The sequence below is a fragment of the Brevibacillus migulae genome, from assembly GCF_004521915.1.
Classification (GTDB): domain Bacteria; phylum Bacillota; class Bacilli; order Brevibacillales; family Brevibacillaceae; genus Brevibacillus_F; species Brevibacillus_F migulae.
In genome coordinates this window covers 1-56301 of record NZ_SDKD01000007.1, presented here as the reverse complement: position 1 = coordinate 56301, position 56301 = coordinate 1, and the positions used below count along the sequence as shown (strand labels likewise).

Here is a 56301-nt window from a genome sequence, read left to right as displayed (position 1 = left end):
GGGCTCTTTTTCTAATGGACACATTCTTTATTGATCCGACTGAATGTATGTTCATCGCAAATGACGTAAAGCTGCGCATCAGCAGGAATAGGAACATCCAGCTTATGGTTGATGGCGAGATCGCCACGGTCTGCTACGAGGGTGGCTCCTTTGTTCAAAAGATCCATAAAGGCGTCCCGATAGGTTCTCCACTCCGGTAGTTTCTGAATTTCAAACATCCCTTGGGGACAACTTCTGCTCATCAGTTCCGAATACAGATGGGTGACCCCATGAATGTAGATCGACCTGACTGCAGCATGGGAGATCATCTCTTGTGTGGGGATAAATTCATCGACTTTCACATGCTGAAATAACCGGATATGATTTTGATTCATGACTTCAGCCGTGACATGCACAGGCGTTTTCATTTTTCCTTCGATGGAGGTGATGGCGGTAGCAATTAATAGCGTTTTTCCGTCAACGAGCAAAGGATCCTTGGTAGCATTCGTATCTTGGGTGATTTGATCTGCAAAAATAATGACTCCCTTTGCTTTCGGTAAGTTGGCTCGAAGCAGGGTTTCTTCATTCGTGGCATCGCCTCGAATGTAAAAGAGACGTTCCTCCAGCAGGGGAGCTTTTTCTACCTGATCGATGATGACAATCTCGGTGGAGGGATCCGATGCGAGGACCTCTTGAATGGCTAACCGCGATTTGTCACTCCAGCCTATCAAGATAATGTGATTTTTACCGGTATACTTCATTTTCCCACCTACTCTCAGGTTCTCAATATGTGAGACGGAAGCGATCACTTTGCCGATAAAAACACTCACAAGACCAATTCCCGTAATGTAAAGTCCGATGGTAAAAGCTTTCCCTGCGTCGGTTGCCGGGGCATAGTCTCCGAAGCCAACCGTCGCGAGCGTCGTAAAAACCCAGTAGACAGCAGTCAAATAAGAGGCTTCAAATGTTTGCGGTTCAAGGTATAAAGCGATTGACGATACGATGAGTATATAAGCGAGTGCAAAAGGGATAAAAATTCGTCCCTTAAGCTTGATGAGGTAATATACGATTTTTTTGATCATAAACCCCATTCCTGACCACCCTTGTTCTTCCGCCCAGATTCAAAATTAATGTATCCCATTATGTCCAAAAAACGCATGCCGATTGTTGATCAGAAAAGAATCGATTGGGGTTTCGCCGTTCAAATCTGCTAATAGATTGTAATGACAAGGAAAAAAGGGCATGAAAGTAATGGCTTTGGCAACAATAATGACGGGTTATTTTTCGCCCCAGGAACAGAAAGTCAATAATCTTTACAAAAACTTAATAATTCATTTACACAAAAAACATATAAAAAACCTTGTAGTTAAATTTACGTTAACCTTATTGTTCGATATAATCGTTGAGGCGCATATTTCCTTAAGGAGTGACTGACCAATTATGTTAAAGAACAAAAAACACGTATTCTTCGATCTGTTTGAACAGCAAGCTTCCATCGTACATAAGGGCAGCCATTTGTTCTATGAAATGATTGGGAACTATCAAGATCTCGAGGCAAAAGCAGCTGCCGTAAAAGCGGTAGAGAAGGAAAGCGACGAGATCGTTCGACAAATCATGAACGAATTAAACTCCACGTTCATTACACCGCTGGAAAGGGAAGATATTCACGCGCTCGCACAGTCTCTCGATTCGGTCATGGATTTGATTGACGGGGTTGCTGACCGCCTTTACTTGTATCAGATCAAGCATCCCGACCCACGTGTTTTGGCACAGGCGAACATTCTGATGAAAATGACAGCCAAATTGACCGATTTGATCCGCACATTGCGCAAATTGGATCACAATGTCGTCTCCAGCATCGCTACAGAGATCAAAGATCTGGAACGCGAATCGGATGCAAACTATCGCCGCATGGTGTCCGATCTGTTGAATGCGCCGGGGGCTGATGCCATCGAGGCGATCAAGCTGAAAGAGATTTACGATAAATTGGAAGACTGCGCTGATGTTGCCGAAGATGTATGCAATCTGGTGGAAGGGATTGTGCTGAAGAATGCTTAGTCTTTCTCCAGATATCGTCATTTTCATTTTAATTGTCATTATTGCTCTTAGTTTTGATTTTATTAACGGCTTTCATGATACAGCGAATGCGATTGCCACCTCGGTTTCCACAAGAGCGCTCTCGCCTCGTACAGCTGTCGTGTTGGCAGCCTGTTGTAACTTGATCGGGGCGCTTACATACACAGGCGTTGCAAAGACCATTGGCGGCAATATTACCGATCCTTTCAAATTGGAAAATGGATTGGTCGTCGTATTGGCCGCGTTAACCTCCGCGATCCTGTGGAATATCATCACCTGGTGGTTCGGAATTCCGAGCTCCTCTTCTCACGCTTTGATCGGTGGGGTGAGCGGTGCGGCAGTGGGTGCAGCCGGAATTGGCTCGATTAATGCCGAAGGGTTTATTGATATTATTAAAGCGCTGATTATTTCTCCTTTGATTGCCTTCGCGGTAGGTTTCATTGTGATCAAAATCATCTCTTCGATTGTGGCGAACATGTCTTACCATCGCACCAATAAGGGCTTCCGCGGTCTTCAAGTAGTGGCGGCGGCCTGGCAATCGTTCAGCCACGGAGCAAACGATGCGCAAAAAACAATGGGGATCATTACCTTGGCCATGATCTCTGGCGGATTTCTGCAGGTTGCGGAAGGGGAATTCCCGATTCCGCTGTGGGTGAAGCTGTCCGCGGCAGTAGCCATGGCGCTGGGAACGGCATTTGGCGGATGGCGGATCATCAAAACGATGGGACGCGATATCATGAAGATCCGTCCGATCAGCGGCTTTTCTGCCGATTTTTCATCCGCTTTGATCATTACGATTTTTACTGCGTTCAAGCTTCCGGTAAGTACCACACACGTGATTACCTCCTCGATCTTGGGGGTAGGTGCTTCCCAAAAATTCTCCGCGGTAAAATGGGGAGTGGCGGGCCGCATCATCGTGACATGGATTGTGACGCTGCCGTGCACGGCGCTTCTGGCAGCCGCTTGTTATGTCGTATACGACGTGTTTCTGTAAAATCACGCATCACCGAAAAAGCCTTGCGAGAACAGCGGACAAGCTGCTCGCAAGGCTTTTTCGCTTTTGCAAATATTTCAACTGCCGGTCAGACGCTGCCACAAGGTCGGCTTCGGCTTGATTCGCATCGCCCGAACCATGGACATGGGAATAAAGGCTAGGATTCCGTCATCTTGTTCGAGGATAAGTCCAGAGCTGCTGCAATCTTGAAGGATCCCTTCTTCCGTCGTACGTTGTCCCTGCATGCAGGAGGAGAGGGAGACTTCTACGTGGTGTTCCAGGTAGTCCGCAAGCAAATCTTGCGCCATATGAATCGCTCCTGTCATTTCTATTTGTCTATCAGCATTGCCAAGATTTCGTGCTTTCAGACAAAAAAACACCTCCTTTGCGGACGGGCAAAGGAGGCATTCCATATGTAGAACCATTACTGCTGCTGTCTCTTTTTGAGCGCGAATATGACCATCAGCGCGATTCCAGCGGCAATCAGTGTCAGGCTGACCAGTTGAGCGACCCGGAGACCCGCAAAATACAAACTGTCTGTCCGCATTCCTTCAATGAAGAAGCGTCCAAGCGAGTAGAGAATCAGGTAGCTGAACAAGACTTGACCATCAAACTTCTTAAGCCGATAGAGCATTGCCATCAAGATCGCGAACACGAGCAGGTTCCATATCGATTCATATAAGAAGGTAGGATGATAGTAATGGCCGTTAATGAACATCTGATCCCGGATGAATGCTGGGAAATTGGCCATGAATTCGGCGGAGACTTCGCCGCCGTGCGCTTCTTGGTTAATAAAGTTCCCCCAGCGGCCAATCGCCTGGCCCAGGATGACACTCGGCATCAACAGATCACCGAATACGAGAAACGGCAGACCGTGCTTACGGATATACAATGTTCCTGCCAAAACTCCGCCGATCAAGCCGCCGTGGATGGCAAGCCCTCCTTGCCAGACATAGAGAGCGCTGATGATATTGTCACGATACTGATCCCACTCGAAAATGACATAGTAGGTTCGAGCGCAAACGATGGCGGCAGGGATGATCCAGACGACCATATTCAACACATGATCGGGGTCATATCCGGCCTTTCTCGCGTTATAGCGTGCCAAGTATGTACCAAGAAAAAAAGCCAAGCCCATGATTATACCGTACCAATGGACATCGATGGGGCCTAGTGATATTGCAATCGGATCAATCAAGCTCTTTCCTCCTTCTCTATTGTTCTTTGACAGTATAGCATATCTTTTCCCTCAATTTCCTCGTGACAAAAAAATGCCATAGGAACGTCCTTGTGCCATTTTCACAGGACGTTCGCAAGCATTCTCATCTTTTGTTCTGCAAAAAGGAGAGGATCGGATCAAGGGAGATGCGATGCTGTCGATCAAGAAGTGCAGCAAACAAATCCCCATGCTTCTTCAACCGTTCGGGAACGGTATGGATGGTAAAGTCAGAGGGATGAATGGAGCCTACTTCATCCCAGGCAATCGGAGTTGACACAGAAGCTTCCGGCTTAGCGCGGGTAGAGTAGGGAGCAGGCAGTGTTTTGCCCCGCCAATGCTGCAAGTAATCGATGTATAGCTTGTCTCCCCTGTTTTTCACCAGGCGTTCCGTCGTCACCAGCCGGGGATAGCGCTCGGTGAGGTAATTCGCGATAAATTCGCTGACACGACGGGTTTGTGAAAAGGTGTAGCCGGATTGGATCGGAATGTAAATCTGCAAGCCGCTCGCACCGGATGTTTTTACATAGGAAGGAAGCTGAAGCTCGTCAAGGACGTTTTTTAGATGGTACGCAGACTCGGCGACGACTTGAAAATCCGGTGTGGACGGATCGAGATCGAAGACGAGCTCCGTAGGTTCTTCATTCTCGCAGGTATGAAAGGAGACGTGCCACTCCAGCGCCGCTTGATTGGCGAGCCAGATTAGCGTCGGAAGGTCGTTGAGCAGCGCATAGCGTGTGGATTCCCATGTATAGCTCGGGATCCATTCCGGTGCGTAATCAGGCAGATTCTTTTGGAAGAACGACTTGTCGTGAATGCCGTGGGGATAACGAATGACCGTCAGCAAGCGATTTTTCGTATGCGGCAGCATGTAGGGAGCGACCGTGATCAGATATTGCAAATACAGGAGCTTGGTGATGCCAGCCTCCGGCCACAGCGGCTTGTCCGGATTGGTAATCGAGAGGGTTTTGCCTTCCACTGTCATTTGATATTCCACCGCGGTTACCGCCATGCAATTTCCCTCCAGTTTGACGATTGCGTGCGTTTGCGGGGTTTTATTGGACCTGCGCAAACGTACACTCGGATGATGCAACCTCCACGATCGCCTGAATACTCGGCTGCCTCATGGTGAAGCCTGACGTCCATTCCATAAATTGTACTTTGACGGTGATTTCGGGTTTGACCCATATGGCATCTTTGTTCCTTTCAGGGACTTGCGAGAAAGGATTTTGGCTGATGACAAGGGGCTCAACTCTCCTTGTCAGATCCCGCCAATCGTTCACGCTCAGCTTCCCGGTTCCGGCATGGCCAATATAGGTGAATGTGCCATCGCTCTGATACAGGCCGAGAAGGACAGCGTTCACGATACCATCCCGGAGCGTCACTCCGCCAATTGCGGCGAAGAGGTCGTGGAAAATCTTCTTTTTTTGCCAGCGCTGGTCTTTTCCTTTGATCGCATAGGTGCTGGTCAGGTCCTTGCAGACGATGCCTTCCATCTGATGTTCCCTCATGACTTGAAACAAGGCGGCGGCATCTTGAAAATTTTCGACAACCTGGATATGGGGCTGCGGAATAATGATCTCCGAAAGAATGCGCTGTCGATCGGCCAAAGGGAGATCCACCACGTAATCCCCATTGTGGTAAAGCACATCGAAAATCATATACGTAATGGGCGTTTGTTTCACCGCCTGGTTGATGTTTTGCTTTTTTTGCACCCGATCTCTTTTCATGATCTCAAAGAACGATGGACGGTTGCTGTTGAAAGCGATAAGCTCGCCATCGAGGATGACCGAAGAAGCCGAGCAATAGCTGGAGATTTCCCGTAATTCGGGGTACTGTTCCGTACGATCGTTGAGTCTTCGATTAATCAGCCGGACCGATTGGCCATCAAAATAAGTGAGCATGCGCACACCGTCCCACTTGATTTGGGCGACCCACTGTTCACCTTTCGGAAGATGAGCGCTTGAGACGGGCTCGAACGGAATGATCGGGTTGAGTTTCATAGTACCTCCGCTTGTTGCAACCAATGGTAGGTACTAGTCTTCCCAGGAAAAGCGAAACCATTTCGTGAGGGTGAGAATGAAACAATGAGATATTGATATAACTATATGGTTATATTAGAATGTGTTGGGGGAGGAGGGTCATGAGTGGATTCTGGAAAACTTGTAACGATTCTCAAGGCGCTCGCAGATCCAACCCGATTGAACATCGTAGCCTTGTTGAATACACGCAGCTGCTGCGTCTGTGAATTGGTTCCGATCTTCGGGATATCGCAGCCGGCCATTTCCAAGCATCTCAGCCGTCTAAAGCAGGCGAACCTGGTAAGCGAGACACGAAAGGGCATGTGGGTGATCTATTCCTTAAATCGGGAGCCTTTAGAATATGTACGCGCAGTGCTCGGTGAGCTTCCTGATATGACAGAGGATTTTAAACGGCTGGAGGCGGAAGGTCTTCTCGTATCCTGTGATGATTAGGATATGTGAAGAATGCGCCTGCCTTCACGATTTTCATTAATTAGGTTGGCTAAAGGAGACGCATCATGGATAAAAAACCATTGATCTATTTTCTTTGTACGGGGAACTCTTGCCGCAGTCAAATCGCGGATGGCTTTCTCAAAGCGCTCGGAGGGGATCGCTTTGAGGTGAAAAGCGCCGGATTGGAAGCGCATGGCCTAAACCCGCGTGCTGTTCAAGTCATGAAAGAAGAGGGGGTGGATATCAGCCAGCATACGTCAGATGTCATTGATCCGGAACTCCTCAATCGGGCTGACTATGTGATCACCCTCTGTGGGCATGCGGACGAACATTGCCCGGTGATTTCCAATAAAAACGTGGTGAAATGGCACTGGGGGTTTGACGATCCCGCGAAAGCGACGGGAACGGAAGAAGAAATCATGAACAGTTTCCGCGCTGTACGCGATTTGATCAAGCTGCGGATTGAGCGATTTTTGTTGGAGGGAAAATAACGCAAAAAACAACGGACGCCGAGAGGGGATCCGTTGTTTTTGTGTTGTGTGGCTATTCGTTCACCTTCAGCAGGCGAAGGCTATTGGCCGTCACAATAAGAGTGGCGCCCATATCGGCGGAAATCGCCAGCCATAGTGTCAGCCATCCCGGGACAATGAGCATCAGAGCGAGCAATTTGATTCCAATGGAAAAGGCGATGTTCTGCTTGATGATCGCAAGCGCTTTTCGGCTTAGCTTGATCGTAAAGGGTAACTTGCGAAGATCGTCTCCCATCAGCACAATATCAGCCGTTTCCATGGCTGTATCGGTCCCTGCACCTCCCATGGCAATACCCACCGAGGCCGCCGCAAGCGCAGGTGCGTCATTTACGCCATCCCCAACCATGGCTACACTGCTGTATTCATCCTTGAGCTGTTTGATCAGGTGAAGCTTCGTTTGTGGAAGCAGTTCGGCTCTGATTTCGGTTATTCCCAAGCGATTGCCGATCGCCTTTGCCGTAGCCTGATTGTCGCCGGTGAGCATCATGGTTTGCTTAATACCGTGCTGCTTCAGTTGGTGAAGGGCCGTTTTGCTGGAATCGCGAATATCATCGGCAACTGCAATCAGCCCGAGGATATCCGATTCCGTGCCGAGGGCCATGACGGTTTTCCCTTCCTGCTGCAGGGCGCGAATCCGGATGGAAATCGCTGGGGTCAGCATGTCTGAGTTGATTTCAGCCAGATAAGCCGGGCTTCCCATGTAATAGGTCTTCCCATCTATTTTCGCTCTGATTCCCTTTCCGGTTACTGACTGGAAATCTTCAGCGGGAGCACTCAAGTCAATGCCGCTGCTTGCTGCCCTGCGGACAATGGCCGAAGCAAGCGGATGCTGCGAACCCTTTTCCAGCAAGGCCGCTATACGGAGCAACTCGGTTTCGTCATGCAGAAAAGCAATCAATTCCGTCACTTCCGGAAACCCCTTGGTTAACGTCCCCGTTTTATCAAAAGCAATGGCGTTGACTCTTCCAGCTTCTTCCAGGTAAATGCCGCCCTTTATCAGAACGCCGCATCTAGCTGCCTTGCCGATGGCTGTCACAATCGCAATCGGTGTAGAGATGACGAGTGCGCATGGGCAGCCGACCACTAATACAGCAAGCCCGCGATACACCCATTCGCTCCAGCTGCCAGACAGGAACAGAGGTGGGACCAATGCGACCGCGATAGCGACAACCATGATTGCCGGTGTATACGATTTGGCGAATGAATCGATAAAGGCTTGGGCTGGTGCGCGTTGGGCTTGCGCCTCCTCGACCAGGTGAATGATTTTGGCGATCGTCGTATCATCTGCGCGTTTTGTTACTTTTACTTCGAGAAGGCCTTCTTCATTCAAGGTACCCGCAAACACTTCATCATGCATGGTTTTGCTGACCGGTACGGATTCGCCGGTGATGGGAGCCTGGTTGATCGTTGATGTGCCTTTCACGATGATGCCATCCATAGCCAGCTTTTGTCCGGGCTTCACAATCATGATGTCCCCAACCATGATCTCATCCACATCCAGTGTTACTTCATGCTGATTCCTTCGGACAAGTGCCACTTTTGGTGCCGCGTCGATGAGCGTCCGGATCGATTGACGCGCCTTTTCCATCGCGTGGCGTTCCAACGCTTCACTGATGGCAAATAAAATGACCACCGTAGCGCCTTCACTCCACTCTCCGAGAATGGAAGCACCAATCACAGCAACTGTCATGAGGGTATTCATATCGAATTGGAGGCGAAAAAGATTCTTGCTTCCTTTCATAAAAAGGGAGTAGCCTCCAAACAGGATAGAAGCCGCAAAAACAAGGACAGAAGCGATGCTTTGTTCAGGCAGAGCATATCCGACGATTAGGAAGAGGCCGGAGAGGAGAACGTTCCAATAGGCTTTGACCAATGGTTCGCGCTGCAGCTCAATTTTTGCTTTTTCCGGATACACTTTCAGATTGTCAAACGAGCCAGCTTTTTGTAAAGCTTCCAGGGTGGTTTCTCCGTATACCGTAATTTTTGACGCGCCAAAGTTGACTGTTGCGTTCGTCACACCCGCAAGATGCTTTACGTTGTTTTCGAATTTCATGGCGCAATTGGCACACGTTAGCCCTTGAATGCGATAAACCTGTTTCGGTTCAGGATGAGTAGTCGACATAGGTAGGCACCTCCCGCGAGAAATTCTGGTGCTTTCAGTTTATCAGCTCAAGTTTATATATTCAAATGATTGTTTGAATAAAAGGTGAACCCTGAATGAAACAAGAGTAGACATTGCTAGCCATGCATGCAAGGCAGCGACCATAAGTTGTCCTTGTCTAACTTTGAAGCAAGCCCCGATAGATATCTACTAACTGCGGGATCACTTTCTGAATATCATGCCTTTCTGCCGCATAAACCCGACTATTGACACCGATTTCGTACCGTTTCGCCGCATCGGTCAAAAGGGGAGCAAGAACCTGATAGAAGGTATCAGGATTTGCGCTGACGATGGGGAGATTCGGAGGAAAGGTGTGCCACAGATCTTCCCTGATATAAGAAACGACTGGTTTTCCAAGCGCCATCGCTTCAACCGCAAACAGACCGTATGACCCTACCAGCAATTGGTCAATCACAAGATCTGCTTTCTTATAAATTGCCAGTGCTTCCTCGTTGCTGATCTTTTCGATTCTTTTGTAATCAAAAGCGAACCCGTCCTGCTGCAATTTGGACAGTGTTTCTTCGACAGAGGCGGTTCCTTTGAAAGACGATTGAGTCGGAGCATGTATAATCAATGGTTTTTGTTTGTCCGCTTGAGGATAAAAGGGGACCGTACCGGCAACGTCAAAAAGGAGGGGGAGCACATGGATGTTGGGATAGTAGTCCTTCACGTATGGATACATTTCGAAATCTTGGATGATCACCGTATGGATCCATTCGCTGTTGCGTTTCAATCGCTCCATCATCATGTGGTCCGGCAATGGGTTGCATGGATCCAAAAGGTATTGACTCAGGATGCTCGCCTTTTCCTTTATGCGCACATCATTCCCCCAGTGGTGCATGACAAATTTTTTGCCTTTCCCGGACAATTCTTTTACATCGCGCAAATCTTCAAATAACGAAGAACCGAAATGATAGTGAAAAATATCGTAATCGTGTTTGATTTCCTCGAATTTTGTCACAACCGTTGTCCAATCCGCATTCACAACACTGTCTGTATAATTCAGGTAGGTTTGATACGTATTGAAGCCGATCGCCGTATGACCCAGCGCACGGAGTCCCTTCACCATATAGCCCATTTGACCAGCAATGTTGATGGGACAATGAAAAATGCGAAACGTATCGTTCATTTATCATCACCCTTTCTCTTTGATGATCCAGTATATGTAAAATTTCCTCTACCGCAAAAAAATTAGGCCGAATCCAGCGAATAAAATGGTTGGTACCGGACAGATACACACTCCATTTTATTCCGACTACATACATTAGGATTGTTAAAGTCCCATGCGCTGTGTGATTGTGCCCGAGATCGAAAAAGAGGAGGTTGGAGAATGAAGATATTAGCTTTGCTGACATTTGATATTTTCCGATATTCCATCGGAAAGGCGCTGGAGACCCTGGGACATGAAGTTCGCTATCTCGAGCGGTTCGATGAGGAGCTGCTGGAAAATACCATTCTTTCTTTTCAGCCGGAACTGGTTTTTAGCATGGGATGGGACATTTGGCATGTGGATATTCATAGTGAAGGCCGGTTGCCGAACATAAAGGAAATTCTCCACAGGCATCAGCTGTTCCATGTTTATTTTGCGGAGGAAGATTGGCTCCATTTTGAAAATTGGTCGCGGTTATATGTGGCGGAGGTTGAACCGAATTTTGTCCTGACAAGAAGCGCGTCATGTATCCCTAAGTACGAAAATATGGGTGTGCCTGCTGTGGCGTTTGATGTTGGCTGCAATCCGGATTTTCACAAGCCTGGACCCAGTGAACCTCAATACGAATGTGATGTAGCCGTCATCGCGAACGGCCATTTTGGTTTTGGGGAAATTCGCTCAAAAAGCATTTCCGATTTGATTATCGCCCTGTTTGATCAGCCGTTTCACACCAAGATTTGGGGGGGTGGCTGGGATGTGGTCGAAAACTATCACGATGGCAAAAAAGCCCCGGAGCACATGCTGCAAGGGAAATTGCCTTATTCGGAAACACCCAAGGTATACAGCTCGGCAAAGATATGCCTCAGTGTGCAAACATGCAATGACCAGTTAAGCAATCGCACTTACGATATTTTGTCTTCGGGCGGTTTTTTGCTTACTTCAGATACCCCTGCCGTCAGGGAAAAGTTGATCCCCGGGGTAAACTGTGTCACTTCGAACTCTCCGGAGGATACGGTCAACTTAATCAAGCATTATCTTGCTCATCCGGTTGAACGGATGCAAATCGCCGAGGCTGGACGTGAATATGCGATGGCGCATTTTGCTTACCAAAAGACAATTCCTCTCGTATGGCCACAAATCATGTCTGCCTATGAGCATTTCCGGATAAATCCGCTAGCCAATCGGCCGATGATTCATCTGGAAATGGAAAAAATGCACTTTACGGGCTGGACATCGGTTAATGCGATCGATACCGCCCCTGGTTATCTTCTGCCCGGCGGTGACGTGAATAGCTACATCCAGACCATTCTCCCCGTCAGAGCAAATCAAAGCCATGACTTTAAATTGGACATCGCTCGTGAAAAAAATGGCCAAATGCCTGATATAACCGTTTCCGTCCAATATCTGACAGCGGATCATGTGTTTTATTCGTACGGGTTAACCGACACCTTTAAAGTAGTCAGCAGCGTTTGCCAAAAGGTTATTTATTATACAGCAAAAGTACCACCCGAGGCCGCCTATGCGCTGGTGATCATTAATAAACTGCCTAAACCTGATTCGGCTGGTGTCATTCTGCAGCAGCTGCATTACAATCCCATGGAATGAAGGAAAGGGTCATGGCGGTGATTGGCTGAATCCTCCCGTTGATCGGGCATACTAACGCAAGGATGTCCTAGATCGTGGCAGGGAGGGATAGATGCTTGAAACGATTGATCGCGATTCTTGCATTCGTTGGCGTGCTATGCGGGGGAAGCGGAATGGTGGCCAGTGCGTCCTCACCTGTTCTCATTCCCATCCATGTGATCATCGATGCCGGGCATGGAGGCGTCGATGGAGGGGCCAGCTATCAAAACTTGTTAGAAAAAGAAATCAATCTGCAAATCTCCAAGCTCCTATACAAGAAACTACATGAGCAGGGATTTCAAGTTGTACTGAATCGGACGGGGGACTATGCGCTTAGCGAGGAAAACAAGTGGTTGAGCAGCATTTCCAGACATCTGAAAGATCTGGCGCAACGCAGACAATTGGCAGCGGAGCTTCAAGCGCAAATGATGGTAAGCATTCATGCCAATTGGACAAATGATCCGGGCAAGCGGGGACCGCTCGTCCTCTATCAAAAAAATCATCAGAGCTTTATGCTGGCGGATATGATTCAGCATTCGCTCAACTCGGTTTATCAAGTAAAAGAAGAGCCGATCCGGGGCGGCCGTTACTTTCTGTTGAATCAATCGCTTTGCCCTACGGTGATTGTGGAAGTGGGGTATTTGAGCAATGCGCAGGACCGCAAATGGATGACGATTCCCGAGCGGCAGGAAATCCTTGTGGAAGCGATCGCGGATGCAATCGCTGAATACTTTATCCTTGTCGGTGAAATGGACCCATCCCTCTAAAACAACCACCTGGTGAATTCGCTCACTCAGGTGGTTGCTTGTGATTGCGTTACCCGTTTTACTCCGCTTTTTTGCGGCGCAGTTTTTTGGTTGTGGTAGCTGTTTCCGGCGCAGGGGAAAGGGTGACTGCTGGCTTGTTCGCCGGGGTGGCCGGTGTAGGTGCTGCGACAGTTGGAACAGGGGTGCCGATTTCCTCTGAAGTCGCTTGCAGACTTGCTTTCAACGCCTGCATCAGATCAACCACATTGGCGCGTGGAGCGGCTGGTGAAACCGCAACCTCCTTCCCTTCCAGCTTCCGGTCAATCAATTGCTGCAAATCTTGGCGGTATTCATCCGTGTATTTGCCGGGGTCGAAGGAAGTGGACATATTGGTGATCAGTTCTTCCGCCATTTTTAATTCGTTTTCGGCAATGGCTATTGGCTCTGCAGCAAGAGCGGGCACTTGCGACACAGGCCGTACCTCATCCGGGTAGTAGATCGTTTCAAGTACGATGCAGTTCTCATAAATGCGGACGGCAGCCAAGCTTTGACGATTGCGCAGGGTAAAACGGGCAATCGCAATTTTTCCCGTATTGCGCATGGCAGCTTGCAGCAAAGCATAGGCTTTTTCGCCAGACTCCTGCGGTGACAAGTAATAGCTTTTATCAAAATAAATCGGATCGATCTGTGCCAAATCCACAAAATCGAGGATTTCGATGTTTCTTCTCGTCTCGGGTGTCAGACTTTCCATGTCTTCATCCGACACGATGACAAAGTTTCCTTTTTCATATTCAAAGCCGCGGACAATCTCGCTCGCTTCGAGCTCGCGGTCGCAATGGGGACACATTTTGGCATAGCGGACGGGTGTATGGCATTCCTTGTGCAGCTGACGAAAACGGATATCCCGTTCTTCGGTAGCGGTAAACATGCGTACAGGAATATTGACCAGACCAAAGCTGATTGAGCCTTTCCAGACGGTATGCATCGAGCACCTCCTGCGGGCTTCATGTATTTACGGTTAGTATCGCCCGATGTTCTCATGCCTGTACGAAGCAACTTTTGTCATCATGAAAAAGGAAGAAGCCGATCTTCGGCAAAGATCGGCTAGGGGGAAAACAAAGTTAACGACCGTGTTTCGTGATATCCTTCTGATCTGCATCCGACTGCATTTCGCGAGCCAGCTCCACATATTGGCCAGTTCGGTCTGCAAGCGATTGCAAGGCTGCGGCTTGCTGCTTGCGTTTGGAAGGGAGTTTTTTCGCCATGTGTCTGCCTCCTTCACGGTGGATAGCAGTATGATTCCCTTTCGTGTAAAGGACCATTCTGCATAAAAAAAGACCTCACTGTTTCCAGTGAGGCAGCGGCCAATGTCTCCCGCGCAGGGAGCATTGACATGAAAGCTCCTATCAGACAATTCATGTGCTTGTTAGGCCGCTTTTCAATTATGGGAGAGGAGAAACCGGAGGAAGAGCTTATGGGGAAACGTAAGTCTTCTCCGCGGTTGTCAGCGACACCCTTGCGTCGCTAGTTCTATTCTTTACCAATTATTTTTTTTGTATACATTCCCCAGTTGAATTTTTGCGAGCATTTTCAGGTTGTGTTAGTATGTAAGCAAACTTTTCCATGGAATGTGAGAGGTACATATGAGAGTAATTGCAGGAGAGCACAAAGGTCGGTCCTTACAAGCTGTGCCGGGAAAGGGCACACGTCCGACCACCGACAAAGTCAAAGAATCGATATTCAATATGATTGGTCCCTATTTTGATGGCGGGTGGGCCCTTGATTTATACGCAGGAACCGGCGGGTTAGGCATTGAAGCGTTAAGTAGGGGCATGGAGAAGGCCGTGTTTGTGGAGATTGACGCGCGGGCATTTTCCGTCGTGAAGGATAACATTACTGCGCTGCGTTTAGAGGACAAAGCCGAGCTGTACCGCAATGATTCCCGCCGTGCCTTGAAAGCACTGGCCAAGCGTGAGATACAGTTTGATGCTGTCTTTTTGGATCCGCCATATGCCAAACAAAACATAGAAGAAGAGATTTCCATTCTGCAGGAAGCATCCTTGCTTGCGCCTGATGCCTGGATTGTCGCCGAGTGTGATGCGGAAGATCGACTGGCCGAGACCATCGGTGCATGCCGCTGCGAACGTTCCGCTGTGTATGGAGACACAAGAATTTCCATTTACCGTTTTGATCCGGAGGAGGAGAAATAGGATGGCGATCGCCGTATGCTCAGGAAGCTTTGATCCAATCACCAACGGGCATCTGGACATCATTTCACGAGGGGCCCGCATTTTTGACAAGGTCATCATTGCTGTCTTGCATAATTCGAAAAAAACGACTTTGTTTACGGTAGAAGAACGACTTGAGCTGCTTAGGCAAGCCACGGCACATCTTCCGAATGTGGAGATTGATTCGTTTGATGGCTTGTTGGTGGATTATATGAAGAAAAAGCAGGCCAGAGTCATCCTCCGTGGCCTGCGATCTGTTTCTGATTATGAGTATGAAATGCCGATTGCTACGATGAACCGAAAGCTGAATGAAGATGTGGAGACATTCTTCCTGATGACCAACAGCCAGTATGCCTTTGTCAGCTCGAGCATCGTGAAAGAAGTGGCCAGATATCAGGCGAGCGTCAGCGATCTCGTTCCCCCTGTCGTGGAGAAAGCCTTACGGGAAAAGTTTGCAACCAGCTAAGCTGAGCTTACCGATACGATTTTCGCCATCCTTTGACAAAGACGACACTTAACAGGAACAAGAACAGGGAGATGGCCAGTGCAATCAGTCCGGACTGGGAGAACACATGCCACCAATGCAGCATGGGGTCGGACTCCCGTTGTGCGAGAAAGACGGGAAGCGTGTCGGTCATCGACATCGCCAGCTGGGAAAGCGGGTTCCAGAGCACAAAGGTCATGACAACAGCCGTGCATGCATGCAGGATTCGTGCGAACAGGTAGGGCGCTACCCGAATATCGGTCTGACTCAAAATGCTGGCAACCTGTGCGTGAACACTCAGCCCGCCCCAGGAGACGATCGCGCTGGCCACAGCCGTTTTCCACATGAGGGAAATATGGCTCGGGACTTCACTGGCTGCCTGGGCGCCAAGGGTGACCTCAAACAATCCCGCGATAAATGCTTTGGAAAAAGCGGGGGGAAAGCCAAGCGGCCCCAGAATGATGTGCAAAATCGTCGACAACAGCTGTGTAACATGGATGGTTTGCAGTAGCTGGATGAGTACGGAAAACACAATAAGAAAACCGCCGATCATGAGCAGAGTCTGCAGGGCGGAATGAACGGCTTCGCCCATCAGCTTGCCAAACGGCCGGCCATCCCGGATCCGGGCGCGATGCATGGCCTGCAGGGCACGTATGGCGAGAGGAAGCTGGTTTTTCATCAGCTTTTTGCTAGACGGATCGGCGACTGCGTGGAAGCGAAAAAGGATCCCGATCAGCAGTGCAGAAACGTAATGTGTCGTCGCCAGCACAAAGCCGAGCTGTTCGCTGTGAAAAAAACCAACCGCGACGGCTCCGATCACAAACAGCGGATCGCCTGTCGTGGCAAAGGAGACGAGGCGCTCCCCTTCCGCACGTGTGAGTCCTCCGCTTTCACGCAGCCGCGTTGTCAATTTGGCAGCCACCGGATAACCGGAAGAAAAGCCCATGGTCAACACGAAGCCGCCTGTACCAGGTACGTTAAACAAGGGGCGCATCAAGGGCTCCAGCAACACGCCGACAAAATGAACGACGCCAACCCCCATCAATATCTCCGAGACCACGATGAAGGGAAGTGTAGCAGGAAAGACAACTTCCCACCAGATTTTTAATCCGTCGAGGGCAGCCTGAAAGGACGTCTCGGGATGGGAGACGAGGGTAATGACCAGGCCAATCGACAAGAGTGCAAGCAACAATGTGAGGATAGGAGAACGACGTGTCATAACTTCCTCCTGGACATGAAGGTTAGTACATGTCTACGTTGAAAAGGAAAAAACTATTCGCCCAAGCTATACATAAACATGGGGAGAAAATGGGGGAGACAGACATATACGTGTTGTGTAAGGGGGGATGCCTGTGGCGGACAGAAAAAAACCAACCGTAGGACTGGCTCTCGGTTCGGGGGGTGCGCGTGGATTCGCCCATATCGGCGTGCTCAAAGTATTTGATGCGCATGGGATCCATTGCGATCTATTGGCGGGCAGCAGCATGGGAAGCTTGATTGCCGCCCTTTATGCGAATGGCATCGAGCCGCATATGATGGAAAAGCTGGCGATGAATCTGAAGCGGAAGCATTGGCTGGATGTAATCGTACCCAATCTGGGATTTGTGGCAGGGGAAAAGATCAAGCAGCTCATTCGGTTGTTGACGCATGGCAAAAAGATTGAGGAGCTGGATAAAGAACTCGCCATCGTTGCCACCGACATCGAGACGGGCGAGAGGGTGGTCTTTCGCGAAGGTCCTGTCGATCAAGCGGTGCGGGCAAGCATCTCAATCCCCGGGATTTTCGTTCCGGAGCGGGTCGGGGACCGCTTGCTGGTAGACGGTGGTGTGATCGATCGTGTGCCGATCACAGTGGTCAGAGAGATGGGGGCAGACATCGTGATCGCGATCGATGTCGCCCAGTTTGATACCAAGATGAAAGTCGCATCCATCTTTGATGTCATCGCCCAGACGATCGATGTCATGGAAAGGGAGATCTTGCGTCATCGCATGCTTTCGGCTAATCTGGTAATCCGGCCGAATGTAGGACATTATAGCAGTATCTCTTATAATGGCATTGAGGAGATCATTGCGGAAGGAGAACGAACCGCGCTTGAACATGTGGATGAAATTAAGCAATTGATTGCACAATGGGAGGCAGAGAAATGACGGAGGAACACCAATTGCCTGACCATCTGCAGGCTAGAAGAATTCGCATCTTGCCGTGGGTCATGCTGCTCGTCATGCTGCTCATGGTAGCGTCCATTTTCATACCTGTGCCTTATTACGTCATGCGCCCAGGCTCCGCGGTAGCATTGGGACCCATCATCCAGGTGGAGGAAGGCAAAAAGGATGCGAAAGGCGCTTTCATGCTCACCACCGTGCGGATGGGGGAAGCGAACCCGTTCTGGTATGTATATGCCCACCTGTCGCCAGATGCCGAATTGGTCGAAAAGGAAACCGTGTTAAATGGCGGTTCAGACGAAGATTTCACCAAACGGGAGCAGGCTGTCATGCAGAATTCACAAAAAATCGCGGAGGCTGTCGCGTTTCGTCTGGCAGGGTATCCGGTCAAGGTCGAAAACCACGGTGTGACAGTAATGGGAACGGCGGAAGGGCTGCCGGCAAAAGGGAAGCTGCAGGTAGGAGATGTGATTATCGCGGTCGACGGCCACAAAACGATGGAACGTACGATCCTGCAGCAATACCTGGTCAAGAAAAAGGTTGGAGACACCGTGGAAATCACCTTCTTGCGTGATGAGGAAGAAAAAACCGCGTCCATCACACTTGCGGAAATCAAGGATGAAAACGGGAAGCGACCAGGGATCGGCATTAGTCTGGATAATTACCAGACCATCGAAATACCGAAAGATGTATCGATCGCCTCGAAAAATATCGGGGGGCCTTCCGCCGGTCTCATGTTTACCCTGGAGATTTATGATCAGCTCAATAAAGATCTCGATTTGACGCGGGGTTATAAGATTGCCGGCACCGGTACGATTTCGGATGACGGGACGGTGGGACGGATCGGCGGCATCAATCATAAGATCGTCGCTGCAGACAGCGCGGGAGCTGAGATCTTTTTCGCGCCGGATGATGAGGGATATGCCACCTCCAACTATGAGGATGCAGTGGTGACGGCAAAACGGATTGGCACTTCGATGAAAATCGTCCCTGTTAAAAATGTCCGTGATGCGGTCAAATACTTGACATCTCTGGCGCCTAAGCACTCGTAGCAGATGTTGAGCCTGTCAAGGAAAATAGGTTGACAAAGATTTGGGCAAAAGCTATAATCATCCTTGTTGTGTTTGAGGTGAATGAAAGTGAACATTAAGATTACCGAACTCGATCATCGTAAAGGTGAACCTCTTTCATTCCGACTCACACTTGATCCCGTCGAATTGAAAAATCGACATCAAGAAGTGCGCGGATTGACCCCTGTTGAAACGACGGGAGAAGCAGCGAAGCTAGGGGGCCTCTATTACGTAAAAGGTGAGATGGACTCAGACGTCAATTTTGTCTGTGCCCGTTGTCTCAAACCGTTTACCGAGCATATGAGCATCCCATTCTCGGAAACTTTCACGACAGATGAGGCTGAAGTGGATGTGGACGAGGATAGTGAAATCCATCTCCTTGAAGGGGATGAGATCGAGCTGAAGCCTCTGCTGCAGGAGGATTTTTTGTTGGCAATGCCGACGTTCCCGCTCTGCGAGGAAGATTGTCAGGGGCTGTGCCCGTCTTGTGGGATCAACCGCAATGAAGGCAGCTGCAGCTGCAATACGGAGCGCATCGATCCGCGGCTTGCCGGATTGGCAGACTTTTTTGCCAAAGACAAAGAGTAACTCATCATTGTTTTCAAAATGAGGCTGTTCATCAGCTTTATTTTTGAACGGATGGCTGAAGTGTTTACTGTCCTTCCCATCCGGATATAAGGGATGTCAAACCTCTTATCGTTGCACTCGATTGATGTTGAATGCTCCCATAGAGGCCCTAAGAGAGACAGACGTACTTACCAGTTGAAGGAGGTGTAAGGAAGATGGCAGTACCTCAACGGAGAACTTCCAAAACCCGTAAAAGAATGCGCCGTACGCATTTCAAATTAGAGATTCCAGGCATGGTTAAATGCGATAATTGCGGCGAGCACAAGCTTGCGCACCGCGTTTGCCCGAGCTGCGGACACTATAAAGGTGTGAAAGTAGCAAAATAATGAAAAAGCAAGGTGAGTTCATCACCTTGCTTTTTTATTTGTGCCGAAACGGTAGGGAAGCGAAAAATTATCTATTGACGGGTATCCGTACCATTTTATACAATAATCGTCCGGCCATTCAAAGGGAGGGGAATAATGGTATATTGGCGAATTATCCGAAAAAGCTATATTCGCAATCTTCAGTATCGTATCGCTCATCTGATTAATAATGTCGCAAGCGCTATTTTTGGATTTGTCTATATGGCCATCTGGTTTGGTGTATTGGATGGAAGGGCGGGCAGCAGTCCGTATGATCAGCAGACGATGGCCCAATATATCACGCTGACACAGTGCTTGCTATGGGTGACTACCTTTCACACACCTGGGCTCGGGATTCAGAACGGGGTGAGGACAGGCGCAGTCAGTACAGATTTGATGAGGCCGATCTCTTATTTTCTCTATGTCATGAGCATGGAATTTGGAAAGGTCGTGTACAGCTTTTTTTATCGTTTCATTCCGGTTGGCCTGATATTAGGCAGTATCGCTGGATTTTCTTTTCCTCTACAGCTGCAAACCTACCTCTGGTTCTTACTCTCCTTGCTTTTTTCCGTTTATCTGGGGCTTCTCTTGTTTTACATCACGGGCATTTCCTCTTTTTGGACAACTGAAATACGCTGGTCCCACTATATTTTAATCACATTGATATTTGGTCTTGGTGGACAGATGATCCCTGTCGAGCTGCTGCCGGGATTGTTAGGCAAGCTCAGTCTGTACCTGCCTTTTTCGGGTATTTTATATGCGCCTGCGATGATTTTTTTGGAGCGTATCGATCCGGACGTGATTGTGATGCAGGCAGGCTGGGCCATGGTGTTGACCTTGACAGCCTTGTTCCTGACAGCCAAGGCGCGTCGAAAAGTGGAGGTGCAAGGTGGGTAGCATGATCTGGTTATACCGAAAGCTTATTTTGGCGAGCATACGTGCACAAATGCAATACAAGCTGAATTTTTTGACAACTGCGGCGACGACAGGTCTGATCATGGTCATCGACTTTCTGGTGTTGTCTGCGATATTGCAGCGGTTTGATCAGGTGAAAGGCTGGGATATTTACGAGGTGGGCGTTTTGTACGGGCTCGCTTCAGCGTCCATGTCGCTCTATCGGCTGATTGCGCCTGAAATACACGATTTCGAACGGTATATTGTGTATGGAGATTTTGATCAGCTGCTTACCCGCCCGGTATCTCCGCTAACGCTGCTGTTGACCCGAAATATCGAATTGGCGCGGATTGGCGGCATCGTACAGGGGATTGCCATCCTGGTCATCTCCTTATACGGACTGCATCAGGAGGGAAAAAACATCGTCTGGCTGCTCGCGTATGTGCCAGTTAGCTTGGCGGTGGGCACGGTGATCTTGTTCTCGGTCGGATTGGCGACAGCGACGATTGGCTTTTGGACGGGACAGATCAAGGATTTGCAGACTTTTACCCTGTATGCGCCAGCCACAGCGGCCAATTATCCGATCAGTTTGTACCCAGGCTGGCTGAAGCTTTTGTTTTATACAGCGATACCGGTAGCGTTCATGAATTATATGCCGATGTCGTACTTGTTGGATAAGGGAGGCTCTTGGACCGCGCTGCTGATGCCGCTCGGGATGGCTGCGGTGGTTTGTTGGATGGCGCTTCGTTTCTGGAAGTATGGAATCCATCATTATCACAGTACAGGAAGCTAGGAGGGAGACGATGATCGAAGCGTATGGGCTGGGTAAAACCTTTCGCCTGACCAAGTCGGGGAAGGGGATGTTTGGAGCGGCAAAAGCCTTGTTTTCCCGCGCTTACACAGAAGTGAAAGCGGTGGAGCAGGTTTCCTTTCAGATCAAGGAAGGGGAATTCGTCGGGTATATAGGGCCCAATGGGGCGGGAAAATCGACGACGATCAAAATGCTGGCGGGGATTCTTCATCCGTCGCGTGGTGAGGTGAAAGTGGCGGGTTACAGCCCGCAGGAGCAGCGCAAGGAAGTGGCGAAGCGCATCGGCGTTGTGTTTGGGCAGCGAACACAGCTGTGGTGGGATTTGCCGGTGCGTGATTCGCTGGAGATCCTGCAAGCGATGTACAGGATTGATGACGCCTTCTACCGCCAAGCATTGCTGCGTTATGATGACCTGCTTGATTTGCAGGAATTCATGGACACGCCGGTGCGTAAACTCTCGTTAGGGCAGCGGATGCGTGCCGACTTGGCCGCTGCGCTATTACACAATCCGCCGGTGATTTTTTTGGATGAACCCACAATCGGGTTGGACGTCGTGGCGAAAAAGAAAATTCGCGAGTTTTTGCAGCAGATCAACCGGGTTGAGAAAAAAACGATTCTGCTCACCACGCATGACATGGATGACATTGAGCAGCTTTGTGAACGCATCATCTTGATCAATCACGGGAAAGTCGTGCTCGACGGCACTTTACGGCAATTGCGGGAGCAGATTGGCTTGCCTAGTGTGATGGTGATCGAATACCGGGACGAACCGTCTGTGCGGGATGCCCTACCCTGGCAAGGCGTAGAAAAAGTAGAGCAGGAGGGCAATCAGTTGAAGATTCATTTTGATAAAACGAAGCTATCCGCGCCGCAGATACTGGCGGAAATCGGCCGTTGGGGAGAGCCGGTCGATATCCAGATCAAAGAACCTGAAATGGAAGACATTATTCGAATGATGTATTGAAGGGTTGTAAAAGCTCTTTGGTTATCCTATACTATCTTTAGTACCTGGTAATAAAAACTACTCGCAATTAATCAGTTAGAGTTGCGGCATGGGGGGTGCCTGTTATCGCCCGACTAGCGAAAAAAGATCGCCAAACCCGATTGATTCAGACGTTGCAGGAAAATCCGTTTGAGACGGATGAGGATTTGGCCGAACGGTTTAACGTAAGCATCCAAACGATCAGGTTGGATCGTCTGGAGCTAGGGATTCCGGAATTGCGTGAACGAATCAAATCGGTCGCGGAGAAAAGCTTCGACCATGTCAAGTCGCTCGGCATCGAGGAGGTCATTGGGGAAATCATTGACTTGCAGCTCGATGAGCAGGCGATCTCCGTCCTGGAGATAAAGGAAGAGCATGTGTTTACCCGTACGCAGATTGCGCGCGGTCACTACATATTTGCACAAGCAAACTCACTCGCGGTTGCTGTCATGAATGCGGATGTCGCATTGACGGCTACGGCGCGCATTCGTTTTATCAGACCGGTACGGCTTGGGGAAAAACTGGTCGCAAAAGCGGTGGTCCGAAGCCGTGAGGGGGACGAATGCAAAGTCCGCGTCGAAACGAAAGTGCAGGGCGAGCCAGTTTTTACAGCGACCTTCCGTGTTTTCCGCATGGCGGAGGAAAAGTTGCTGGAAACTAGTGAGGCACAGCTGAAGCCGTAACTTCTTAGAGGAGGAAGTACCTTGCGTATTGCCATAGATGCAATGGGAGGAGATCATGCGCCGTTGAGCAATGTGCGTGGAGCATTGGCAGCTGTTCAAGCAGATCCCTCTATTACTGTTATTTTGGTCGGGGATGAAGCCGAAATCAAAAAGCATTTGCCGGCCGAGCTTCCCGCAGGGATTGAGATTCGTCATACAACGGAAGTAATTGAAGCGGAGGATGAGCCGGTGAAGGCTGTCCGCCGGAAAAAAGATTCTTCGATGGTGGTGACGATTCAGCTCGCTCGAGAAGGGGAAGCGGATGCAGCCATATCGGCAGGCAATACAGGAGCGCTGATGACCGCAGGATTGTTGATTGCCGGACGCATGAAAGGCATCGAGCGGCCTGCGTTGGCAGCCTTTATCCCGAACATGAAGGGGAGAGTCACCCTGACCCTCGATGTGGGAGCCAATATGGATGCCAAGCCGTTTCATCTGCTCCAGTATGCGATCATGGGAAGCATGTACGTCGAAAAAGTGCTTGGCTTTGAACAGCCGATCGTCGGTTTGCTCAATGTGGGAACCGAAGAAGGGAAAGGAAACGAATTGACCAAGGCAGTATTCCCTCTGCTGCAAAAAGCGCCGATCCGCTTTATTGGGAATGTGGAAGCGCGCGACATTCTCCAGGGAGGAACCGATGTCATCGTCTGCGACGGATTTGCCGGAAACGTGCTGTTGAAAACATTGGAAGGCAGCGTAGCAACGGTTTTTGGTCAATTGAAGCAGGAATTCACTTCCAGCTTCTTGAATAAGTTGGCGGCGGCCATTTTAAAGCCAAGTCTGGTGCGCTTCAAAAAGCAAATGGATTATGCCGAATACGGCGGGGCGCCGCTTTTAGGCTTGAAATATCCAGTGTTTAAGGCGCACGGCTCCTCGAGTGAACGAGCGATCCAAAGTGCGATCTTGACGGCAGCGCGTTTCGTCCGACAAGACGTGAATCAATACATTCAGGCAGAACTAGAAAAAGACATCTACCACGAAGGTGAGTGAGGAAACATGAATGGACTTCGATCTGTAGGGATATTGGGGACAGGATCATATACACCCGAGAAAGTGCTGACCAATGCGGATCTGGAAAAAATGGTGGAAACCTCGGATGAATGGATCGTGAGTCGTACCGGCATCCGAGAGCGCCGTATTTGCTCACCGGAAGAGGCATCCTCCGATCTGGCCTTTGAAGCAGCGAAAAAGGCGCTGAAAAAAGCAAAGATCAGTGCGGAACAGCTGGACATGATTATTGTAGCGACCGTAACTCCGGATACCATGTTTCCATCTACTGCCTGCATCCTGCAGGAAAAACTGGGTGCTTCCAAAGCATCCGCACTGGATGTGTCTGCAGCGTGCACAGGTTTTCTGTATGGGGTGGCAACAGGTACACAATTCATTGCAAATGGACTGTACCGTTACGTGTTGGTAATCGGTGTGGAAACCTTATCGAAAATCACGAACTATAAAGATCGCAATACGTGTGTCCTGTTCGGAGATGGAGCGGGCGCAGCCGTACTCGGTCCTGTTGCGGAAGGCTCAGGCTTCCAGTCCTTTGATCTTGGCGCAGACGGATCTGGCGGTCAGCTTTTGTCCCAGCCAGCCGGCGGTTCCCGCATGCCAGCAACAGCGGAAACCGTTGCCAATAATCTGCACTATCTGACGATGGCGGGCAGTGAAGTATTCAAGTTCGCTGTCCGAGTGATGAACTCGGCTACGGAGACGGTTCTCGAAAAAGCGGGAGTAGACAAGGAAGAAATCGATTTGCTCGTCCCGCATCAAGCCAATTTGCGTATTATCGATTCCGCGATCAAGCGCTTTGGTTTATCGGAGGACAAAGTCGCGATCAATCTGGATCGCTATGGAAACATGTCCTCTGCCTCCATTCCGGTTGCACTTGACGAGGCCGTGGAAGCCGGCCGTGTAAAAGACGGAGACACTGTCGTGCTGGTAGGCTTCGGCGGCGGTCTGACATGGGGAGCCACACTCCTGCGCTGGAATACAACAGAGGCTTAATTTTGGAAAGGGGGCACTCGTCATGGGGAAAATCGCATTCGTTTTTCCGGGACAGGGTTCGCAATTTGTAGGCATGGGAGCAGAATTGATCAGTCAGTCTGCCGCAGCCAAAGCTATTTTTCAACAAGCAGATGAGGCGCTCGGCTTTTCGCTGTCCGGACTTTGCTTTTCGGGTCCGGAGGAGGAGCTGCGCTTGACAGCAAATACACAACCGGCCATTCTCACAGCGAGCATGGCGGTATATGCGGCATTGCAAGAGAAAGTGCCGGATTTCCGTCCTGATTTTGTCGCAGGGCACAGCTTGGGCGAATATTCCGCGCTGTGTGCTGCAGGCACGCTTTCCTTTGCGGATGCGGTAAGAACGGTTCGTTCCCGCGGCCAATTCATGGAAGAAGCGGTCCCGGCTGGACAAGGAGCGATGGCAGCGGTTCTGGGAATGGATCGTGAGCTGCTTCACTCGGTATGCCAAAGCGTAAGCCAAGAAGGACATCCGGTTCAGCTCGCCAATTTGAATTCGCCTGGCCAAATCGTCATTTCCGGCAGTGCGGAAGGGGTTCGCCTGGCGGGTGAAAAAGCGAAGGAAAACGGCGCAAAACGCGTATTGCCGCTTAATGTGAGCGGACCGTTCCACTCCTCGCTGATGGAGCCGGCTGCCCAGAAGCTGTCTGCCGTACTGTCCGGCATCCAGGTGGCGGACGCTTCCATTCCGGTGGTTGCGAATGTTACCGCTCGTCCGGTAGAGAAGTCCGCAGAAATTGTTGAGAGCTTAGTGAAACAAGTCGCTTCTCCGGTGCTGTGGGAAGACTCCGTACAGTGGATGGTGGAGCAGGGCGTCACCACTTTTGTTGAAATTGGTCCGGGGAAAGTATTGGCCGGACTGATCAAAAAAATCGCGCCAGCAGACACAACCATCTATGCGGTCCAGGATATGGCTTCCTTGGAAGAGCTGGTGAACGGAGGGGTACTATGCTAAACGGAAAAGTAGCACTGGTCACCGGTGCTTCCCGCGGAATCGGGAGGGCCATCGCATTGCAGCTGGCCGAAGCGGGTGCGGATGTCATCGTGAACTACGCAGGGAGCGAAGGAGCAGCGGCAGATACCGTAGCTAAAATCAAAGAGCTGGGCCGCAACGCGATCATGGTGAAAGCGAATGTAGCCAACAGCGATGAAGTGGAAAGCATGTTCAAAGCGGGCTTGGATCAGTTTGGACATATTGATATTTTGGTCAACAATGCGGGGATCACTCGAGACAATCTGATCATGCGCATGAAAGAAGAGGAGTGGGATGATGTCATTTCCACGAATCTGAAAGGGGTGTTCAACTGCATCAAAGCAGCGACACGTCCCATGATGAAGCAGCGTTTTGGCCGCATCATCAATATCACGTCCGTTGTCGGTGTATTGGGCAACCCTGGTCAGGCCAACTATGTGGCGGCCAAGGCAGGAGTGATTGGCTTGACGAAAACGACCGCTCGTGAGCTGGCAAGCCGCAACATTACGGTGAATGCCGTAGCACCGGGCTTTATCGATACGGAAATGACGGCTGTCCTGCCAGATGAAGTGAAGACCGGCATGCTCGGACAAATCCCATTGGGAAGATTGGGCCAGCCTGAAGAAATCGCGAAAGTCGTGACCTTCTTGGCATCGGATGCGGCTGCCTATATGACGGGACAGACCCTGCATGTAGACGGCGGCATGTACATGTAAAAAGTCAACGAAATCGATCAACTGGTTTTTATCAGGCTCATCTCGTATAATACGTGAGAGGGGGTGAAGCAAAAATGGCAGACACATTTGACCGAGTGAAGAAAATCATCATCGACCGTCTGGGCGTAGAAGAGTCCAAAATCACGCTGGAAGCTTCTTTCAAAGAAGATCTGGGTGCAGACTCTCTGGACGTAGTTGAGTTGGTAATGGAACTCGAAGATGAGTTCGATATGGAGATTTCTGATGAGGACGCTGAGAAAATCACTAGCGTGGGTGAGGTAGTGAAATACATAGAGTCCCACAAATAATCAGAACTGCTTACATGATCATGAAAGGAGTCCCGATTCATTTGGGGCTCCTCCCTTCACATTCAAGACTAACAAGCATTTGAACTCTTCCATTTCTTATTCCATGATGTACAAGAAGCGCAATGCTGATTTTTATATAGAGGTGATATCAATGAAAAGACGCGTGGTGATTACTGGAGTCGGCGTACTCTCTCCCGTGGGCAACGACGCAGACACGTTCTGGAAAAGCTTGCAGGAGGGAAAATCGGGGATTGATAAAATCACGTCTTTTGACGTATCCGATTACCCGACGCAAATCGCAGGAGAGATAAAAGATTTCAATCCTGAGCTGTATATGGATAAAAAAGAGGTAAAACGTACCGATCGATATGTGCAGTTCGCATTGGCTGCTACCAAAATGGCGGTGGAGGATGCAAAGCTGTCGATCACCGCTGAAAATGCGGAACGCGTAGGCGTATATATCGGTTCCGGTATTGGTGGTTTGGGGACGTGGGAAGATCAGCATACCGTCCTGATGGAAAAAGGACCACGCCGGGTTAGCCCGTTCTTCATTCCGATGATGATTGCCAACATGGCTTCCGGATTGGTTTCGATCGAGTACGGAGCGAAAGGACCTACTTCCAGCGCCGTGACAGCCTGTGCGACAGGCACCAATGCGATCGGGGATGCTTTCCGCTTGATCCAATACGGCGATGCGGATGTCATGATTACAGGCGGTGCCGAAGCGACCATCCGCCCGATGGCGATGGCTGGTTTTTGTTCCATGAAGGCAATGTCTACCCGAAATGAAGAGCCGCAAAAGGCGAGCCGACCATTTGATGCGGAACGTGACGGATTCGTCATGAGTGAAGGGGCAGGCATTGTCATCCTGGAAGAACTGGAGCATGCCATCAAACGCGGTGCGAACATCTTGGCTGAAGTGATCGGGTATGGCTTGAGTGCGGATGCCCACCACATCACAGCACCAGCTCCAGGTGGGGAAGGAGCGGCACGCTGCATGCGCAATGCCCTTCGCGATGCAGGGATCGATCCAACCGAGGTAGGCTACATCAATGCGCACGGTACTTCCACACCAGCCGGGGATATCGCGGAATCCAACGCGATTAAAGAGGTTTTTGGTGAACACGCTTATAAATTGGCAGTCAGCTCTACGAAGTCGATGACCGGGCATCTGCTGGGCGCTACAGGCGGCATTGAAGCCATCGCGACTGCATTCGCTCTGCGCGACCAAATTTTGCCGCCGACCATCAATCTGGAGCATCCGGATCCGGAATGCGATCTGGATTACGTTCCGAATGTAGCGAGAAAAGCACAGGTCAACGTTGCTCTTTCCAACACATTTGGATTTGGCGGTCACAACGCATCAATTCTCTTAAGACGATACGAAGCATAAATTTTTCCTACTGTACGATGCTAGAAACAAGCCTGTTCACATACGAACAGATTCGTTTGAACAACATCTCCACGAGTAGGAAGGGACAGGGATGGTGGTGAAGAGTATGAATTTTGCAGAGCTGCAAGAGACAATCGGTGTTCGCTTTCGGGATGAAAGCGTTCTGCGGCAGGCATTCACCCATTCTTCCTACGTGAACGAGCAAAAGGGCAAGCGCATTCAGGATAATGAACGACTTGAATTCCTTGGTGATGCAGTGTTGGAATTAACCGTCTCCCATTTTTTGTATAAGACCTTCCCGAAAATGAGCGAAGGGGAAATGACAAAATTGCGAGCGGCCATCGTCTGTGAGCCATCACTCGTGAAATTTGCGGAGCTTCTCCGTTTTGGGGAATTGGTCCTCTTGGGTAAAGGAGAGGAGCTGACGGGCGGCAGACAGCGTCCTGCCCTGCTGGCGGACGTCTTTGAAGCTTTTATTGGTGCTCTTTATCTCGACCAAGGACTGGATACGGTTTTCCTCTTTATGGAGAAGTATGTGTACCCCAAAATTGACCGGGGAGAGTTCACGCAAGTCACTGATTTTAAAAGTCAGTTGCAGGAGTTTGTTCAACAAGATAATCTGGGTGAGATTCAATACCGGATCGTACAGGAAAAAGGGCCTGCACACAATCGGGAATTCGTTTCTGAGGTGTTTTTGAACAACCGCTCACTAGGAACAGGCATTGGGCGTTCCAAAAAAGAAGCGGAGCAGCAAGCGGCGGCTCGCGCATTAATCAATCTTGGGGCGTACGCATAGAGCGATAATGGGTGAAGGAAAAAGCGAGAGGAGAAACAGGGCCTCTCGCTTTTTGCGTGTGTGGGCCGGGGATGACTCGTGGAACGGTCGAATGCGCAAAAGCTTACTACTTCGCCAATTGCTCATGCTATGATAATATAGAAAAGTTAATCGTCCATTGCGTTTGAAGTTGCAGGACGTAAGGTGTCAGTTTTTTTGCATCCACAAAGGTTGGCATCAGCCTGGCTGTGTGGGTAGGTTAAGGAGGATCACACGTATGTATTTGAAACGCTTGGAGCTGGCTGGCTTTAAATCGTTTGCCGATCGTACAGAGCTGGAATTTGTGCCAGGTGTGACGGCAGTCGTCGGGCCAAATGGCAGCGGAAAAAGCAATGTGTCGGATTCCATCCGCTGGGTGCTGGGCGAGCAAAGTGCAAAGTCGTTGCGCGGGGCGAAAATGGAAGATGTCATTTTTGCCGGCAGTGATTCGCGCAAACCGGTTAACTTTGCTGAAGTGACGTTAACGTTGGATAACAGTGATCGCTCATTAGATATGGAATATACAGAAGTTTCGGTAACACGGCGCGTCTATCGGTCTGGGGAGAGCGAGTATTCCATCAACAAGCGCCCGTGCCGGTTGAAAGACATTACCGAGCTGTTCATGGATACCGGACTGGGAAAAGAAGCGTACTCGATTATCGGGCAAGGGAAGATTGAGGAAATTTTGTCGACCAAGTCCGAGGATCGCCGCGGTATTTTTGAAGAAGCGGCGGGTATCGTGAAATACAAGACAAGAAAACGGGAAGCGGAAAAGAAGCTGGATGATACCGAGCAGAATCTGGTCCGCATCCACGATATCGTGAGCGAAATCAGTGAGCAAATCGGGCCGTTGAAAGAACAGGCTGAAACAGCCAAGCACTACATAGCGCTGAAAAAGCAGCTGACCGATCACGAGGTTTCCTTATACGTGCAGCAGATCGAAGCGACGCATGCCAAGTGGGAGGAAGCCGCCAAGCAGGTTGAATTGCTAAAAGAGGATCTGCTCCGCTATACCACGGAGGCCAGTTCACGGGAAGCAGAGCTCGAGCAGGCGAAGCATCGCGTCAATGAGATCGATCGCTCCATTGAAGAGCTGCAGCAGGTGCTGTTGACCGTGAGTGAAGAGGCGGAAAAAGTGGAGGGACAACGCGAGGTCCTCAAGGAACGCCTGCGCAATCTGTCTGCCAACCGTCAGCAGACGATGGAACAATTGCACCGGATCACGGAAAAGCAGCACGCAACGGATGCCGCGCTCGCAGAGGAAAAGAAGCGGGCGGAAGAAACAAAGCAACGGATGGAAGAAGCCCGCCAAGCGCTGCTGGACGCGGAAAACCAGTTTGCCGCAAATGCCCAGACGCTTTCCGATGACGTCGATCGGATGAAAAGCGACTACTTTGAAAAATTGAATGAAATGGCCAACCTCCGCAACGAGATGCGCCATCATGAGCAGCAAATCCAGACCCATCAAGCGCGTTTGGACAGGCTCTCGCAGGAAAAAGCGCGCTTGGACAACGAGGAAGCGGAAAGGCAAAAGAAAGCCGATGACGTCAAACGAGCTTTGGAAGAAACAGATACCGCGATCCAAGCAACCCTGGATGCCTACAAGCAGCTGCTGGAGCAGGTGAAAAAAGGCCAAAGCGAGCTGGAGAGCGTACGTCAGGAGCAGCGTCGTTTGGAACAGAAGCGCGAAGCGACCAAGTCCCGCTTGGATCTGATCAAAGAGATGCAGGCCGAGTTCGCAGGCTTTCAACAAGGGGTAAAGGAAATTCTCAAGGCGCGTGAAAATGGCTTCCGCGGGATTCATGGTGCGGTCGCTGAGCTGGTTGTCGTACCGGAAAAAGTGGAGACCGCGATTGAGGTAGCCCTGGGGGGTGCTCTGCAAAACGTCGTCGTGGAAAATGAGGCCGCAGGTCGTGAAGCGATTGCTTATCTGAAAAAGCATAATGCGGGACGAGCGACTTTTTTGCCGCTTGATGTCATTCGCCCGCGCTCTGTCCAGCAAGAGGATCGGCGCTTGCTCGAGAAGGAAGCTGGGGTTGTCGGGATTGCCAGTACGCTGGTGACATTTGATGACACCTACCGTTCGATTTTGGAATCCCTCCTCGGAAATGTGATTGTGACAGAGACGCTGGAACAGGCAAACCGTGTCGCTCGTCTCTGCAGCTATCGATACCGTGTCGTCACATTGGACGGCGATATCGTCAATGCGGGCGGATCGATGACCGGTGGTGCGTTGAAGAAAAATTCGACCAATCTGCTCGGTCGCGGGCGTCAAGCCGAAGAGCTGGAAGCAGAAATGGGGCAGATTGAAGAACTCATCGCACAGCAAGTGAAGCAGATACGCGAGCTTCAACAGGAGCTTGGCGAATCCGAGGCGAAGCAGGAGCAGCTGCGCACCGAAGGGGAAACACAGCGCTTGCGGGAACAGGAGATGAAAGGGCTGCTGCAGCAGATCGAGTCCGAGGGCCGCTCTCTTTCCGAACGGCTGCTTCTGATCCAGCAGGACATGGCCGGACTCGTCAAGGAGATGGAGGAGTCCAAGCAAAAGCAGCAACAGCTTACCGCCGCGCTGGAAGTGCTGTCTGCAGAAGAAAAAGCGATGCAGGAAGCGATTGCGGCGGCAGAGACGCGCAGGCAAGAACAGCTTACGCATAAAGACGAGATCAACGAACGCATTACCAGCCTGAAGGTCCTGGATGCACAGACCAAACAAGAGCATCATTCTCGCCTGGAGCAGATTGAACGGCTGGAAGAGCAGCGGACCGCCCTGCAGCGCGAATGGGAGGAGCTGAACCAATCCCTTTCCGCGCTGGATGACCTGGAATCGGGCAATGATACCGCTGGCAAAGAGCTGGACAGCAAGATCGCCGAGCTGCGCCAGGATAAGGACCGCGTTGCAGGCTTGATCCAGGAGCGCAGACATGACCGCGCTTTGCTGTTCAGCCAGCAGGAGCAGGTAGAGCAGGAAACGAAAGAGATTCGCAAAAAAGTTAAGAGCATTGAGGAGAAGCTGCATCAGGAAGAAGTGAAGGGCAATCGCTATGATGTGGAGCTCGATAATCTGCTGAACAAGCTTTCCGAAGAATACGAGATGAGCTTCGACATGGCGAAGGCGAAATATCCGCCGCGGGGTGAAATCGCCAGCGAGCAGCAGATCGTCGCTCGCCTGAAGCGTGAGATCGCCGCCTTGGGCACCGTGAATCTTGGTGCGATCGAAGAGTATGATCGTCTCTCCGAACGGCAAACCTTTTTAAGTAGTCAGGAAGCAGACTTGAATCAAGCGAAAGATATGCTCTATCAAGTGATTGCGGAGATCGACGAAGAGATGTCCCGCCGGTTCAAGGAGACGTTTGACGAGATTCAGATCCAGTTCCGCGACGTGTTTGTCCAGTTGTTTGGCGGAGGGCGGGCGGATTTGATCCTGTCTGACCCGGATAAATTGCTGGAGACAGGCATTGATATCGTCGCCCAGCCGCCAGGCAAAAAGCTGCAAAACCTGGCCTTGCTGTCCGGTGGCGAGCGTGCCTTGACCGCGATGGCGCTACTTTTTGCCATCCTGCGCGTAAAACCGGTGCCGTTTTGTGTGCTGGACGAGGTAGAGGCGGCACTCGATGAAGCCAACGTCAACCGCTTCGCTGAATATATGCATCATTTTAGCAAGCAAACCCAGTTTATTTGTGTCACACACCGCAAAGGTACGATGGAAAGCGCCGACGTGCTGTACGGGATCACCATGCAAGAAGGCGGTGTCTCCAAAATCATGTCTGTGCGTCTGGAAGATACGCATAAACTGATTGAGAATGTGTCGTAGGAAGCAGGAGGGAAATTCAGATGAGTTTTTTCAAAAAGCTGCGCGAGACGATTGTGCAGAAGTCCGAAGCAGTCACCCAAAAGTTTACAGAAGGTTTGTCCAAGACCAGAAATCTGCTGGTGGAAAAAGTAGAGGATCTGGTACGCCGTTATAAAAAAATCGATGAGTCCTTCTTTGAAGAGCTCGAAGAAATTTTGATCGCAGCCGACGTCGGGGTGAATACCGTCATGGAATTGATCGACGAGCTGCGCAGCGAAGTACGCAAGCATAAAATTGAGAATGCCCTCGATTTGCAGCCGATTCTTTCCGAGAAGCTGGTTGGTCTGCTGAAAAATGAAGAAACCGCCAATACCGCGTTAAATATCGAAGAAGGACGACTGAACATCATCCTGTTCGTCGGGGTAAACGGCGTCGGGAAAACGACCACCATCGGAAAAATGGCCCATATGTTCAAATCCCAAGGGAAAAAAGTGCTGCTGGCAGCGGGGGATACATTCCGTGCGGCGGCGATCGAACAGCTTGAGGTATGGGGACAGCGCGTAGGCGTGGATGTCATCAAGCATCAGCAGGGAGCTGACCCGGCAGCGGTGATTTATGACGCGATCCAGGCGGCAAAAGCGCGGGGGGCGGACATTTTGCTGTGCGACACCGCCGGACGTCTGCAAAACAAAGTGAACCTGATGGAAGAGCTGAGCAAGGTGAATCGCGTGATCAAACGCGATGTGCCGGATGCTCCGCATGAAGTCCTTTTGGTGCTCGATGCGACGACTGGTCAAAATGCGATGTCGCAAGCCCGTACCTTTGGCGAGTCATCGGGAGTTACCGGTATCGTCCTCACCAAGCTGGACGGTACGGCAAAAGGCGGGATCGTCATCGCCATCCGCAATGAGCTGCAGATTCCAGTGAAATATGTGGGGCTGGGCGAGAAGATGGATGACCTGCAGCCGTTTGATCCGGAACAGTTTGTCCATGCCCTGTTCGCCGGACTTATCGTGCAAGAAGAGCAAGAGCAGCAAGAACAATAGGACAAGGGAACTTTTTGCCAGCATGTTCGTATGAAGTATGGTGGTGTTTCTAACACTACTTTACAAGAAGAAAGAGAGCAGGAGGCAAAAATGGAACAACTTGCAGGACCGAGGGAAACGGAATCATTTTACGCATTGCTGAAAAAAGGGAACAAATCGTCAGCCATCGCGATGATTGGAAATGCAGTGATTGCGGCGATTAAGGGTTTTGCCGCTGCATTTAGCGGCAGCGGTGCGATGTTCGCGTCTGCGATGCATTCCCTGGCAGATGCGGTAAATCAGGGCTTTGTCTTTCTTGGAAGCGTCCTTTCCGAAAAAAAGCCGACACCAAAATTCCCAACGGGTTTTGGGCGGGTCATCAATATTTTTTGTATGATCGCGGTCATTGTGGTAACTATCATGGCCTATGAGACGATCAAGGAAGGCATTCACCTGCTCCAGCATCCCGTACATTCAGAGGGCGGATTTTGGCTAAATGTAATCGTGCTAGTGGTGAATCTATTGGTGGATGGAGCCATTCTCGTAAAGGCCATGAAGGAGATTATTCATGAGTCCAGAGCGGAGACAATAGGCACTGGCCTTATCATGGCAGCATTTAAAAACGTTGGTCGCGCTGCACCTCCGACGCGCCTCGTTTTTTATGAGGATCTGGTCGCGGTCACCGGTGCGCTGCTTGCCTTGATCGCGGTGGTAGTGACATCCCTGACGAATTTCGCGCTGTTGGATGGCTTGAGCACCATCATGATCGGCCTGCTGATGGTCGGCGTGGCTTTTCGCGTCGGCTATGACAACATGGTCGGCCTGATCGGGGTGGCGGCACCAAAAGACGTTGAGGAGAAGGTAGCACAAATCATCTTTTCCGATCCCTATGTCACGGACATCAACAAGATCCGAATCATGCAGGAAGGCCGCTATTATCATGTGGAAGCGCTGATGGAATTGCGCCCGGGCATGAGCTTGGCGGATGCCGATGATGTCAAATTGCGGGTGAGAGATAAGCTGATTGCAGATCCGGACATTACCGATGTCGTCCTTGGCATTATTGAAGATAATGGCGTTCGCAACTGGACCAAAGATCTTGTCAACGAAAATGCTTGACAGCGATCGGGCATTTAGGTACTATAGTATTCGTGCTGTAAAGGAAATCACTTTACAGGCGAGAGCCGAGTACCTCATGTAAAGGATTGGTTCCATGCTCGAAAAAACCAATCAAGTGAATCTCTTGTTTGACTTCTATGCGCCTCTTCTCAAAGGCAAGCAGAGAGAATATCTCGAACTGTACTATCTGGATGATCTATCGCTTGGCGAAATTGCAGAGATGCATGAGGTAAGTCGACAAGCTGTGTATGATCATATCAAGCGGGCAGAAAAACAGCTTTTTGAATACGAGGAAAAACTGCAGCTGGCCAGTCGCCATGCACAAAGGCAGTCGCTTCTCGCAGAGGTGGAAGCTTTGCTTGCGGATATGCCGACAGGTGAGGGAAAAGAGAAGATTCAGGCGATGTTGAAGCAACTGTCAGAGATGGAGTAGGAGGTCTCGCATGGCATTTGAAAGTTTGGCAAGTCGATTGCAAAGCGCTTTTGACAAGCTTCGCGGACGCGGCAAGATCGATGAGTCTGCTGTCAACGAAGCAATGCGTGAAGTGCGCCTTGCTCTTCTGGAAGCCGACGTTAACTTTAAAGTAGTAAAAGATTTCATCGCACGTGTCAAAGAGCGTGCCATTGGTCAAGAGGTGCTGAAAAGCCTCACGCCTGGTCAAATGGTGATCAAGATCGTCAATGAAGAATTGACGGAGCTGATGGGGGGAAATGTAGCGAGACTCGCTGCATCGAACCGTCCGCCTACGGTCATCATGATGGCAGGTTTGCAGGGTGCTGGTAAAACGACCACAACCGGTAAGCTGGCCAAGTACCTGCAAAAGCAAAACCGCAAGCCTCTCCTGGTTGCTGCCGACATTTATCGTCCAGCGGCGATCAAACAGCTGCAAGTATTGGGAGAACAGGTAAAAGCTCCGGTATTTGCGCTCGGGGATCAAGTAAGCCCGGTGGAGATTGCGCGCAAAGCGATTGAACACGCAAAAGAGAACCACTACGACTATGTGTTGATCGATACTGCCGGACGCTTGCACATCGATGAAGCATTGATGGAAGAGCTCAAGCAGATTCGCGACACGGTCAAGCCTGATGAGATTTTGCTCGTCGTCGATGCGATGACAGGTCAGGATGCGGTCAACGTGGCGGAAAACTTCAACAGCCAGTTGGAACTCACTGGTGTGATTCTGACCAAGCTGGATGGGGATACGCGCGGGGGTGCAGCCCTCTCGGTAAAAGCGGTCACGAACAAGCCGATCAAGTTTGCCGCTATGGGCGAAAAGCTGGATGCTTTGGAGCCATTCCATCCAGATCGTATGGCTTCGCGGATTCTCGGCATGGGCGATGTACTGAGCCTCATTGAAAAGGCGCAGGAATCGGTCGACGAGGAAAAGGCGAAAGAAATGGAGAAGCAAATGCGTCAAGGGGAATTCACCTTTGACATGTTCCTTGACTCCATGCAGCAAATGCGCAAGCTTGGACCTTTCCAAGACATTTTGGGAATGCTTCCTGGGATGAACAAGATGAAAGACCAGGTGCAAATCGATGAGAAACAGATCGCTCGTGTCGAAGCGATCGTGAAGTCGATGACCAAAAAGGAACGCGCGAATCCAGATCTGCTCAATGGAAGCCGCCGCAAACGGATCGCTGCCGGAAGCGGTACGACCGTGCAGGAAGTGAATCGCTTCATCAAGCAGTTTGAAGAAATGAAAAAAATGATGAAGCAGTTTAGCGGCATGGCCAACAAGATGCAGAAAAAGCAAAAGAAAAAAGGCGGTCTCGGATTGCCGTTCATGGGCAAGGGTGGCAAGCCCGGCGGAAACAACTTTCCGTTCAATTTCAAACCACCATTCAAATGATGCTTGAACTCTCTTCGTGCTCGGTCTCCGACGCATGATGGTTCAGATATATGAAGCTTTGCTTTGATATTAGTAGGAGGTGAAATATAATGGCAGTTAAAATTCGCTTGAAGCGCATGGGTTCCAAGAAAGCTCCTTTCTACCGTGTAGTTGTAGCTGACTCCCGTTCTCCACGTGATGGACGTTTCATTGAGGAAATTGGTACTTACAATCCAGTTGCTCAACCAGCTATCGTTAACATTGACACTGAGAAAGCTGTGCAATGGATTCTGAATGGTGCAGCTCCAACTGACACTGTTCGCAATCTGCTCTCTACAGCAGGCGTTCTCGCAAAAGTGAACGAAATCAAATTCGGTAAATAAGCTGTTCATCGGGGGTCTTAAGATATGAAAGCTCTGGTCGAAACGATCGCAAAAGCTCTCGTTGATCATCCTGATGAAGTACGCGTAAATGCAGTGGAAAATGAGCGGACACTCGTCTTCGAATTGTCGGTTCACCCCAACGATATGGGGAAGATCATCGGCAAGCAAGGACGGATCGCGAAAGCTCTGCGCACAGTCGTCACTGCAGCGTCGGGTCAAACCGACAAGCGCGTCAGCGTAGAAATTGTATGAAAAAAGGCTGGGAGGTTTCCCGGCCTTTTTTGGTACGAAGAAAATCAAAAAGCATCAAGCCACCACTTTTCTGTTGAGAAAGGGGCATTACTCGGATGCTTACCATACATAGGCCAGTAAAAGTCAAAATGATCATCACCCAAGCGTCAAGGGAAACGCTGTTACATCATTATCGCAGTCAGGTGGAGCAGGTGACCCGTGAGCTGCACCAATGGCAATTTGAAGGGAAAAAGCTCTTGGCTGATGCCAGAAAAAAAGCGACCGATGTGCAGAGTCTGGCGCAGGAGCGAGTGGCCCGGGAGGAACGGTCGCGCAAGGAAAAGCTGGAGCTGTTGGAGTTCCAGATCCGCCAGGTGGAGAATCTCCCGGAAGGCAGCGAGATCGACTATTCCACTGTCGAGAGCCCGGTACAAATAAAAGTAGGCGATGCATGGGATGAAATCATGGTAGGTACGGAAATCATTTTAAAAGATGGATTGATCCATGAGATCCGGCAAGGAGGAAAATAAGGTGGGCGACACACGTTATTATACAGTAGGCAAATTGGTCAATACGCAAGGTCTGCGCGGCGAGGTCAGGGTGATTGCAACAACCGATTTCCCGGATGAGCGCTTTCGGATCGGCAACGAGCTGTTGCTGTTTCATCCGTCGCTGCGCGAACCGCTTTCCGTCAAAATCGCTTCCCGCAGAAATCATAAGGAGTTTGAAATTCTCACGTTTGAAGGCTATTCGACCATTAACGATGTGGAAAAGTATAAAGGCGGCGAGTTGAAGATTCCTGAAGATGACTTGATTGAAAATACAGAGGATGAGTTTTACATCCATCAATTGATCGGCTGCGAGGTTGTCACAGACGAAGGGGAAGAGTTGGGCAAGATTACGGATGTGCTGCAGCCTGGCGCCAATGATGTATGGGTGGTCAAAGGCAAGCGCGGAGAGATCTTGCTTCCTTTTATCGATGAATGCATCAAGCATGTAGATGTGAAAAACAAGCGTGTGGTTTGCCATCTGATGGAAGGATTGGTGTAGGCGATGCTGCGCATTGATATTCTAACGCTGTTCCCGGAGATGTTTACTGGTGTGCTGGAGTCGAGCATTCTGGGGAAGGCACAGGAAAAAGGGCTGGTGGAATACCATGTCACCAATTTTCGTGACTTTTCGGAGAGCAAGCATGGTACGGTAGATGATACTCCGTATGGCGGAGGCGGAGGCATGGTGTTAAAACCAGAACCGCTCTTTCGGGCAGTAGAATCCCTTTCGGCTGAGAAAAAGCCGCGTGTGATCCTGATGTGTCCACAGGGAAAGCGCTATAATCAAAAAATAGCGGAGGAGCTGGCGCAGGAGGAGCACCTCGTTTTCATTTGCGGCCACTACGAGGGTTACGATGAGCGAATCCGCCAATTTCTCGTGACGGATGAAATCTCGATTGGGGATTATGTTCTCACAGGAGGCGAACTCGGGGCGATGGTCGTGGTCGACAGTGTCGTTCGGCTTCAGCCGGGGGCCTTGGGGAATGAGACCTCTGCAGTAACGGATTCGTATTCGACTGGCCTACTGGAATATCCCCATTACACCCGCCCTGCCGAATTTCGTGGCTGGAAGGTCCCGGATATCCTCCTATCTGGCCATCACGCCAATATCGAACGCTGGCGGTTGAAGGAGTCATTGCGTCGCACACTGGAGCGACGTCCGGATCTGTTGGAGAATATGGAGCTGTCCAAGGAAGCAAAGACGTTGCTCGAAGAAATCAAACAAGAAAAAAAGTAATCATCCAGTACTTTTAGTCTTGTAGATGATCGTCCAATATGTTAATATACTTCTTGTGGCATTTTCGCCCGCTCACTAAGGCGGTCCGCTATCCGTACGATCGGTACATATTCCGAGGAAGTCAAGGGACGGGTAAGAACGTCTGATTGGAAGGAGGGAATTATGATGAACCAAGTGATCCGTGAATTGGAAAAAGAACAAATGAGACAGGATATTCCTGCATTCCGCCCAGGTGATACTGTACGTGTACACGTAAGAGTTATCGAGGGTCAGCGTGAGCGTATTCAGTTGTTCGAAGGCGTAGTAATCCGTCGTCGCGGTGGTGGTGTTAGCGAGACCTTTACTGTTCGTAAAGTGTCTTACGGTGTAGGCGTTGAGCGTACATTCTTGCTCCACTCTCCTAAATTCGACAAGATCGAAGTAGTACGTTATGGTAAAGTACGCCGTGCGAAACTGTACTACCTGCGTAACCTCACAGGTAAAGCAGCACGCATTAAGGAAATTCGTCGATAATCAATCGATACCATTTTTCATAGAAAAAAGGGGGCCTGGTTACCAGACCTCCTTTTTTCAAATCCAGCAAGATTTTTGCTTGGGTCGGGAAAGCATATAGGAGAAACGATCAGCGTTTACCGACGTCTTTTCTTATACATAGAGCTGTTTGCAGGAGGAAATGAAGATGAGCGAAGAAGTAACCCCACGTCGGGCGAAGAATGAGGCCTGGGAGTGGATCAAGGCGCTTGGTATTGCCATCGCATTAGCTTTTGTGATCCGGACCTTTTTGTTTGCTCCCTTCATCGTCGAAGGTGAATCGATGGAAACAACACTGCATAACGCGGAAAAACTGGTGGTTAACAAGGCGATTGTATATCTGAGCGAACCAGAGCGCGGGGATATCATTGTGTTCCATGCGGAAGCGAAGCGCGATTACATCAAGCGGGTCATTGGTGTCGCTGGTGATACGGTCGAAGTGAAAGATGATGTGCTTTATCTTAATGGGAAAGCGGTAGAAGAACCATATTTGGAGAAGAATAGAGAACAAGCAAAAGCACAAGGAATCCCGCTAACGGAAGATTTTGGACCGATTACCGTACCGGAAGGCCAGATCTTTGTGATGGGTGATAACCGTTTGAATAGCCGTGACAGCCGTTCGATTGGTCCGGTCAGTCTGGACAAGGTGGTAGGGCGATCTGAATTTGTGTTCTGGCCGCTCGACAGCATACGGATGACACGGTAAGCAAAAGAAGGTGAGTAGATGAACATCCAATGGTTTCCCGGGCATATGGCAAAAGCCCGGCGACAAGTAACGGAAAAGTTAAAGCAAATCGATGTTGTCATTGAGCTGTTGGACGCACGACTTCCTTTATCGAGCCGAAATCCGATGATTGACGAAATTGTTTCGGAAAAGCCACGTTTAATCCTGTTGAACAAAGCCGATTTAGCCGATACAGAAGTAACGGAGCAATGGGTCAACTATTTTAAAGAGCGCAACCTTCGCACGCTGCCGATCGACGCATTGAGCGGAAAAGGCGTGAATCGACTCCCGGCCATGTGCCAAGAGCTGGCCGCCGATATGCTCAATCGGCGAAAAGAGAAGGGGATGCAGGCCAGAGCCGTTCGCGTGATGATTCTGGGGATCCCCAACGTAGGGAAATCCTCACTGATCAACCGTCTGTCCAAGCGTTCCGTGGCGCAGACCGGTGACCGTCCGGCAGTAACCAAGTCTCAGCAATGGGTGAAGATGGGCGACAGCTTGGATTTGCTCGATACCCCGGGCATCCTGTGGCCGAAATTTGAGGATCAGATGGTGGGCCTGCGTTTGGCTACGAGCGGAGCGATCAAGGATGAATTGATCGATTTCGTAGAGGTATCGTTGTATGCGATCGCCTATCTGCTGCATTATTATCCAGAGCGCTTGAAGGAGCGCTACAAGCTGACCGATTTGCCGGAAGATCGCGTAGAAATGCTCGAGGAGATCGCGAAAAAACGGGGCTGTGTAGCCGGGCGTGGCGGGATTGATTACGAGAAGGCTGCCGAACTGTTCTTGCGCGAATTGCGCTCAGGAAAGCTGGGTCCGATTACGCTGGAGAGACCGGTAGATTGGGAAATGGAAACACCGATCGGCCAGCCAGCCGGCATGTCCCAAAGTGAATAATGACCATGGATCCGTCTATCGCCGTATAGGCGGATTTTTACATAAGGAAGTCAGACAAGGGGAAACAGTCAATGAAAATCGCGGAGATGTCGATATTAGAAATACGGAAGCATATCGAAAATTTGGACGAGGTACCTAAAGATTTACTACAATGGTTAGCAGAAGATACGCGCAAAGGTGTGCAGGATATTTATCGCCAGCTGATGCAAAAGAAGGAGCGCCAGAAAAAGCTCCAAGCGATGTGGACGGAGATGAGCACCACGGAGCGCAGTCTGTATCAGCAGCAGAAATTTCATGTGTTTGGCATTGATGAAGTAGGAAGAGGACCTTTGGCAGGCCCGGTTGTGGCCGCAGCTGTTTGTTTGCCTCCTGATTTTTTTCTCGCAGGTTTGAACGACTCGAAAAAAGTTCCGGAGTCAACAAGGGAAGCCTTCTATGAGGTGATTATGCGGGATGCCGTCGCAGTTGGAATCGGGATCGTCAGCTCGGAGCGAATCGACGAAATTAATATACTGGAAGCAACCCGTGAAGCCATGCGGCAGGCGATCGATGCTGCCGGGCTTCGTCCTGATGTATGCCTGATCGACGCTGTTCATCTCCCACGCTTGCCTTATGAGCAGATCCCCATCATCGGAGGAGATGGCAAAAGCGTGTCGATCGCAGCAGCCTCCATCGTGGCGAAAGTGACACGGGATCGATTGATGGTAGAATACGCCAAGCAATATCCGCAGTACGGCTTCGATAAAAATGCCGGCTATGGCACACAGGATCATTTGCTCGCATTGGATCGCTTTGGTCCTACCCCGATACACCGCATGACATTTGGCGGGGTGAAGGAGCGGGCATAAAGAATCGGAGGAAAGGGGGAGGTTGCGGTGCAGACATCTCAATTACTAAGCTCATTATTGAATCGAACCAATGTCCAGGCCCCAAAGCAAATCGAATTGACTCCCGGACAAATTTTCAAGGGGACGGTGCTGAAGCTGCATCCGGACCAGATGGCGACGGTGCAAATCGGCGGGATTCAAGTGAATGCCAAGCTGGAAACCAATCTGGAAGCGGGGCAAAAAGCTTGGCTGCAGGTGCAGCCTAGCAGCGGCGTGGTTACGCTGAAGGTTCTGCAGGGGGATGCCGCTCCACAGGAATCGAAGGATGCCTCGTTTCAGCAGCTCATGAGCTCGCTCGGATTGGCCGACACACCGGAAAACAATGCCATTGTGCGTGCCTTGGTGAAACAGAATTTGCCGGTGAACAAAGAGATCCTCCAAGCGTTTGGGCAGATTGCAAAGGAGTTGGGGGCGGGGGACGCCACCATCGATGCGTTTATGCTGGCGATGCGCCGCAGCCTGCCGCTCACCCAAGACGTCGTCCGATCCTTGCAAGCCTTTCTGTCCAAGCAGACCATAACCGATGCGGTTGATGGGTTTCTGGCAGAGGCGGAGGCATTTATGCAGGAAGGCAACCGACAAGGCGCTCCTCATGGTACGGTGTCGCAACAAGCAGGGGTGCCCCTAAAAGAGACGTTGCAAGCGTTGAAGGATAAGTTGGTATCGTTGCCACTGCCGATCGATACAGGCGCTTCCGCCGAGAGTGAAAATGCCCTTGCAACCGGAAAGGAAAGGCAGGCTCAACCCACCGTCCCTAATCCGGCACCGAGCAATGGCAAGCAAGGCACTATGCCGATACCCGTTTCCACGAATCAAACACAACCCACCGCGACAGGTGAGTCAAACAAAGTAACAAATGCTGCCACGGCAGCCCCAGATGGTGATATCGTCCTGGCAAGCCAAACGAATCAAAAACAGCCATCCGGATCGGCACCTGCTTCCAACCCTCTCTCGAATACCATCGATGGTGGTCATACTGAAGCTGCAGGGGGCCTGCCTGAGGAGCAACCATCTGCGCCTAAGATGTTGCAAGCGAATCGCAACGACCAGCCTATCGAGAAACAACCTCCAATCTCAACCAACGATGGAAAGCCAGGCGTTTCTGTTCGAGCTGATCACCAGCAAGACGCAAAACAGCCACGGGTAGAAGCAGCAATTCCGGACCGTTCCGATGCGAAAGCAATAGATCAAACCGGGGAAGCAACACCACGGATTCTTAGAGGCGGACAGGAGTCGGTTCGTCCCGAGGTACCCTTATCATCATCGCCGAATCGAGTGGAACAGGCGGAAAAGCCGGTTTTAGGATTGCCGGATGATTCCCGAAACGTTCCAAAAGAGTCGACGACAAGCAACAATGGCCATACCTCGATGAACAAAGCGGACCTGATCAAGGAATTGTTTCAGCGATTAGGCGTTACGCACGAAAGAGACGTGGCTGGAGTGATCAAGGGAGATCCGCAAACCCAAGCGCGTCTGGAAAACGTCAAGTCCATGCTCCTGCAGATATCACAGGCACCAGCCGGCTCGATCCCGGGAACGCTGCGGGATGCGGCGGACACCTTGCTGCAGCAGGTTACGGGACAGCAGCTGATGATGGTACAGCCTCCCAATCAGGCGATCTCCCAGGTCGTCATGCAGATCCCCTTTCGCACACCTGATGGAGACGATACCGCCTATGTGCAGGTGGAAGCGAAGAAGCGGGAAGGGGGAGACCTGGACCCTGATAACTGCCGACTGTTCTTCAACCTTGATTTGGAGCAGCTGGGGATCACCATGATCGATGTGGCGATCGTCAATCGGATTGTGAATGTGCAAATTTTCAATGACCAGCCTTGGCTGGAGCCGATTGTACAGCAGGCGCGGGAAACGTTTTCTGCCCAATTGCATGAAACGGGCTACCTGTTATCCAACATGCGCGTCCAACCAATTCCCGAGGCTCGTGGCAGCTTGCCAGCACAGTCTTCGAAAGCAAGTCTGCTGTCCGCCTACAAGGGAGTGGACATTCGCGTATGAATGAGGATAAACGCCCGGCACAGCAGAAACGGAAACAAGCGGTCGCACTCCGCTATCAGGGAGGTTCGATGGAAGCGCCGATCGTGACCGCCAAGGGAAAAGGTCTGGTCGCCGAAAACATCATCAAGCAAGCCCAGGACAATCGCATCCCGATTCAGGAGGACGCTTCCCTCGTGGAGGTGTTGGGCAAGCTGGATTTGAATCAGCAAATTCCTCCTGAACTTTATCAAGTCGTAGCGGAAATCCTTGCGTTTGTATACCGGTTGGACAAGGCGGGAAGATCACGGTGATGCGAGATCGAAAGGAACTGGGAAAATGGGGAGAAGACCAAGCGGCGCAATTGCTGCAAGCAAAAGGCTTCGAGATCATTGCCCGCAATTGGCGGACCAGAGGCGGCGAAATCGACCTGATTGCCAAAGAACACGATGTGCTGGTGTTTGTGGAAGTCCGGACAAGATCCAGTACGTTGTATGGCACGCCAAGCGAATCGGTGGATTGGCGCAAGCAGCAGAAGCTTCGCCAGCTGTCGCTCGCCTTTCTTGGTCAGTATCCGGAGCGCGTGCACTCATTCCGATTCGATGTGGTCTCGATCTTGCGACATGGGAAGAACAAGCAAGCCGAATTGACACACATCGAGTATGCCTTTTAATCCCCCGGTCAGGGAAGTTTCATGAAATAAATTAGGCCAGCCCACTGGGGATGCGTCTACATCAGGAAGGTGTGCGCGTGCGTATGATGTATTGTACTCGACGCGATGAAACTCCTCCAAACATCTTTATTGAGGCCTCTCGGGAAATTTCCGAGGGGTATTTTTTTTCATTAAAGGCATTGAGGAAAATACTACCAAACGAAATGAACCTGATGTAGTCTTATAATTGGGCAAGCAGGAATAGCAGGTAAAAAACGAAAATCAGCTCCAGTTGGAATCGCAAGGAGATGAGTCCCAATTAAGTAAAGGTTGAGGGAACTATGAAAAGAAAGAATGTATGGCTCTTTATCCTGATCATGGTAATTGGTGTCGCTTACTTCATCGGAAGCTCTTTCTCGCTTGAATCACATATTCGCATTATTGTCCGAAATGAAAGTGGTGGAACGATCGAAAGAGCGCATATCGATTATTTTCATAAACGAATGATGATACCGACCTTAGGTGATGAAGGTCGTTATGAAGATACGATAGACATTACAGATGAAGGTGGTGAATCATCGATAACCTTTTCCTATCCGGATATGCAACAGCCCACTGTTTTCTTATCCAGCTATGTAGAAGGGGGAAGGACAGGGCTCTATCGAGGTAAGATCATCATTACGATTGAGGAAAACGGTCAAGTGGATGTGGATGTAAGAAGATACCCCATCTCGATTTTATAAGCGACATTGACTGAAGTGAGATAAGGAGGATCTAATGTTTTCATTGTTTGGACCGCAAAAAAAGCAGATCCGTTACAAATATGATTTCAACAGCCTCTTTGCCGGATATCAGATCGTTTCCGTTTCTCTCGGTTCTAACCAAGAGATTTGCTGCTTGGGAGTCGATCACTCCCCAGAGTTAACCGATGGTATGTTCCCCCCGTCAGCTACAGAAAAGCACCATCAGTACAAAATTACGATCCTGACAGAATATCAGACGCAAACCCTCATGTTGCCTAACCAAAGATGGAACTATCATTTTGTCCAGCCCGCTGGAAATGATGAATTTCTTGTCGTCTCTGCACGGAGTCACAAATACAAGGATGATTCGTATGATTGCAATGGAAAGGTATTTTCGATTAATGGCGAGTTGAAGCGAGAATTCCTCTTAGGGGATGGTATCCAAGATCTAGCGGTCAACTCAGATGGGACGATTTGGACCAGTTATTTTGATGAAGGGGTCTTTGGTAATTATGGATGGGATAAACCAGTAGGCTCTGCAGGTCTGTTGGCTTGGAATATGGCCGGAGAAAAACGGTTTGCCTACGATGGAGAAGCTGGAACGATTGAAGATTGCTACGCTTTGAATGCGGCAAACGATCATGATACCTGGTTTTACTTCTATTCTGATTTTCACCTAGTGCGGCTAACAGACTTTCGCGTTACCGCAAACTATGAATGCCCGATCCAAGGTTCGGATGGATTTGCTGTATATGATCAATGGTTTCTGTTCCGTGGAGGTTATGGCAAACGTGATGTCTATACGCTTTTTTCGTTGTCCGATAAAGGGAGACTTGTCAAAAAGAAAGAGCTTGTATTTGTTGACCAAGCAGGTTCGCCAATCACAGCAAGCCAAGTTTATTGCAGAGGCAGATACATGCTATTGCTGGATAAATACATACTTTATCTGATTGATCTGAAAGAATTGGTCTGAAACGGATCGTTGTCCATGAGAAAGGAGATGCCACGATAAAGGTATCTCCTTTTTTGCTTCAGCTCAGGTAGATCGAATGAGAGCTTATTACGTTCACCTTTATGAAAAGAAAACGGAAATTTCGATAGGTCTACTGCAATCAGGACTTCTTAACGATATAGGCAAAAAGTATGATGTTGTTATCTGTAAATATTTGTTAGATTTATAAGGCACAAAAGCCCAAATGATAACCCCAAAATGAAAAGATTGAATTGTTGAGATACACACTAATGAGAGGAGTACTGACGTATCATGGATCTTAAAAAATGGCTAAAAAACAATGAACTGGATGACCTAGAGGCATACCTCCTTAAAAACTTGCGCTATACGGTGAGATTAGATGCCAATTCTCCAGAAAAATATGAACAAACCGGCAACTCAAGAGTAGGTGGATACCCGGATTTGCCGGATCATGTGGAATGGCCGAGAACGGAAGACGGCACATTGATGACACTTGTTGCCCAATTGAATCTATCTGAAATTGTTCCTTTTCAAAATGAATCAATCCTTCCTGAGAAAGGAATGCTGTATTTCTTTGTTGGCTTTGATGAGCCGGCTTATGCGATCGAGCACAAAGTGTTGTATGTCGAGCAAAAAGAGAACTTGAAATTGCGGAAGCCCGAAGAAAGTACTGCATTGGAAGAGGCATATGATACTACATTCGAGCCATACACCGTATCGGCCCGTACAGCTGTAGAATTGCCTAACTACGCTTATGTAGATATTGATCAGTTTTCTTCAGATGAAATGGAAGAGCGTTATTATGATACCAGGCTAGATCTGTTAGGGGATGAAAAGACGACGTGGGGAAGCATGTTTGGTTATCCGACTGGACAGCATGATGATGCAGAACTGGAAGCAGCCCTGATGATTCTTTTGAACAAACACTATGACTATAAGAAAGGGATGCAGCAGCTCATAGACCATTTTGCCGGGGATAAAGATCGGGTTGAACAAGAACTGCGTGACATGATCATGTTACTAGAGATTGACAGTAATGATATGATCGGCTACCAATGGTGGGATTGCGGTGTCATCCATTTCTTTATTCGTAAAGAAGATTTACAGAGGGGCCATTTTGATCGAACCTACTGCTCCCTTTATTCTAGTTAATAACGACTACGATACTTGAAATAGCTGAAGAACAAACATTATGAAATGAGGGAAAATCATGTCTACACTGTTGACCGCATTAACCCAACCTTCGACTACGTCACTTCGTCCACAGCCACTCGGATCGATACAGATTGTATCGGGCCAGATTGTAGCTTGCGACCCGTTGATACCTCATACTGAGCCGTTCGAACGTACAATTTCAAGAGGCACATACCCAGTCATAGCGTGGTGGAACGACGATGAAACATGCATAGCAGCTGCTGAACTGAAACTGGCGGAGGCGCGTCCGATTCGTTGGGAAATGGCTGTAAAGCATGGACAAAAAGTCGAGGAACTGCAAGAAGGGTATATATTCGGCTATCCGGTCGATACAGGATTGGGCTGTTTTGCAGATGTTGAGGCTATCAAAAAGCTGAATGAGCTGGAAGACCAGATGAGTCGGGAACTCGGTGATGATTTTATTAGCTTGTATGACAATCTTATCGATGAGCTGCTGACGGAAAATGGGGATGAATGGTGTAATGTTAACGTTTCAAAGGACCCCGAGATGAATGTCATCATGTTTCGGTCTGGTTTTGGCGATGGCTTTTATGCATCGTACTGGGGGTTTGACGAAAAGGGAAGTATCGTTTCCCTTGTCACGTATTTTCTTACGTTATAGTGAAGATTCAACGCTTGATGCAGCGGAGTTTAGTATTAATACAGGCAAGTGGCGTTCCCTGGAAAAGGTGGATTTTGACAGTGAAGATACATTATGTGCAAAATGAAGTAGCTTTAAAAGGTAAAACATATTCGATCTACATAATGAATATTCTTCAGGCTTTTTTGAACCACTTTCAAGGTACGGTGCCGGATCTTTTCTCGCCCATGGAGGCAATGCCCACATGCATCTGGATGCGTTTACGGGAAAGCATCAAGGGTTGTGTGTAGATTTCTATGACCAAGTTCTATGGAATAGACAATCAAACGAAGTCTAAACGATTTGCTGCATTCATGATGGGAGTGACCAAAGGAAATAATGGGAAGGAAACTCAAAATGGAGGAAGGGACATATCGTTGTTCATGCAAAAGGGAATAATGAGAGTTTTGTACGTTCTGCTTACGTGGTTCCTCCTCCATGTACTGGTAGTGACCATAGACGGGTTGAACGACGAAATACATCATGCTGATGTCGGTGTAGTGTTAGGCAACAAAGTTGAACAGGATGGAACGCCTTCAGACAGATTGAAATCTCGATTGGAGAAGGCAGTGGAGCTTTATCGCGATGGATACCTGTCATACATTCTGGTAAGTGGCGGAATCGGGATTGAAGGCTATGACGAGGCAAAGGTGATGAAGAGTTATTTAGTCCAAAAAGGAATACCTGCTGACAGGATCATGGTAGACAGCGAGGGAGTAAATACGAGAGCCACCGCACAGAACTCCCGAAAAATGATGGACGCAATGGGGCTTCAATCGGTCATAGTGATCACCCAGTTTTATCATATCAGTCGGACCAAATTGGCGTTCCATCAGGTTGGGTATGATTCCGTCTATTCGGCACATGCGGATTATTTTGAATGGCGGGATTGTTATTCGCTCTTTCGGGAGTTTTTTGCTTATTACAAGTACTTGTTTCACATGAGCGAATAGGGACATGCCTATGATTTGCTAAGAAAATCTGAATAAGAGAAAAGGATGGCCGAAAATGGATTATCAAAAATTAAGCAAAGAAGTTTCATACGCTCTGAGGCATGCTCCACATGAATATGAGCTAGAACTGGATGATCAAGGATGGGTAAGCATGGCGCAACTGTTACAGGCTTTGCAGGAAGTGCCTTTGTGGTCACAAGTAACTGAGGAAGATCTTCATGAAATGATTTCTCGTTCAGATAAGAAACGCCATGAAATCCATAACGGTAAGATTCGAGCGCTTTACGGTCATTCTGTTCCTCAAAAAATCAGGAAAGAGGTGAAAACACCACCTGATATTCTGTATCACGGGACAGCGACGAGGTTTATTGATGCCATCATGAAAAATGGTTTGTTGCCAAAAGGAAGACAGTATGTCCATCTTTCAGAGGAGATGGCAACAGCAAAGCAAGTTGGGAAAAGGAGGGATGAACATCCCGTGATCTTGAAGATTGATGCAAAGCTGGCCTGGAGTGAAGGTGTGGAATTTTATCACGGGAATGAAATGGTTTGGTTGGCGGATAGGGTGGATAGGCGGTATATTTCTATGATCAACGATGACGAATCTAGGACGGTATCGTAACATGGAAATCTCATTTAAAAATGAGAAGCACGTTTTACAAGTTTGTTACAAGAAAGTTTCCTATACAAAAAATGATCGTGGATTTCAAAATAGAGAATCCATTATTTCCGATTGGCCGCAGATGATTGAATCATCTTCTGGGATCGTTACCGAAAATGATTTAATTATTCCGGCTTGTGACTTTGAACATAAGCAAGTTGAACAAAGTGACTTGATCGTACTTGCTGATTATCTAGTCAATGACGCAACTGCTGAAAGCCATTTACTGAAAAAACAGGGTCAACGTCATTATCTAACTTTGAAGAATGGTGCAGCTCCTTATGAAATCCTCAGGTTTTTTCAAAAAGAAACATTCGAGGTTCATCTAAATTATAGTCTTTTTGGAGTCGGTATCCCCAAAAGAGATAACTTTAAGCTTGCCGAACTTAAAAAAGGCAGCGGGATCAGGGTAAGAATAAACGGTAAATTAGATTTTTCAGCATCTGCCAGACGAGAAAGAATTTATACCGAGCACGACATTTTAATGAAGTATTATGGGTGTATGAAGAACTGCACGTTTGTAAGTTCAACCGTAGAATTTGGGAAAAAAGTTAACCCGGATGAATATAAGTTAATCGACTTAAGAAAAACACTTTACTAAAAAATTGAATTGAATAGAGTAGTACGTTGGAGATGTGGTCAAATGAAACTCTTATTTATTTGCAGCAAAAATAAATGGCGCAGCCCCAGGGCTGAGAAAGTATTCCATAGATTCAATGGTTATGACGCAAGATCTGCGGGAACTGAAGACGGGGCCAGGGTGAAAGTAACAAACGGGCATATCGGATGGGCCGACATTATTTTTGTGATGGAAAAGAAGCATGCTAGACGTTTAAAGGATAAATTCGGGCCGCTGCTAGTGGGTAAAACGATTCTTAATTTGGATATACCTGACGATTATCGTTACATGGACGAAGACCTCATTGAACTTTTAAAGAATAGGGTATCCGAATATATCGAAGTTCCACGGTAAGGAGTTAAAATAGTGAAAAAGTTTCGGGGAACAGAGGTTTTATTTATAAGATAGGATTCACACTTACAAGTAAGAGATTGTAAAACGGCACAAGGATAATTTCTTAGATGTAACGGGGTGGTGAGTTATGAAGATTATCAGAAACAACTACCTAAGATGGCTCCCGTTGTTATTTGCAGCAGTTTACTTAAGTCTACTTATTGGTTGTACTCCTGAACCAGTTGGCGCGATGGTCACTTTAGAAGAAGCAAAAGCGATAGCGTCCAATGAATACGGTGTAAAAGAGATTAAAAGTAGCGAGCTTAGGCATCTTGATGAAAAAGAAATTCAGCTTATTCCTGAAGAAGGAAAGGAGAAGACACCCGTATATTATGTCATTCATGGGGTTAATGATGCGGGTGAAAAAATAGTGGTCTATGTTTCCTCCAATGATCAACAGATCAGTTTTATACTCACAACACTGATACTTGATTAGACCACATAATAAGTAACGATTCTTTGGATTACGCATGGCTTCGATCTCATTACCTCGTTAGACTAGCTGTGCCTTCGTCCAAGCCTCTACATCTACAATGAAAGATCATATGAACTACTCATATCAAAGTGGAGGAGTGGATCCTCATTTACCTATAAGAATCCCTCAGCGTTCATCTATACACTGAAGTTACGATTCCGCGCAGCCATTTACCTGTTCGATCTGAACGATTTGTACCGTACCAAAGAGTAGTATCATTTAACGACTTCAAGTTGAAGAAGATCAGCGTGTATCCTTTCAAATCTAACAATTTCTCAATCTTTCTGCGCTCCGCTTGGTCATGCGAGCTTACACGGACATAAGCTGCAAACTTTTGATATTTCACCCCACAAACATCCATTAAATTCATTTACGTGGATAAGCCATTTGGTTCTATGTTTAATCTGCAATAATCAGGAGTGACCATAAAATCTTCAGATAGCAAGTCCACAGTCCATGATTCCTTTAAAGTTATACTTTGTTATTAGGTGCAACGGCAAGGTGGCATAACAGGGAAAATACCTCGCAACCCATTCTTGCACTTCCGAAATGCTTCTGGCCATGCGCTGCCGTTCAGCATGACGTAGGATATGGCACAGTTCATGAAAAAAATGCTCCTTTTGCATCTTAAACGGAAGTCTTTTATCAATTGTAATGCTTTTAAAAATCGTACGAGTTCATAGGCAATGGACAGTAATTCTTTGTAGAAAAGATAAGTGGCTAGTACCTTTGCAATACGATGTTCGTCCAGTTCCTCAGGTAATTAAATTCCTAAACATATATAAAAATGAGTTACCAGGATCTCAAGAGGGGATGGAGAGTAGGGCTTTTTCATTATATCACAAAGGGAACGTACGTTCTAATTTAGTGCCGATTTTTGAGACTTTTTTCCATTCACAAAACAATGTATAATTTCTGGAATCAAAAGAGTTTATTGGGAGTGGTTTGCTGTTGGGGGAATATAGAGACAAAGTCGAAGCAATGGCATTCTTTTTCATTCTTCTTTTGCCTGTGGTTTTTGCTGTAATTGTTATCCTCCCGATATTATTACCCTTGCTCTTATGGAGAAAGTCTTGGCTTGTTTTTTCATTAATTTGGTATTGTTTATATCTACTTTGGTGGTTGATTATGGAAAATGCAAATTTTGTCCTGGAGCAGGACAGGGATCTTCCACGGTCACTACTCTTAATATTTAGCGCAGCCCTAACAATTGTTGGTGGTATTCGGGAAAGAAATCGCGGAATCAAGAACTGAAGTTTTCACCAAATCGAGGAGAGAAACAGGATTAAGGGGAATGGATCTAAGTGAGTAAATTACTTCTCAGTAAATCAATTAATATCTCATCATCATCTTCATCACTTGGAATTTCAGAAGCAGATTATTATCAAAGATATCTAACCATTGATGGTCATAAAATTGCAAGTACAGGAATTTTTTGCGAAACATGTCTCTTTTTATTTGAAATATTAGGGGAGCCCAAATGCAATTCATATTCCATATCAAATCTTTTGAACCAGGGTGAAAGTAATATTAGCGACAGCTTAGTTACAGAATTAACAGCCATCTTTCCTAATGGCCGCTTTTCTGTGTTATTGCTAAAAGTATATCCCCGATTTAAAAAACAATCTAACGTTAGAGGAGAATACTATAGGATTGGATCAAGAGAAATAGGATTCTCAAAAAAAATAGTCGAATACATCGTGCCCTTTCAAAAAGGGGAAACGCTTGATGAGTCTACTGTAAATGACTACATGAAAGAGTTAGAAATGGGTTTAGTGCCTACCGCATTAGCGATTTCTTTCCTAGATATCAAATATCCACAAAATGATTTTATTTATGTTGAACGTTGGGAAATGTCACATTACTTGTTAGATGGTCACCACAAAATGTTGGCAGCAGCTAAAGCAAAAAGACCAATCACTTTGATTTCTTTTTTATCATTAGATCGCTCATATTCTGACCAAAATCATATAGAAAAATTATTAAAGGTGTTAAAATCTTACTAATTTATAAGATAAGAAAGGAAGATAAACTGTGAGTCGAATGACCAAAAGAGTTATCATGCCCGGAATAGTCCTATCATTTTTGTTTCTGTTCCTTTCTTTCTTTGATGAGGAGTTTGCTATTCGTCGCGCAATATTCTTTATGGGTCATCCTATTGATTGTATAACAGTAAAGATAGAGCGAGATAGACTAAATGATCCTTCAAAAGGTCAATTGTTTCTTACTGATGGCATTAGAGATCGAATAACTGGTAATGACACCTTTATCTTTTATGTAAAGAAAAATCGTTTGGGGATGTATTACGTTACAGGGTCAGGTTCTGGACCGTAATCGAAAGGAAAATCATGAAGAAGAGAAAGTTGAGGACTTTGATTGTCTCTATAATTTTACTAGGACTTGTGGTTACTCCGTTTCTGTATATTGGAATAAACAAAATGATATATGCTCAACGTGTCAAAAATTATCTATTGGATGTAAAAGGATACAAGAAAGAAGATATAAAATCGGTGGAGGGTGTTTGGGGAATCAAACTACCTGCTTTTTACGCGGTGGTAGTTTTTACTGATGAGCCCGATGTTGAATATACTTACTTTGCTCACAATAGGGTTTTGCAGTTTAGTTATACCATTAAAGATGAGGCTAAAAGGAAAGGACTTACTAAAGATGATTTGAAGCACTATGTTCCTTTAGGGTGAAGAGGTTTTACATTTAAAACTTATTTTGGGGATTGTGGTATAAGGTACCGGCATCGCTAACTACTAGGGTGTATGGTAAGTAAAAACGGAATGGATAACATTGGAGGTTAATCTTTATGGAAGAGTTATAAGGGTTAAAACGCGATGTCTGGATAAACATCGAGCAGTCTGATGATTTTGAGAAATTTGATCTTACAAATGAAAATACTGATGTGATTGTGACTTTTTCTAATCGTTCTAAATGGGTAGCTTCCTTTTTTACCTATAAAAATATTGAGAAAATTCGCAGACGATACCAGGAAACAGGTGAAAATTTGTCCGGAACATATTTTTGGACGACTGACTTGATCCTTATTGACGAGGTGAGTCGTGAAAGAATAGAGGCTGTAATTGAAGATCTAATCGTTGAAGATGGTTTTAGATATGTATTTGCGCGTGCTGATGATATAACAGATGAATATGAGTACTTGTATGAGCCAGGTTTTTTTGATTAATGGCTCCTAAGAAGGAAGCAGGAATAAGCCGATCGAAAACCTCTTTTTCACTTATAGAATTAATCAATAGCAAGAAATGGTAGTATAAGAGTAAAACAATTAGACGGTGATGAAATGTTCGATATCGATTTCGCAGATATAGTAGTAGTACTTGTTATAGGATTCTTTCTTATTTTCGGCTTTATAGGGTCTAGATATGGCAATAATAAAAATTACGAAGCGGAATTCACTACTGATCAAATAAAAGATTATTTCTTCAAAAAACATAAATGTAAGGATTGTAATGTCCAGTTAAAGCGAATAACCGAGAAAGAATATCTTGGTGAAGGTTGGACAAACATGAGTGGCGATTATTCATACGGGAAAAAATACAAAGTTACATTTTTTTTGAAGTGTCCAAATTGTAACCGAGTATATACTTCTGACGATTTTTGATTCGATAAAGGATAACATAATAACATCGAGGAGGCAGCCGATTATAAATATATCGGCTGCTTTTTTCAACAATAAACTCATCCATCATTTATTGGGAACAATAAGAAAAATGGAGGCCTAAACTTGCGTAAGATATCAGTATTACTTATAGTCTTTCAGTTATTATTTTTACTTTGCTCATGTAGTACTAGCAAAGGTGGCTCCTCACCGCCTCCGCCTTCCCCACCTTCTCCATTTCCAATTGTAGTGAAAGCCGAAGTTTCTAATAGCAGTATTAATAATCAATTAGGAGAGGTAACTTTAACTACTTCAGTTCACACTAACATTGAGTTAAATACAAATGTTAAAATAACGGCTGAGCTCCTAAAATTTAAATCTGAACGTTTCCAACTCCAGGAAACTCACGAACTTATAAATGAGAAACTAAAGGTTGGAGAAAAGAAAACTGTAGGATATACTTTTACAGCTTTAGAACCTGGAGAGTATAGGATTTTTATTTCAGGTATATATGATCCGTATGGTCAAGAAAAGTATATTAACTTTGTTGTAACAGATCAGAAAATTGTACTTATAAAGTAGATTAATTTTAACTTGGTTTTAAAGTAAGTGCATAATAGTAAAAGAGGGAGCAAAGCTCGAGTCTGTAAAATATTCTGTGTAAACTCTCAACCTCTA

Annotated in this window: 65 protein-coding genes; 54 read left to right on the top strand and 11 right to left on the bottom strand. The window is 48.3% G+C overall.

Annotation, left to right across the window (positions count from 1 at the left end; all coding sequences use genetic code 11):
- Positions 1 to 11: 11 nt before the first annotated feature.
- The gene (locus EIZ37_RS09855; protein ID WP_134684433.1) at positions 12 to 1070 is read right to left on the bottom strand and encodes a potassium channel family protein; all 1059 of its coding nucleotides are present in this window, start codon (positions 1068 to 1070) and stop codon (positions 12 to 14) included.
- Between the two features lie 349 nt (positions 1071 to 1419).
- Here EIZ37_RS09855 and EIZ37_RS09850 point away from each other — a divergent pair, with 349 nt between their 5' ends.
- Entirely contained in the window at positions 1420 to 2037 is a 618-nt protein-coding gene (locus EIZ37_RS09850) for a DUF47 domain-containing protein (protein ID WP_134684432.1), read from the top strand.
- Entirely contained in the window at positions 2030 to 3049 is a 1020-nt protein-coding gene (locus EIZ37_RS09845; RefSeq protein ID WP_134684431.1) for an inorganic phosphate transporter, read from the top strand. The genes EIZ37_RS09850 and EIZ37_RS09845 overlap by 8 nt, the downstream gene beginning before the upstream one ends.
- A gap of 77 nt (positions 3050 to 3126) precedes the next feature.
- Here EIZ37_RS09845 and EIZ37_RS09840 read toward each other — a convergent pair whose 3' ends face one another.
- The 4 genes from EIZ37_RS09840 to EIZ37_RS09825 form a co-directional block, all read right to left on the bottom strand.
- On the bottom strand, positions 3127 to 3357 hold the full coding sequence (locus EIZ37_RS09840; RefSeq protein ID WP_134684430.1) for a hypothetical protein: 231 nt from the start codon (positions 3355 to 3357) through the stop codon (positions 3127 to 3129).
- A 116-nt stretch (positions 3358 to 3473) separates the two neighbouring features.
- On the bottom strand, positions 3474 to 4247 hold the full coding sequence (lgt, locus tag EIZ37_RS09835) for a prolipoprotein diacylglyceryl transferase (protein ID WP_134684429.1): 774 nt from the start codon (positions 4245 to 4247) through the stop codon (positions 3474 to 3476).
- A gap of 124 nt (positions 4248 to 4371) precedes the next feature.
- Positions 4372 to 5277 (bottom strand): non-homologous end-joining DNA ligase, encoded by a 906-nt coding sequence (gene ligD, locus EIZ37_RS09830; RefSeq protein WP_134684428.1) that lies wholly within the window; start codon positions 5275 to 5277, stop codon positions 4372 to 4374.
- 43 nt (positions 5278 to 5320) lie between these two features.
- Complete coding sequence (locus EIZ37_RS09825) at positions 5321 to 6268, bottom strand: ATP-dependent DNA ligase (RefSeq protein ID WP_134684427.1); 948 nt, start codon at positions 6266 to 6268, stop codon at positions 5321 to 5323.
- A 144-nt stretch (positions 6269 to 6412) separates the two neighbouring features.
- Here EIZ37_RS09825 and EIZ37_RS09820 point away from each other — a divergent pair, with 144 nt between their 5' ends.
- Both EIZ37_RS09820 and arsC read left to right on the top strand, forming a co-directional pair.
- Positions 6413 to 6739: an ArsR/SmtB family transcription factor gene (locus EIZ37_RS09820; RefSeq protein ID WP_134684426.1), complete on the top strand. Its 327-nt coding sequence runs from the start codon at positions 6413 to 6415 to the stop codon at positions 6737 to 6739.
- Positions 6740 to 6804: 65 nt separating this feature from the next.
- Complete coding sequence (arsC, locus tag EIZ37_RS09815) at positions 6805 to 7230, top strand: arsenate reductase (thioredoxin) (RefSeq protein ID WP_134684425.1); 426 nt, start codon at positions 6805 to 6807, stop codon at positions 7228 to 7230.
- A 52-nt stretch (positions 7231 to 7282) separates the two neighbouring features.
- Here the strand turns inward: arsC and EIZ37_RS09810 are convergent, their stop codons facing one another.
- Positions 7283 to 9391, bottom strand: coding sequence for a heavy metal translocating P-type ATPase (locus EIZ37_RS09810; protein ID WP_134684424.1), 2109 nt, complete (start codon positions 9389 to 9391; stop codon positions 7283 to 7285).
- Positions 9392 to 9548: 157 nt separating this feature from the next.
- Positions 9549 to 10559 carry a glycosyltransferase gene (locus tag EIZ37_RS09805; protein ID WP_134684423.1) on the bottom strand — a complete coding sequence of 337 codons (1011 nt, stop codon included), beginning with the start codon at positions 10557 to 10559 and terminating at the stop codon, positions 9549 to 9551.
- 201 nt (positions 10560 to 10760) lie between these two features.
- On the opposite strand from EIZ37_RS09805, the gene EIZ37_RS09800 reads away from it, so the two are divergent.
- Both EIZ37_RS09800 and EIZ37_RS09795 read left to right on the top strand, forming a co-directional pair.
- Complete coding sequence (locus EIZ37_RS09800) at positions 10761 to 12185, top strand: CgeB family protein (RefSeq protein WP_134684422.1); 1425 nt, start codon at positions 10761 to 10763, stop codon at positions 12183 to 12185.
- A gap of 95 nt (positions 12186 to 12280) precedes the next feature.
- Positions 12281 to 12970, top strand: a complete 690-nt coding sequence (locus EIZ37_RS09795) for an N-acetylmuramoyl-L-alanine amidase family protein (RefSeq protein ID WP_235827941.1) — start codon at positions 12281 to 12283, stop codon at positions 12968 to 12970.
- A 58-nt stretch (positions 12971 to 13028) separates the two neighbouring features.
- Here the strand turns inward: EIZ37_RS09795 and ku are convergent, their stop codons facing one another.
- Both ku and EIZ37_RS25900 read right to left on the bottom strand, forming a co-directional pair.
- Positions 13029 to 13934, bottom strand: a complete 906-nt coding sequence (gene ku / locus EIZ37_RS09790) for a non-homologous end joining protein Ku (RefSeq protein ID WP_134684421.1) — start codon at positions 13932 to 13934, stop codon at positions 13029 to 13031.
- Positions 13935 to 14070: 136 nt separating this feature from the next.
- Positions 14071 to 14214 (bottom strand): hypothetical protein, encoded by a 144-nt coding sequence (locus EIZ37_RS25900; RefSeq protein WP_167568775.1) that lies wholly within the window; start codon positions 14212 to 14214, stop codon positions 14071 to 14073.
- A gap of 378 nt (positions 14215 to 14592) precedes the next feature.
- Between EIZ37_RS25900 and rsmD the strand changes: the two genes are divergently transcribed.
- Entirely contained in the window at positions 14593 to 15159 is a 567-nt protein-coding gene (gene rsmD / locus EIZ37_RS09785) for a 16S rRNA (guanine(966)-N(2))-methyltransferase RsmD (RefSeq protein WP_134684420.1), read from the top strand.
- A 1-nt stretch (position 15160) separates the two neighbouring features.
- Positions 15161 to 15643 carry a pantetheine-phosphate adenylyltransferase gene (coaD, locus tag EIZ37_RS09780; RefSeq protein WP_134684419.1) on the top strand — a complete coding sequence of 161 codons (483 nt, stop codon included), beginning with the start codon at positions 15161 to 15163 and terminating at the stop codon, positions 15641 to 15643.
- Positions 15644 to 15650: 7 nt separating this feature from the next.
- Here the strand turns inward: coaD and ylbJ are convergent, their stop codons facing one another.
- Positions 15651 to 16880 carry a sporulation integral membrane protein YlbJ gene (gene ylbJ / locus EIZ37_RS09775; RefSeq protein ID WP_134684418.1) on the bottom strand — a complete coding sequence of 410 codons (1230 nt, stop codon included), beginning with the start codon at positions 16878 to 16880 and terminating at the stop codon, positions 15651 to 15653.
- 133 nt (positions 16881 to 17013) lie between these two features.
- Between ylbJ and EIZ37_RS09770 the strand changes: the two genes are divergently transcribed.
- The 41 genes from EIZ37_RS09770 (at position 17014) to EIZ37_RS09570 (ending at position 51959) form a co-directional block, all read left to right on the top strand.
- Positions 17014 to 17808 (top strand): patatin-like phospholipase family protein, encoded by a 795-nt coding sequence (locus EIZ37_RS09770; protein WP_134684417.1) that lies wholly within the window; start codon positions 17014 to 17016, stop codon positions 17806 to 17808.
- The gene (locus tag EIZ37_RS09765; protein ID WP_134684416.1) at positions 17805 to 18875 is read left to right on the top strand and encodes a SepM family pheromone-processing serine protease; all 1071 of its coding nucleotides are present in this window, start codon (positions 17805 to 17807) and stop codon (positions 18873 to 18875) included. The genes EIZ37_RS09770 and EIZ37_RS09765 overlap by 4 nt, the downstream gene beginning before the upstream one ends.
- 87 nt (positions 18876 to 18962) lie before the next feature.
- Positions 18963 to 19481, top strand: a complete 519-nt coding sequence (locus EIZ37_RS09760; RefSeq protein ID WP_134684415.1) for a YceD family protein — start codon at positions 18963 to 18965, stop codon at positions 19479 to 19481.
- 194 nt (positions 19482 to 19675) lie between these two features.
- On the top strand, positions 19676 to 19846 hold the full coding sequence (gene rpmF, locus EIZ37_RS09755; protein WP_134684414.1) for a 50S ribosomal protein L32: 171 nt from the start codon (positions 19676 to 19678) through the stop codon (positions 19844 to 19846).
- A 135-nt stretch (positions 19847 to 19981) separates the two neighbouring features.
- Entirely contained in the window at positions 19982 to 20761 is a 780-nt protein-coding gene (locus EIZ37_RS09750) for an ABC transporter permease (protein ID WP_134684413.1), read from the top strand.
- A 1-nt stretch (position 20762) separates the two neighbouring features.
- Positions 20763 to 21551: an ABC transporter permease gene (locus EIZ37_RS09745; protein WP_134684412.1), complete on the top strand. Its 789-nt coding sequence runs from the start codon at positions 20763 to 20765 to the stop codon at positions 21549 to 21551.
- A 10-nt stretch (positions 21552 to 21561) separates the two neighbouring features.
- The gene (locus tag EIZ37_RS09740) at positions 21562 to 22533 is read left to right on the top strand and encodes an ABC transporter ATP-binding protein (RefSeq protein WP_134684411.1); all 972 of its coding nucleotides are present in this window, start codon (positions 21562 to 21564) and stop codon (positions 22531 to 22533) included.
- 95 nt (positions 22534 to 22628) lie between these two features.
- Positions 22629 to 23234, top strand: coding sequence for a transcription factor FapR (gene fapR, locus EIZ37_RS09735; protein WP_134684410.1), 606 nt, complete (start codon positions 22629 to 22631; stop codon positions 23232 to 23234).
- Between the two features lie 21 nt (positions 23235 to 23255).
- Positions 23256 to 24263, top strand: a complete 1008-nt coding sequence (gene plsX / locus EIZ37_RS09730; protein WP_134684409.1) for a phosphate acyltransferase PlsX — start codon at positions 23256 to 23258, stop codon at positions 24261 to 24263.
- A 6-nt stretch (positions 24264 to 24269) separates the two neighbouring features.
- On the top strand, positions 24270 to 25274 hold the full coding sequence (locus tag EIZ37_RS09725; protein WP_134684408.1) for a beta-ketoacyl-ACP synthase III: 1005 nt from the start codon (positions 24270 to 24272) through the stop codon (positions 25272 to 25274).
- Positions 25275 to 25296: 22 nt separating this feature from the next.
- Positions 25297 to 26247 carry an ACP S-malonyltransferase gene (gene fabD, locus EIZ37_RS09720; protein ID WP_134684407.1) on the top strand — a complete coding sequence of 317 codons (951 nt, stop codon included), beginning with the start codon at positions 25297 to 25299 and terminating at the stop codon, positions 26245 to 26247.
- Entirely contained in the window at positions 26241 to 26981 is a 741-nt protein-coding gene (gene fabG, locus EIZ37_RS09715) for a 3-oxoacyl-[acyl-carrier-protein] reductase (protein ID WP_134684406.1), read from the top strand. Before fabD ends, fabG begins: the two co-directional genes overlap by 7 nt.
- 74 nt (positions 26982 to 27055) lie before the next feature.
- Complete coding sequence (gene acpP / locus EIZ37_RS09710) at positions 27056 to 27289, top strand: acyl carrier protein (RefSeq protein ID WP_134684405.1); 234 nt, start codon at positions 27056 to 27058, stop codon at positions 27287 to 27289.
- A gap of 151 nt (positions 27290 to 27440) precedes the next feature.
- Positions 27441 to 28682: a beta-ketoacyl-ACP synthase II gene (fabF, locus tag EIZ37_RS09705; RefSeq protein WP_134684404.1), complete on the top strand. Its 1242-nt coding sequence runs from the start codon at positions 27441 to 27443 to the stop codon at positions 28680 to 28682.
- A 106-nt stretch (positions 28683 to 28788) separates the two neighbouring features.
- On the top strand, positions 28789 to 29478 hold the full coding sequence (rnc, locus tag EIZ37_RS09700; protein WP_134684403.1) for a ribonuclease III: 690 nt from the start codon (positions 28789 to 28791) through the stop codon (positions 29476 to 29478).
- A gap of 256 nt (positions 29479 to 29734) precedes the next feature.
- Complete coding sequence (gene smc / locus EIZ37_RS09695; RefSeq protein WP_134684402.1) at positions 29735 to 33307, top strand: chromosome segregation protein SMC; 3573 nt, start codon at positions 29735 to 29737, stop codon at positions 33305 to 33307.
- 20 nt (positions 33308 to 33327) lie between these two features.
- Positions 33328 to 34332, top strand: coding sequence for a signal recognition particle-docking protein FtsY (gene ftsY / locus EIZ37_RS09690; protein WP_134684401.1), 1005 nt, complete (start codon positions 33328 to 33330; stop codon positions 34330 to 34332).
- Positions 34333 to 34422: 90 nt separating this feature from the next.
- Entirely contained in the window at positions 34423 to 35430 is a 1008-nt protein-coding gene (locus tag EIZ37_RS09685) for a cation diffusion facilitator family transporter (RefSeq protein ID WP_134684400.1), read from the top strand.
- 94 nt (positions 35431 to 35524) lie between these two features.
- The gene (locus tag EIZ37_RS09680) at positions 35525 to 35863 is read left to right on the top strand and encodes a putative DNA-binding protein (RefSeq protein WP_134684399.1); all 339 of its coding nucleotides are present in this window, start codon (positions 35525 to 35527) and stop codon (positions 35861 to 35863) included.
- Between the two features lie 10 nt (positions 35864 to 35873).
- Positions 35874 to 37283: a signal recognition particle protein gene (ffh, locus tag EIZ37_RS09675; protein ID WP_134684398.1), complete on the top strand. Its 1410-nt coding sequence runs from the start codon at positions 35874 to 35876 to the stop codon at positions 37281 to 37283.
- A gap of 89 nt (positions 37284 to 37372) precedes the next feature.
- Positions 37373 to 37645, top strand: a complete 273-nt coding sequence (rpsP, locus tag EIZ37_RS09670; RefSeq protein WP_134684397.1) for a 30S ribosomal protein S16 — start codon at positions 37373 to 37375, stop codon at positions 37643 to 37645.
- 24 nt (positions 37646 to 37669) lie between these two features.
- Positions 37670 to 37897: a KH domain-containing protein gene (locus EIZ37_RS09665; RefSeq protein ID WP_134684396.1), complete on the top strand. Its 228-nt coding sequence runs from the start codon at positions 37670 to 37672 to the stop codon at positions 37895 to 37897.
- Between the two features lie 95 nt (positions 37898 to 37992).
- Entirely contained in the window at positions 37993 to 38406 is a 414-nt protein-coding gene (locus EIZ37_RS09660; RefSeq protein WP_134684395.1) for a YlqD family protein, read from the top strand.
- Between the two features lies 1 nt (position 38407).
- Positions 38408 to 38926, top strand: coding sequence for a ribosome maturation factor RimM (gene rimM, locus EIZ37_RS09655; protein WP_134684394.1), 519 nt, complete (start codon positions 38408 to 38410; stop codon positions 38924 to 38926).
- 6 nt (positions 38927 to 38932) lie between these two features.
- A complete protein-coding gene (gene trmD, locus EIZ37_RS09650; protein WP_134684590.1) occupies positions 38933 to 39664 on the top strand; it encodes a tRNA (guanosine(37)-N1)-methyltransferase TrmD in 732 nt (243 codons plus the stop codon).
- Between the two features lie 165 nt (positions 39665 to 39829).
- On the top strand, positions 39830 to 40177 hold the full coding sequence (rplS, locus tag EIZ37_RS09645) for a 50S ribosomal protein L19 (protein ID WP_134684589.1): 348 nt from the start codon (positions 39830 to 39832) through the stop codon (positions 40175 to 40177).
- A 166-nt stretch (positions 40178 to 40343) separates the two neighbouring features.
- Positions 40344 to 40901: a signal peptidase I gene (gene lepB, locus EIZ37_RS09640; RefSeq protein ID WP_134684393.1), complete on the top strand. Its 558-nt coding sequence runs from the start codon at positions 40344 to 40346 to the stop codon at positions 40899 to 40901.
- Positions 40902 to 40919: 18 nt separating this feature from the next.
- Entirely contained in the window at positions 40920 to 41819 is a 900-nt protein-coding gene (gene ylqF / locus EIZ37_RS09635; protein WP_134684392.1) for a ribosome biogenesis GTPase YlqF, read from the top strand.
- Between the two features lie 71 nt (positions 41820 to 41890).
- Positions 41891 to 42667 carry a ribonuclease HII gene (locus EIZ37_RS09630; protein ID WP_134684391.1) on the top strand — a complete coding sequence of 259 codons (777 nt, stop codon included), beginning with the start codon at positions 41891 to 41893 and terminating at the stop codon, positions 42665 to 42667.
- Positions 42668 to 42694: 27 nt separating this feature from the next.
- A complete protein-coding gene (locus EIZ37_RS09625; protein WP_134684390.1) occupies positions 42695 to 44719 on the top strand; it encodes a hypothetical protein in 2025 nt (674 codons plus the stop codon).
- Positions 44716 to 45009: an EscU/YscU/HrcU family type III secretion system export apparatus switch protein gene (locus EIZ37_RS09620; protein ID WP_134684389.1), complete on the top strand. Its 294-nt coding sequence runs from the start codon at positions 44716 to 44718 to the stop codon at positions 45007 to 45009. Before EIZ37_RS09625 ends, EIZ37_RS09620 begins: the two co-directional genes overlap by 4 nt.
- Complete coding sequence (locus tag EIZ37_RS09615; RefSeq protein WP_134684388.1) at positions 45009 to 45368, top strand: YraN family protein; 360 nt, start codon at positions 45009 to 45011, stop codon at positions 45366 to 45368. The genes EIZ37_RS09620 and EIZ37_RS09615 overlap by 1 nt, the downstream gene beginning before the upstream one ends.
- A 320-nt stretch (positions 45369 to 45688) precedes the next feature.
- Positions 45689 to 46090 (top strand): hypothetical protein, encoded by a 402-nt coding sequence (locus tag EIZ37_RS09610; protein ID WP_134684387.1) that lies wholly within the window; start codon positions 45689 to 45691, stop codon positions 46088 to 46090.
- Positions 46091 to 46124: 34 nt separating this feature from the next.
- Positions 46125 to 47063, top strand: a complete 939-nt coding sequence (locus EIZ37_RS09605) for a hypothetical protein (protein ID WP_134684386.1) — start codon at positions 46125 to 46127, stop codon at positions 47061 to 47063.
- 291 nt (positions 47064 to 47354) lie between these two features.
- A complete protein-coding gene (locus EIZ37_RS09600) occupies positions 47355 to 48215 on the top strand; it encodes a YwqG family protein (RefSeq protein WP_205683814.1) in 861 nt (286 codons plus the stop codon).
- A gap of 58 nt (positions 48216 to 48273) precedes the next feature.
- On the top strand, positions 48274 to 48879 hold the full coding sequence (locus EIZ37_RS09595) for a DUF4241 domain-containing protein (RefSeq protein ID WP_134684384.1): 606 nt from the start codon (positions 48274 to 48276) through the stop codon (positions 48877 to 48879).
- 416 nt (positions 48880 to 49295) lie between these two features.
- Positions 49296 to 49850 (top strand): YdcF family protein, encoded by a 555-nt coding sequence (locus tag EIZ37_RS09590; protein ID WP_134684383.1) that lies wholly within the window; start codon positions 49296 to 49298, stop codon positions 49848 to 49850.
- 55 nt (positions 49851 to 49905) lie between these two features.
- Positions 49906 to 50472, top strand: a complete 567-nt coding sequence (locus EIZ37_RS09585; RefSeq protein WP_134684382.1) for an RNA 2'-phosphotransferase — start codon at positions 49906 to 49908, stop codon at positions 50470 to 50472.
- A gap of 1 nt (position 50473) precedes the next feature.
- On the top strand, positions 50474 to 51112 hold the full coding sequence (locus EIZ37_RS09580) for a hypothetical protein (RefSeq protein ID WP_134684381.1): 639 nt from the start codon (positions 50474 to 50476) through the stop codon (positions 51110 to 51112).
- Positions 51113 to 51154: 42 nt separating this feature from the next.
- On the top strand, positions 51155 to 51484 hold the full coding sequence (locus tag EIZ37_RS09575) for a low molecular weight protein tyrosine phosphatase family protein (RefSeq protein ID WP_134684380.1): 330 nt from the start codon (positions 51155 to 51157) through the stop codon (positions 51482 to 51484).
- Between the two features lie 127 nt (positions 51485 to 51611).
- Positions 51612 to 51959 (top strand): hypothetical protein, encoded by a 348-nt coding sequence (locus EIZ37_RS09570; protein ID WP_134684379.1) that lies wholly within the window; start codon positions 51612 to 51614, stop codon positions 51957 to 51959.
- Positions 51960 to 52432: 473 nt separating this feature from the next.
- Here EIZ37_RS09570 and EIZ37_RS26625 read toward each other — a convergent pair whose 3' ends face one another.
- Entirely contained in the window at positions 52433 to 52624 is a 192-nt protein-coding gene (locus EIZ37_RS26625) for a hypothetical protein (RefSeq protein WP_328591351.1), read from the bottom strand.
- A 678-nt stretch (positions 52625 to 53302) separates the two neighbouring features.
- Here EIZ37_RS26625 and EIZ37_RS09560 point away from each other — a divergent pair.
- The 5 genes from EIZ37_RS09560 (at position 53303) to EIZ37_RS09540 (ending at position 56205) form a co-directional block, all read left to right on the top strand.
- The gene (locus tag EIZ37_RS09560; protein ID WP_134684378.1) at positions 53303 to 54004 is read left to right on the top strand and encodes a hypothetical protein; all 702 of its coding nucleotides are present in this window, start codon (positions 53303 to 53305) and stop codon (positions 54002 to 54004) included.
- 28 nt (positions 54005 to 54032) lie between these two features.
- Positions 54033 to 54332, top strand: a complete 300-nt coding sequence (locus EIZ37_RS09555) for a hypothetical protein (protein ID WP_134684377.1) — start codon at positions 54033 to 54035, stop codon at positions 54330 to 54332.
- A gap of 14 nt (positions 54333 to 54346) precedes the next feature.
- Positions 54347 to 54697, top strand: a complete 351-nt coding sequence (locus EIZ37_RS09550; RefSeq protein ID WP_134684376.1) for a DUF3139 domain-containing protein — start codon at positions 54347 to 54349, stop codon at positions 54695 to 54697.
- A gap of 212 nt (positions 54698 to 54909) precedes the next feature.
- Positions 54910 to 55191, top strand: a complete 282-nt coding sequence (locus EIZ37_RS09545) for a hypothetical protein (protein WP_235827940.1) — start codon at positions 54910 to 54912, stop codon at positions 55189 to 55191.
- 558 nt (positions 55192 to 55749) lie between these two features.
- On the top strand, positions 55750 to 56205 hold the full coding sequence (locus tag EIZ37_RS09540; protein WP_134684374.1) for a hypothetical protein: 456 nt from the start codon (positions 55750 to 55752) through the stop codon (positions 56203 to 56205).
- The last annotated feature ends 96 nt before the right edge of the window (positions 56206 to 56301 follow it).

Excerpts from the sequence above, each read along its gene's own strand:
- EIZ37_RS09855 (WP_134684433.1), bottom strand. The coding sequence starts at position 1,070 with ATGGGGTTTATGATCAAAAAAATCGTATATTACCTCATCAAGCTTAAG.
- EIZ37_RS09850 (WP_134684432.1), top strand. The coding sequence starts at position 1,420 with ATGTTAAAGAACAAAAAACACGTATTCTTCGATCTGTTTGAACAGCAA.
- EIZ37_RS09845 (WP_134684431.1), top strand. The coding sequence starts at position 2,030 with ATGCTTAGTCTTTCTCCAGATATCGTCATTTTCATTTTAATTGTCATT.
- EIZ37_RS09840 (WP_134684430.1), bottom strand. The coding sequence starts at position 3,357 with ATGGCGCAAGATTTGCTTGCGGACTACCTGGAACACCACGTAGAAGTC.
- ligD (WP_134684428.1), bottom strand. The coding sequence starts at position 5,277 with ATGGCGGTAACCGCGGTGGAATATCAAATGACAGTGGAAGGCAAAACC.
- EIZ37_RS09825 (WP_134684427.1), bottom strand. The coding sequence starts at position 6,268 with ATGAAACTCAACCCGATCATTCCGTTCGAGCCCGTCTCAAGCGCTCAT.
- arsC (WP_134684425.1), top strand. The coding sequence starts at position 6,805 with ATGGATAAAAAACCATTGATCTATTTTCTTTGTACGGGGAACTCTTGC.
- EIZ37_RS09810 (WP_134684424.1), bottom strand. The coding sequence starts at position 9,391 with ATGTCGACTACTCATCCTGAACCGAAACAGGTTTATCGCATTCAAGGG.
- EIZ37_RS09805 (WP_134684423.1), bottom strand. The coding sequence starts at position 10,559 with ATGAACGATACGTTTCGCATTTTTCATTGTCCCATCAACATTGCTGGT.
- EIZ37_RS09800 (WP_134684422.1), top strand. The coding sequence starts at position 10,761 with ATGAAGATATTAGCTTTGCTGACATTTGATATTTTCCGATATTCCATC.
- ku (WP_134684421.1), bottom strand. The coding sequence starts at position 13,934 with ATGCATACCGTCTGGAAAGGCTCAATCAGCTTTGGTCTGGTCAATATT.
- EIZ37_RS25900 (WP_167568775.1), bottom strand. The coding sequence starts at position 14,214 with ATGGCGAAAAAACTCCCTTCCAAACGCAAGCAGCAAGCCGCAGCCTTG.
- rsmD (WP_134684420.1), top strand. The coding sequence starts at position 14,593 with ATGAGAGTAATTGCAGGAGAGCACAAAGGTCGGTCCTTACAAGCTGTG.
- coaD (WP_134684419.1), top strand. The coding sequence starts at position 15,161 with ATGGCGATCGCCGTATGCTCAGGAAGCTTTGATCCAATCACCAACGGG.
- ylbJ (WP_134684418.1), bottom strand. The coding sequence starts at position 16,880 with ATGACACGTCGTTCTCCTATCCTCACATTGTTGCTTGCACTCTTGTCG.
- EIZ37_RS09765 (WP_134684416.1), top strand. The coding sequence starts at position 17,805 with ATGACGGAGGAACACCAATTGCCTGACCATCTGCAGGCTAGAAGAATT.
- rpmF (WP_134684414.1), top strand. The coding sequence starts at position 19,676 with ATGGCAGTACCTCAACGGAGAACTTCCAAAACCCGTAAAAGAATGCGC.
- EIZ37_RS09750 (WP_134684413.1), top strand. The coding sequence starts at position 19,982 with ATGGTATATTGGCGAATTATCCGAAAAAGCTATATTCGCAATCTTCAG.
- EIZ37_RS09745 (WP_134684412.1), top strand. The coding sequence starts at position 20,763 with ATGATCTGGTTATACCGAAAGCTTATTTTGGCGAGCATACGTGCACAA.
- EIZ37_RS09740 (WP_134684411.1), top strand. The coding sequence starts at position 21,562 with ATGATCGAAGCGTATGGGCTGGGTAAAACCTTTCGCCTGACCAAGTCG.
- EIZ37_RS09725 (WP_134684408.1), top strand. The coding sequence starts at position 24,270 with ATGAATGGACTTCGATCTGTAGGGATATTGGGGACAGGATCATATACA.
- fabD (WP_134684407.1), top strand. The coding sequence starts at position 25,297 with ATGGGGAAAATCGCATTCGTTTTTCCGGGACAGGGTTCGCAATTTGTA.
- fabG (WP_134684406.1), top strand. The coding sequence starts at position 26,241 with ATGCTAAACGGAAAAGTAGCACTGGTCACCGGTGCTTCCCGCGGAATC.
- acpP (WP_134684405.1), top strand. The coding sequence starts at position 27,056 with ATGGCAGACACATTTGACCGAGTGAAGAAAATCATCATCGACCGTCTG.
- fabF (WP_134684404.1), top strand. The coding sequence starts at position 27,441 with ATGAAAAGACGCGTGGTGATTACTGGAGTCGGCGTACTCTCTCCCGTG.
- rnc (WP_134684403.1), top strand. The coding sequence starts at position 28,789 with ATGAATTTTGCAGAGCTGCAAGAGACAATCGGTGTTCGCTTTCGGGAT.
- smc (WP_134684402.1), top strand. The coding sequence starts at position 29,735 with ATGTATTTGAAACGCTTGGAGCTGGCTGGCTTTAAATCGTTTGCCGAT.
- ftsY (WP_134684401.1), top strand. The coding sequence starts at position 33,328 with ATGAGTTTTTTCAAAAAGCTGCGCGAGACGATTGTGCAGAAGTCCGAA.
- EIZ37_RS09685 (WP_134684400.1), top strand. The coding sequence starts at position 34,423 with ATGGAACAACTTGCAGGACCGAGGGAAACGGAATCATTTTACGCATTG.
- EIZ37_RS09680 (WP_134684399.1), top strand. The coding sequence starts at position 35,525 with ATGCTCGAAAAAACCAATCAAGTGAATCTCTTGTTTGACTTCTATGCG.
- ffh (WP_134684398.1), top strand. The coding sequence starts at position 35,874 with ATGGCATTTGAAAGTTTGGCAAGTCGATTGCAAAGCGCTTTTGACAAG.
- rpsP (WP_134684397.1), top strand. The coding sequence starts at position 37,373 with ATGGCAGTTAAAATTCGCTTGAAGCGCATGGGTTCCAAGAAAGCTCCT.
- EIZ37_RS09665 (WP_134684396.1), top strand. The coding sequence starts at position 37,670 with ATGAAAGCTCTGGTCGAAACGATCGCAAAAGCTCTCGTTGATCATCCT.
- EIZ37_RS09660 (WP_134684395.1), top strand. The coding sequence starts at position 37,993 with ATGCTTACCATACATAGGCCAGTAAAAGTCAAAATGATCATCACCCAA.
- rplS (WP_134684589.1), top strand. The coding sequence starts at position 39,830 with ATGAACCAAGTGATCCGTGAATTGGAAAAAGAACAAATGAGACAGGAT.
- lepB (WP_134684393.1), top strand. The coding sequence starts at position 40,344 with ATGAGCGAAGAAGTAACCCCACGTCGGGCGAAGAATGAGGCCTGGGAG.
- ylqF (WP_134684392.1), top strand. The coding sequence starts at position 40,920 with ATGAACATCCAATGGTTTCCCGGGCATATGGCAAAAGCCCGGCGACAA.
- EIZ37_RS09630 (WP_134684391.1), top strand. The coding sequence starts at position 41,891 with ATGAAAATCGCGGAGATGTCGATATTAGAAATACGGAAGCATATCGAA.
- EIZ37_RS09620 (WP_134684389.1), top strand. The coding sequence starts at position 44,716 with ATGAATGAGGATAAACGCCCGGCACAGCAGAAACGGAAACAAGCGGTC.
- EIZ37_RS09615 (WP_134684388.1), top strand. The coding sequence starts at position 45,009 with ATGCGAGATCGAAAGGAACTGGGAAAATGGGGAGAAGACCAAGCGGCG.
- EIZ37_RS09610 (WP_134684387.1), top strand. The coding sequence starts at position 45,689 with ATGAAAAGAAAGAATGTATGGCTCTTTATCCTGATCATGGTAATTGGT.
- EIZ37_RS09605 (WP_134684386.1), top strand. The coding sequence starts at position 46,125 with ATGTTTTCATTGTTTGGACCGCAAAAAAAGCAGATCCGTTACAAATAT.
- EIZ37_RS09600 (WP_205683814.1), top strand. The coding sequence starts at position 47,355 with ATGGATCTTAAAAAATGGCTAAAAAACAATGAACTGGATGACCTAGAG.
- EIZ37_RS09595 (WP_134684384.1), top strand. The coding sequence starts at position 48,274 with ATGTCTACACTGTTGACCGCATTAACCCAACCTTCGACTACGTCACTT.
- EIZ37_RS09590 (WP_134684383.1), top strand. The coding sequence starts at position 49,296 with ATGAGAGTTTTGTACGTTCTGCTTACGTGGTTCCTCCTCCATGTACTG.
- EIZ37_RS09585 (WP_134684382.1), top strand. The coding sequence starts at position 49,906 with ATGGATTATCAAAAATTAAGCAAAGAAGTTTCATACGCTCTGAGGCAT.
- EIZ37_RS09580 (WP_134684381.1), top strand. The coding sequence starts at position 50,474 with ATGGAAATCTCATTTAAAAATGAGAAGCACGTTTTACAAGTTTGTTAC.
- EIZ37_RS09575 (WP_134684380.1), top strand. The coding sequence starts at position 51,155 with ATGAAACTCTTATTTATTTGCAGCAAAAATAAATGGCGCAGCCCCAGG.
- EIZ37_RS09570 (WP_134684379.1), top strand. The coding sequence starts at position 51,612 with ATGAAGATTATCAGAAACAACTACCTAAGATGGCTCCCGTTGTTATTT.
- EIZ37_RS26625 (WP_328591351.1), bottom strand. The coding sequence starts at position 52,624 with ATGCAAAAGGAGCATTTTTTTCATGAACTGTGCCATATCCTACGTCAT.
- EIZ37_RS09550 (WP_134684376.1), top strand. The coding sequence starts at position 54,347 with ATGAAGAAGAGAAAGTTGAGGACTTTGATTGTCTCTATAATTTTACTA.